Genomic DNA, 57,671 nt, shown 5'->3' with positions numbered 1-57,671 from the left:
CCGCTTCGATTTTAGGCACGGTCGGAATCGGCACAGTCAATGTTGTCATGACATTAGTAGCGATTAAAATCATCGACAAGATTGGAAGAAAGCCGTTACTGCTATTCGGGAATGCGGGCATGGTGATCAGCTTGATCGTTCTCGCTTTAGTAAATCTCTTTTTCGATAACACTCCGGCTGCCTCATGGACGACCGTCATTTGTTTAGGCGTGTTTATCGTTGTCTTTGCGGTCAGCTGGGGACCGGTTGTATGGGTGATGCTTCCTGAATTGTTCCCGCTTCATGTCAGAGGAATCGGGACCGGTGTTTCGACCTTAATGTTGCACGTTGGGACACTGATTGTTTCACTAACCTATCCAATATTAATGGAAGCGATCGGAATCAGTTATTTATTCCTGATTTATGCCGCGATCGGTATCATGGCGTTCTTATTTGTCCGATTTAAAGTGACAGAGACAAAGGGAAAAAGCCTTGAAGAAATTGAGCAGGATTTACGGGACAAAAACGGACAGGGAGGATCGGCCGGAAAACAGCAGACTGTTGGGACATAAAAAAGGGTGCGCGATCATGCGCACCCTTTTGATTGCTTACTTTCCCACCGTGCCAAAGTTAATGATTTTAAAAGAAATATCGTACTTAAAATCAGCCTCAGAAAATATTTCATCCCAATGCCCTTTTACTTTATTCCAGTAGTCAGGGTGTTGAATCCTTATGTGGTCTGATAAAAAGACCGGATCGGTTTTATACTCGTGCTGCAGTTTATCCATCACCTGCTTTACATCTCGTTCAAGCTTTTTTTCAAAAATGTTTTCCAGCCTGTGCAAATAACTTTTGCTGAACGAGTTTTCATTCGGGTTTTGGTCTTCTGTCAGGATGCCCTTCGTTTTAACAGAAATATGAAAGACAGGTTTTCCGTTTTCAATGACCGGCTTAATTTTCGTTTTCGACTTTTTAATTTCAAACGTAATCGGATGTCCTTTATCTGTCGTTGGCATGACACCGCCTTGGATCGTCCCCATGACCCATGTCAGTGTTTGGGTTTCATCAGCTGAAAGAAACCCAACGAGTTTATTGCTGCCTCTTTTGATAACGCCTGAACCGTCATACTTGGCTTTTCCCTTTTGGTTTTTCACGGCTTGAATAAGATAACTGTACCCGTTCTGAGAGTATATAGATGCTCTGCCGATGCGCAGCGGTATCATAATCTTACCGTTATATCCGCTGTGAGTTGTCAAATCAATCAGTTTTTCTGAGGGCATCGGCTGCTGCTGATTGGGGTTTCCTTTTGTGAAAACATCAGCTGCATTCCCTCTGGCTGCCATCAAATAGCTGCTTCGCCGCAGCTCATCATCCCGGATAAAGTGGTTGAAGACTTGGTCTACATTTTGATTCCTCATCAGTTTTTCTCCCAAAAGAATCACTTTTAAATGATCGCTATAAACAGGAGGGTCCTTGATGGATACATCACTGACTGCTTCCAGGATCGTTTTCCCGTAGGACGTCACATTGACAAATTCGGGTTTTCCGGATGCTTGGCTGTCTTCGCTTTGGGGAAGAAGGTTTTGATACGTCAGTTTGTACTGGTGATCATCTGTCTCATCGATCGCCAGCCCTCTGGCGAAGGATAGTTTCTCAATATTTTTGACATCCCAGCACCCGCAGAGAACCTGCAGCATAAGAAACATGACTGCGAGTTTTGTTGCTGTTTTCATTGCAGCTGACCCCTCCCAAGTTTTTTCTGTACCCAGCTTAAAAGCCAGACGAAGAATGGAATTGCAATCACAATTAAGAAAGCATATCCAAGAAGCGTCCCGTAATAAAACACGTCATTCAAGTCCTTGGGATACATCGTTATGAAAAACGTCGCAACCAGCATTGCAGTCAGCAGCCAAGCATTGTTTTTATTTTTTAGATGAAAGATTTCCGTTAACCCGAGATGGGCGCCTTTGAAGGATCCGAGCATACAGGTAAATTGCTGAGCTGTCCAGGTCAGCTGTAAAAACAGATCAAATCGTTCAATAAAAATACCCGGAACCTCTAATGCGTGGATGAGGGAAATAGTCGGCCATGTCACCGTTTTTGCCTCAGCCACAGTCATACAGCCAATCACAATGAACAAAGTAATGCTGTAGAACACTGTAGAAGTCCCGATCCCAAAAGCAACAGCCTTTTTCGCTTGCTTCGGATCTCTCATAAATGGGACGAGATAAAAGATGATTTCAAATCCTGAGAAATATAAAAGTGTTTTTGGGAATAAAGAGAAAAAACTTTGATAGCCTCCTTCAAAAACAGGCCGGATAAAATCGAACTGGAACAAGCGAAAGCTGAACATCAGAAGCATCATAAAAATAATAAGGGTTATAGGAAAAATATAAGCGTATACTTTTGCAATTGAATAAACGCCTCCGCCCACATGATAGATGGCAACTGCAAGAAATATAAACACCACAACTGCCATTGGCGTATTTTTCAACAAAAAGAATCCGACAACCTCTCCCAAAATCCGAGCTTGAAAGCAAACAATCCCAATGAAATATAGACAGATATATAAATTCAATAGAAAGCCGATGAATTTTCCAGCTACAATGCTGTTGAGCTTAAAAAGAGTTTTTTGGCTGTTTTTTTGAAGGAAAGGCAAAAAAAGCAGAACAATGATAATAAAAATAACGCCCTGCAGCAGTATCATAAGCCATCCGCTCGGACTGCCGGTTTCGGCAGCTGAGCGGGGAAGGGTTAGGACCCCGGCACCGATCAGTGTGCTGCTGATCATAATGAGCGTCTGCATAAATGTCAGTTTATGCTCTGATTTCCTCATAGCCATCACCTTTGTCTGATGTTATCTTCAGGATCATTTCGTGTCGGTCTTCTTTTTAAAAACATCGTGGGAATACGGATGACTGTGTCTTTCAAATCCTGTCCAGGCTGCGCCATGATCGGGATAATGTAATCCTGTCCAAAGCTTTTCAGGCGCATGAGATGGCCAATCACAAACAGATAAACCATTATAACGCCATACATGCCAAGCGCTGTTGCACTTATCATAACCCCGATCCGAATGATCCGCAGCGGAAAGTTATAGGCGTATGAAGGAACGGTAAAGGATGCCAGTGCTGTGACAGAAACGACAATGACCATAAGCGCACTGACAATTTGTGCCTGAACAGCTGCCTGTCCGATGACGACCCCGCCGATAAGGCCAATTGTCTGTCCAATCGGCTTAGGCAGCCTTAATCCGGCTTCTCGAATCAATTCGATCGTAAAGATCATGATAAAGGCCTCTATAAAAGGCGGGAACGGTACGTTAAGCCTGCTGCCTGCAATGGAAATGGCCATTCTAGTCGGCAATAGCCCGGTGTGAAAAGAAACGAGAGAAATATACAGACCGGGCAAATAAATGGTGATCAGGATGCTGGAATAACGAAGAAGGCGTACAAGTGACATTGGGATCCAGCGCTGGCTGTAATCATCGGGCGAATGAATAAATTCGTCAACCGTAGCCGGTACAATCAAAGCAAACGGCGTACCATCCACTAATATGGACACTCGTCCTTCTAATAGAGCAGCCTCTACACGATCTGGCCGTTCTGTACTTAAAATCGTGGGGAAAATTGAAAATGGTTCGTCTTCAATCAGCTGTTCAAGCGTCCCCGATTCCGGCAAATTATCTATATTGACTGATTTCAGCCTTTTAAACACTTCTTTGACGACATAATCTGGGGCGATATCCTGAATATAAGCGACAGCAATTTTCTTTTTGGTCCTTTTTCCGAGTGTCATTTCTTTGATGACGAGATTAGGATCACTCGTCCGTTCACGTAAAAGCGCCGTGTTTGTCCGCAGTTTTTCAATAAATCCTATTTTAGGACCGCGCTCCACGACTTCTGAGGAGGGTTCATCAAGACTGCGTGTTGTGACTGACTTTGTGTCGAAAGCTAATCCCCCGCAATAGCCATCAGCGAGCAAAATGGCTTGCCCTGAAAAAACGAGCTGCTCTATTTCTTTCATTGTAGAGACAACGCTGTGGTGAAAACCGAAAAAAAAGGCGGATAAGTCTTCAATCGAGTTTTCCTTATGGGCTAACGCTTCTCTTTGTAAAGGAGAAATGACGTACTGCGCCAGCATTTTATTCTCTGTCAGACCGTCAATATACAGTAAACACGCCTTTTGTCTGCTATCTCCGAAAGCAAATGTATAAAACATCATATCGTCGTTTTGTCCCAATGTGTTTTTCAGTGTGTCTAAATTGTTCTGGAGATCAGAGTCGATTTGCATAGTTTCTCTCCTTTATAAACAGATTGACGGTTTTTATTAATTTGTATCAAAAAAGGAGAATTATTCTTATCGAGGAAAAGGCTGAAACAAAGCTTCTTTTCGACGTGATATAATAGATAGGAAGCGTTTTCTTTGAAGGGGTAATGAAAAGATGATGCTTTGTACATATGTTGTCATCGAAAAAAGACAGCTTATACGGGCGTTTGTAAGAGGGGCGCACCGGGAAAATGATGATCAGTTATTTACAGGGGAGGGGTACGGATCATGACGCAATCACCGATTTTTCTAACGCCTGTGTTTAAAGAAAAAATCTGGGGCGGAACCGCTTTACGAGATAGATTTGGATACAGTATTCCTTCAGAAACAACGGGGGAATGCTGGGCCATTTCCGCTCATCCAAAAGGACCGAGCACTGTTGCAAATGGCCCGTATAAAGGAAAGACATTAATCGAGCTTTGGGAAGAGCACCGTGAAGTATTCGGCGGCGTAGAGGGGGATCGGTTTCCGCTTCTGACAAAGCTGCTGGATGTGAGGGAAGATACGTCAATTAAAGTTCACCCTGATGATTACTATGCCGGAGAAAACGAAGAGGGAGAACTCGGCAAGACGGAATGCTGGTACATTATCGACTGTAAGGAAAACGCAGAAATCATTTACGGGCATACGGCCCGCTCAAAAACCGAACTTGTCACAATGATCAACAGCGGTGACTGGGAGGGCCTGCTGCGAAGAATCAAAATTAAACCGGGTGATTTTTATTATGTGCCGAGCGGAACGCTGCATGCATTGTGCAAGGGGGCCCTTGTTTTAGAGACTCAGCAAAATTCAGATGCCACATACCGGGTGTACGATTATGACCGGGTTGATAGCAACGGAAGTCCGAGAGAGCTTCATTTTGCCAAAGCGGTCAATGCGGCCACCGTTCCCCATGTGGACGGGTATATTGATGAATCGACCGAATCAAGAAAAGGAATAACCATTAAAACATTTGTCCAAGGGGAATATTTTTCGGTGTATAAATGGGACATCAATGGCGAAGCTGAAATGGCTCAGGATGAATCCTTTCTGATTTGCAGCGTGATAGAAGGAAGCGGTTTGCTGATGTATGAGAGCGAAACATGTCCGCTCAAAAAAGGCGATCACTTTATTATGCCGGCTCAAATGCCCGATTTTACGATAAAAGGAACTTGTACCCTTATCGTGTCTCATATTTAAACTTAATCTCACTTCGAGATTAAGTTTTTTTTTATTAGAAAATGGAAGTGATTCACCTATAAATGAAGCATGCGCGTGCCGATAAATAAACTAGTTTTATATACTCATAGAATAAGAAAGAGGAGAAGGAATGAAAAAGAGACTAATCGCACCTATGCTTCTATCCGCCGCGTCCCTTGCCTTTTTTGCCATATCTGGTTCTGCCCATGCAGCCGCGTATACCGACTACTCACTATATAAAGTAGAGCCGTCGAATACGTTCAGTACAGAAAGTCAAGCCTCACAAGCTGTCGCCAAACTGGAAAAAGATACTGGCTGGGATGCATCCTATCAGGCTTCAGGCACAACAACGACCTACCAAATTTCCGCCTCAGGCATTCATAGCGAATCAGAAGCGAAAGCAATACTGAGCGGACTCGCCAAACAGACATCGATTACAGGAACGTCAAGTCCTGTTGGAAGCAAACAGCCATATGTCACCATCTCGTCAGGTGCCATCTCCGGAGAAAAACAGGCCAACACTATCCTAGCAAAGCTGAAACAGGAGACGGGAGTGGCTGGCGCTGTAAAAGCTTACGGAGCAGCTCAGCCCTATATGAACGTCATGACATCAGACATTGCTGATGAGACAAAAGTCAAGGCGCTTATCCAGAGCCTGGCCAAGCAAACGGGGATTAAAAGCTCGTATCAGCCCATCACACACACGGTGTCTGTCACAACCATTCAGTCTGGCACAATCGTGGGAGACAGCAGAGCAGCGCAGATCAAAAACGCCTTCCAAAAGGAATCTGGGCTGCAGGCATCATTAAAGGAAACAGTGAAAGGGCAAGCCTATTATACGTTCACAACTGCTGCTATTTCAGGTGAAGCGAATGCCAAGACTCTATTGCAGCAGCTGAAACAGAGCACTGGCATCACAGGCAGCTACAAGTCCATCAATCAAAAAACAACCGTTGAGTCATACAATGTCCAATCAGCTTATTTCAAAGGACTGAATACAGTAAAGGATGCCATCAGCCAAATCAAGAAAAACACCGGCGTATCCGGCAGTTATCAACAGGTTGGAAAAAGCACATCATATACCGTGAATATGAAGGGTATAACAAAACAGCAGCTCCAAAAAATAGACACTTTCTTTAAAAAGAAAAAATGGCATTACACGTCATCCAGCGTCAAAAAAACGACAACGTCTGCAGCTTATCAAATCACGACGGCAAAGATTTTAGGCGAGCAGCAAGCAAACAAAGCAGCAGCCTTCTTTGCTCAGAAAAAAGTAAAAGCTGCAAAAACAGCAGCTGGATCAACAGCAGAAAATCAATATCAGCTCATCTCAGAAGAAACATCAGATCAAGCAAAGGTCACAAAGGGTTTGAACATATTAAAGAAAAATCAGCTGAGTGCTTCTGCGAAATCCGTCAAAAAACAAATAGCTGACACGTTTAAAATCACAACCGAATCTCTGCTTGATCAAACGAAAGTCAATCAGGCACTCACGTTTTTCAAATCGAATCATATATCAGCAGCAAGCCAGAAAACCGGTCAGACAGCTGCGAGCAGCTACCAAATCACAACTGAAGCTATCATCAGCCAAGAAGAAATTGACCGCGTTTTAACATTTTTCAAACAAAATCATATCGCAGTCACAACATCAAAAACAGGCCAGACTGCATATACACAATACAAAATCGTGACAACACAGCTCAGCAGCAAAACAGCATTGAACAATGGGTTAACCTATCTTAAATCGAAAAGTGTAACCCCCAGCTATACAACGAAAAGCAATACGCTTTATAAAATCAGCGTAAATGAGCAGTTCACAGGCAATGATACAGCTGCTGCGGCATCAACGAAGCTAAAACAATTATACGGATGGACATCATCTATCGTGAAGATCAAAAACGGCCCGCAAATCATGAAAACAAATTACAATCTCTCGCTTCGTGATATGGTCCAAAAACAAATGACAGTAAGTCCGCAAACAGACGGAGCGGCTTACGTATCGCTCACGTACATTAATACAGCAACATCAACCGTTACGGCTGATGTACTAAATATCCGGTCAACGCCGGAAGTCAGCCCGACAAACGTGATCGGCCAATTTAAAAAAGGCGATAAAGTGAAAATCATCGGACAGATAAACGGCTGGGCTAAGATCAATTTGGGCTGGCGAAACGCAAGCAGTGATGAAGTAGTTCAATACGTGGATCCGAATAACTTTTCCAGAGACAGCAAATACTACTTCCAATTTCTCAAGCTGTCACAGACAGCGGGCCTCAGCGTTACTGAGGTCAATCAGAAAGTGCTTGCGGGTAAAGGCATCCTGACAGGGAGAGCAAAGGCATTTATCGATGCCGCCAATCAATATAGCATCAACGAACTGTATTTAATCTCACACGCTCTTCTGGAAACAGGAAACGGGACATCCGCCTTAGCCAATGGATTAACCTATAACGGAAAAACCGTATACAACATGTATGGAATTGGAGCATACGACAGCAATCCGAATTACTACGGAGCCAAATATGCATACGAGCAGGGCTGGTTCACACCAGAAGCGGCCATTATCGGCGGAGCTAAATTCATAGGCTCATCGTATATCCACAACACAGCTTACAATCAGGACACACTGTACAAAATGAGATGGTCAGCTACAGCGACACATCAATACGCAACAGACATCGGCTGGGCGTACAAACAAGTAAACCGCATGTACAGCCTATATTCATTGCTGGACGGCTATACACTTTATTTTGATGTTCCGGAATATCAATAAAAAAACACCTTTTGCGGCTGCAAAAGGTGTTTTTGATTTATCTTTTAAGAACTTTATCCTCTGATGGCTCTTCTTCCTGAGGGAAAACAATTTGATCGACGACTCGCTCACTTGCTTTTCCATCAAGATCATCGAAGAAATAATGAACAAATGAATCAATTTGCTCAAAGTTATACTTCTCTTCTTTAATGATCGAAATCATTTGCTCAGACGTTTTCGCAAGAGGGCCAGGAATAAAGTCAAAGTAATCGTAATAGAAATCACGTTTGCGAATATAATCATCTACATCATAGCTGAAGAAGATCATTGGTTTATTTAATAAAGCATACTCAAAGCAAACAGAAGAGTAATCCGTTATCAGAATATCTGTTACGAGCAATAGCTCGTTAATTTCCCTGAACGAAGAGAAATCATAAAAGAAATCGCTGTACTGATAAGGTATATTGGCATCGTTTCGTACGAATGGATGAATTTTGAATAAGAAGATATATTCATCCTTTAACTCACGATACAGACGGTCAAAATCAAGCACTTCAAAAGGATAATGAGCTGATTGCTGACCGTTTCCGCGGAAGGTTGGAGCAAAAAGAATGACCTTTTTGTCCTTTAGAAACGGATATTCCGTGTAAAGGCGTTCTTTTACAAATGCCTTCTTCGCTTCATCAAAGAAAAAGTCTGTTCGCGGTACGCCCGTAGCAATGACGTTCTCAATGTCTACCCCAAAGCCCTCTGCGTAGTGCTTCCGTATATTTTCAGAGCTGACAATAACCTTCGTGTAGTTTCTATGGTTTTTCGAATGCGGTGACGGTCCTCCCGGCAGACCGATTCGGCTGTAGCCGAATGTCTTAAAGGCGCCGACAGCATGCCACAGCTGGACAAGGTCCGCATTTTTACGGATTTTTAACGGATAAATAATCGGATAAAAATCATCTATAAAAATGATTTTGCTTGTCGCAAAATGATAAGCCATCGACATCAGTTCAGACAGGCTTTTTCTATCTCGAATGCTGCTCTTTAAGAAAAATTTGAAATCAAAATTTTCTTCACGTTTCAGCAGCTCTTCATAAACAAATTCGAAGTTTCCTGTCATATCAAGCCGGCTGTCAGAAGCAAAGACAATCTTATTGGACTTAATCGGCAGCAGACGGAACACATCATATGCAAAATGGAACAAGCTTGTATTCAGCTTGCGCAAAAAGCGGTTTGCCTCTTTTCCAGTATCCAGCTCCAAAAGGCTCGGATCAATTTCCTGCAGTTTGTTGCAAGACAAATTAATCGTCTTTTCGCCCTCATCATAATTAACGATCAAATTGAACTTCATCAGCTTTTTAGCAGAATGAAATTCCATTTTTGTGGCATACACATCATTAGAAAGGAAATTACTTACATTTCCGACTGTATGCACTTCCTGATGTTTTACATTTTGGTCATCTACAGCTTCAATCTCGAGAAACAGCTTATACTCGCCCTGCGGAAGAGGTTTGTCATTCATCAGCTTAGAAAAGTTAATCTGCTGTGAAAATCCTGCCCACTTATAGGCTCCAGGCACATTTGAAGTATCAATTGACAGCTTATCTACCGGAACATCCCGCAGTGAAACAGCTGTAAATAAAACACCGTTGTTCACCAATAATAAACGTTTTCGAACCTGATCCTCTTTTTGAAGCGGCAGGCCCTTGATATACATATAACCCGCAATTTTTAGAATTGACCCATTCCAAGAAAACTCAGAAATCTTTCTGACAGGGACTTGCTGGTTTTCTTCAATTCGCTTCGTTTTATCAAATAGAGAAAAAACCCTGTTATCAGCTGGATGGACAATGACAGCTGCATTTTCTTTTTGCGTTTTCTTTTTTGATCTGAAAAGTCTGTTCTTAATCTTTCTTGCCAGCTTCACTTTGTACCTCACTTTCTCCTAATCGGCACCAGATGTTAAAAATGATGAAATAAAATCGGCTACCCGCTCTGAAGATTTGCCGTCCTGATGGGTGATAAATGCCTGTGAAAAATCTTCAATACGTTTCGTATCAGCCTCGTGATCACTCTCGATATCGTGTACAAGCGATGGAACGTCTTTCGAAATCGGCCCGGGTACAAACGATTCAAACGGGTAGTAGAAATCACGTTCTTCCAAGTAGTCTTCTAAATCCGGGCAGTAAAAATACATCGGACGTTTCAGCAGGCTGTACTCGAAAATAACTGAAGAATAATCGGTTATCAGCCCATCAGAGATTGCCATCAAATCGTACAAAGAGTACGAATCAGTTAAATCCAGCACAAAATCATCCTCTTCCGTGTGCGCATGTTTGCGCATATACGGATGAAGATGGAGGATCACGACATAATCTTTATGGTTTAGCGCCGATTTTAATTGTAGCAGATCAAGCGGTATAGCGTCACCCTCTTGATGATGTCCGCTGCCTCGAAAAGTAGGAGCATACAAAAGCTTTTTTTTATGCTTCAGTTCAGGATAAACCCGATGAAACTCATCCAGTACAGTGCGAATATGTTCCTTATGATAAAAATAATCCGTTCTTGGAATGCCGAGCGGCAAAATCTGCTTTTGCTCCATTTGAAAGGCTTCGGCGAAATGCGGAACGGCAGCGGGTGCACTGACTATGGCATAATCATAGTTTGAATGCACGGGAACAATCTTCAAATAATCAGAAGAAGGGCCGAACGGCTTGTTCACAATGCTGTAGCCAAATTTTTTAAACGCGCCGCAAGCATGCCAAAGCTGGATGGCAACAGTTTCCTTTCGTTTTGGCACAACATACAAAGGAAAATAATAATCATCCAACAAAAGCACGCGGCATGTTGCAAGGTGATATAACGAGCTGAAAAGATGAAGCAAATATGCAGCTCGTCCGATCAGCCCCTTATCCATCTTGCGGAACAGCAGGGTGATGCGAAGAGACGGATCTTGCTTCAGCTTTTCATAGACACCTTTAAAATTATCACTTAAATGATCCTCACGATAGGAAGCTATGACAATTTTGTTGTGCTGTACTGGTAATAAAGCGCTCAATAGTTTATAAGCAGTGCCGAATACTCCTTTTACAATTCGTGTAAGGAATGTTTTCACTGTTTAAATTTCCCATTCAATAACAGTTTTTCCCCAAGATGAAGTCAAATCTGCTTCAAACGCGTTTGTAATTTCCTCAATACTGCGTACCGGGAAGCGTCCGCCAACTAATGTTTCTAAATAATCAACGACTTCAGGGTATTGAGCTAAAAAGTCTACAGTACGGGCAAAATCCTCGCGTCCGCTGCGGCTGCTGCCGATCAGCGTAATCCCTTTTTCAAGCACCATTCTTGTTTCAATTTCAACAGGGTATTCAGACACGCCTAAGAGCGCTACACACGCTTCAGGATGGACATGGGCAATGATTTGCTCAATTGCACTTTCACTGCCGCGTCCGCCCACGCATTCAAAGGCATGATCGATTCTGACATCTTCAGGAATGTCGTTAATTTGATAAGCTGCATCAACAAAAGAAAAATGATCAAGCTTGTAAGGTGTTTTTCCGAAAATAAACACCTTGCTGTCTGGATATTTTTTCTTCAGTAGAAGCGTCATGATAAATCCGAGATTTCCGTCCCCCCAGACACCGAATGTGTCACGCTTCTTATGCGCCATGCGCTCAAAGCGGGAAAGCGCGTGAACTGCAATTGTAATAAGCTCAGTGAAGGCTGCGACATGCGGATTAATGCTGTCTGGAAGCTCAACAAGCCGATCAGGCGCCATGAACATATAATCCTGCATAAATCCATCATAACCGCTTGAACGGAATCTGCTGGACCGCAGGTAATTCTCCGCGATGACTTCATGCTCTTCAACCGGTGTATTTGGCACCATAACCACCCGGGTTCCGACTTTAAATGTGCCTGTCGGATCAAACATGACTTTTCCGATCCCTTCATGGATCAGAGCCATCGGCAGTTTTTTGTCCATCGCTTCTTTGCCGCGTGAGCCAGTATAATAACGCTGGTCTGCAGCACAGATGGATAAATGGGTAGGACGAACGACGACCTTATCTGAATGGACAACTTTATCTTTATATGTCACTTCAAATTGTCGGGCAGAAACTAAACGATATGTTTGATTAATCATTGTGAAATTCGCTCCTGTAAAATGGCATTAGCCACTTTTAAGTCATATGGTGTCGTTACTTTAATGTTAAAGACTTCACCGCGGACCAGCTTCACTTTTTCACCTGCTAACGAGCAGATCTTGCAAGCGTCAGTAAGGACAGCTTTTTGCTCATCGGACAGTTTATTATAAAGCTCGACCAATTTGCTGATCCGGAAGCTTTGCGGTGTTTGCCCCTGATACATGTTATCGCGGACAGGGATATCAGAAATAAATTCCTGGTCTTCTGAAGCAATAATTGTATCAATGGCTGAGATAACAGTATCAACCGCGCCGTATTGAAGAACAGCATCAATGTTTTCATCGATAATGCGATGAGTGAGAAACGGACGCACAGAATCGTGAGTGATGATCACGTCATCATCCTGAATACCGAATTCTTTTTCAATATAGCGGATGCCGCTCATAATAGATTCATTACGGTCGCTGCCGCCTTCAACGACAATCAGGCGATCATCCTGCCCGATAAATTTCTTTAAAATGTCTTTTGTATGGTTAATCCACTCTTTAGGGGAGACGATTAAAATCTTATCGAAACGGTCATTTAATAAAAACTTTTCAACCGTATGAATGATAATTGGGCGTTTATTTAACGGCAAAAACTGTTTTGGCATATTGACGTTCCCCATGCGGGAACCTTTTCCACCGGCTAGAATCTCAGCATAAATCATAAAATGACTCCTTCCTTACTACAACTCATAATGTTTTATAAAAGGTTTTCATATTATTTGCAATACCGATCTCTATTATATATAAAGATCAGTTTGATTTCTCATTTACATAGCTTAAAAGCAGCTTGCTGGCATTCCCTCTCGAGTACAGATTCCATTCACGTGAAAAGCGCTCCACTTCAGTTTGAAGCCTGTTCATATCTTTCAGCTGGTCCAAGAGCATTCCTGAATCACGGCAAGGAACCCCGGGGATTACCTCTGTATAATGGCGGATTAAACCGCGGGTTCTGTTGTAAGCCTCCATATCATACGTATAAAACAAAATGGGTTTGTCCAGCAAAGCAAATTCAAAAGGGACAGAAGAATAATCTGATATTAACAGATCACTCATTTTTAAAAGGTCTGCAAGCGGGAGATCTGATACGTCTTTTATCCACGCACTATCCCCAGGTAATTCAGCAGATTGCTTCATAACAGGATGAAGTTTTACTGCAAGTAAATATTCTCCTTTTAAATCATGCTGCAGCTGTTTTTCTGAAAACGGCAGCGAAAAGCTTTCAAACTGATGATCCCTAAAGGTTGGCGCATACAGGATGATTTTTTTCTCTGCCGGCAGGTGATATTTGCTTTTAAGGTCATTGCTGTTTTCCTTCACCTCATAGTAAGCATCGGTTAAAGGCACGCCAAACCGAAGAAATTTATCACCTTTTATATCGAAGAATTCCTTGAATATGTCAGCCATACGTTCAGAACCGACGACAATCCGGTCAAATGAAGCATACACTTTGCGAAAGCGTCTCACGTCAGCCCGCGAACGATTCTGTGTGTTGATATCCTTTAACCCAAATCGTTTAAACGCTCCATTCGCATGCCAAACTTGGATACACTCGATATCAGGTCTGCAGGTCAAAACGGTTGTCAAAACAAAATAGTTATCAACAATCACAGCTTTACTGCTCAGCATAGAAAAGACCGCTTTATATATATGAAGCGGGTGTTTTTCGTTAATAACTGAAAAAGTAAGCTCAGGAAATTCTGTTTCCAGCGATTTGGCATGCTGGGTCAGAAGTACATGAATGGGAAATGAGTAGTGTCCCATCTGATATTCCTTTAATATTGCCCGGGCATTATCAGGAAAGGAAACAAGAAGGGTCACTTGACTTCCCGGTTTGACCCAAAACAGCAATGCGCCGATGACTTTGATGAACACATAGTAAAAAAACGCAAACCAGGATTTCAATCTGTCATCAGCTCAAAACGGCTGCCACTGATTGTCGGCAGGCACAGTGAAAGATTCATGCATTTCATTACATACCATAGCTCCTTTAAGGCCCATTACAGATGGCGTGATTGATCTTTGACCTGTCCCGTATATTGCGGCTTTGCTGAAGTTCGTTCATGTTTCAGCACGGCTGTAACATACTTAGGAATGCTAAGCATTCTTCTCCAGCGCGCAGGGTTTGTGATCAGCCTGTACATCCATTCAAGGTGAAAACGGATAAAAAATGAGGGCGCTCTTTTGACATTGCCGCTGAACACATCAAAGCTTCCGCCCAGCCCTACAGAAACAGCCTGAGGGAATAGATGTCGGTATTTATGGATAAAGAACTCCTGATTAGGATAACCTAAAGCAACAAATACCATGTCAGGATTTGAGGCTGCGATCTTGTCTGCCACCTCCCGTTGATTTTTCACATAACCGTCAGAATATCCGGCAATTTCAATCCCAGGATAATCACGTTCGACTCGCTCGATTGTCTGAGCAATCACATGCTTAGCTGCACCGTAAAAGAAAACCCGTTTTTTCTTTTGATCAGCCTTCTCAAGCAAAGACGTAAACAAATCATAACCGGCGATTCTGGATTGAAGCGGCTTACCAATTAGCTTGGAAACCAATACAACACCAATGCCATCCGGCAAAATAAAATCAGCAGATGAAAGAACCGCTTCATAACGCGGATTTTGCATCGCTTCAAATCCGATTTCAGGATTCGCTGTTACGATGAACGCACCTTTATTCTGGTCCAAAAATGACGTTTCTAAATGTGATACAAATGAAGTCAGTTCACCGTCTACAAAATCTAATTGATTAATGGGTTTCGTTTGCATCGTATCAACCCTCCTTTTCATCTATATGTCTATAAAAAACACGTGTCATTCGTATAGTTTGATTAAAGACTCTTTGTCTGAAAACATTTTACTCTATCTTACCACAAAAATCTTTAGGAACTTTTAACATTCACATTACAATTCCTTCACGTTTTGACGATGAATTAATATGAGGAGGGCGTACAAAATAAATGACGCAGCAGAAAGAAAATCGTTTCACTTAAAAACGCGACAAAAGATTCGATTTTTTCGAAAAAGAAAACTTGTTATAATGGGTATGGATAAGACATTAGACCTGTAAAAATTATACATCAATACAACGATGATACCAAAAAATGCTGATGATTGACATTTTTAAAGAGCCTTAACTTTTATAGGAACTTATGCTATTATTGTTCAATATTAATGGTACGTAAAAAATGTGTCGAAATTATAAACAATCTGTTAAGGTTTGTGGTTTTTTTCTGGTACTCTCAGTTGAAAACGGTTGGAAGGTGATGTTATCTGATGAAGAAAGTGATAACGTACGGAACATTTGATTTATTTCATTATGGACACATGAAGCTGCTGCAAAGAGCAAAAAATCTGGGCGATTACTTAATCGTAGGATTATCTACAGATGAATTTAATCTTCAAAAACAAAAAAAATCGCATCATTCCTATGAACATCGAAAATTCATTTTAGAAACAATTGATTTTGTGGATGAAGTGATTCCCGAAAAAAACTGGGAACAAAAAATTTCAGATATTCAAAAGTACGATATAGATACATTTGTGATCGGCGATGATTGGAAAGGGAAATTTGACTTCTTAAAGGAATATTGTGAGGTCATTTACCTTCCGAGAACAGAAGGCATTTCAACTACCAAAATCAAAAAAGACATGGCTAGTTTATAGAAGACTAACTTAAAGAGGCTTGAAGTAATTCAGTTGCTTCTTTTTTTCTTGTTTGCTGAGATAAGTATTTAATTGTTCGAACATTTAAGGAGTCTAAGATGAAATCAAAGATTTTAATGAAATATAGAAGTCTATTGGTCAGAGTATACTCAATTGCTTTTAGAATAATTGGGCTTTTGCCCAGGAATGAAAAATTAATCATCTTCGAAAGCTATTCCGGCAAACAATTCAGCTGTAATCCACGAGCAATTTTTGAGTATCTTGAGGAAAATAAAGATAAATATGATTACCGATTAATCTGGAGTATAGATAAAAGAAACAAAGATTTATTTGATAATTTAGATGTGAAATATTTAAAAAGATTCTCTCTCAAATGGCTATGGTATATGGCTACAGCGAAATATTGGATAACAAACAGCCGCTTGCCGTTATGGATCCCAAAACCGAGAAAAACCACATATGTGCAGACTTGGCACGGAACTCCCCTAAAAAAACTTGCAAATGACATGGACGAAGTACATATGCCCGGCACGACGACTGAACAATATAAAAAAAACTTCCTGAAAGAAGCTAGTAAATGGGATTATCTCATTTCCCCTAACGCTTACTCTACGGAGATTTTTAGAAGTGCTTTTCAGTTTAAAAAAGAAATTATTGAATCTGGTTATCCGAGAAACGATTTATTATATGCAGAAAATAGAGACGATATTAGTAAAAGGATTAAAAGAAAACTAAATATTGACGATAATAAAAAAATCATTTTGTATGCACCTACATGGAGAGACAATGAATTTTATGGTGTGGGAAAGTATAAATTTGACTTACAACTTGACTTAGAAGAATTACAAAAAGAATTTGAAGATTCTGCTGTCTTTTTATTAAGGATGCATTATTTAGTGCGAGAAAACTTTAATTTGCAAAAATATCATCATTTCATTAAAGATGTTTCTTTGTATCAGGATATCAGAGATTTGTACTTGATAAGTGACATATTAATTACTGATTATTCATCAGTTTTCTTTGATTTTGGCAATCTAAAAAAACCTATCATTTTTTATACCTATGATTTAGAACTGTATAGAGATAAATTAAGAGGCTTTTATTTCGATTTTGAGCAAAATGCTCCAGGTGAAATTGTAGTAAATAAAAAAGAACTTTATTTGAAATTGAAAAATATTATTCAAATGGGCTCTATACCAAATAAATACAATCAATTTTATAATGAATTTTGCTCTATTGAAGATGGTTTTGCTGCTAAAAGAGTAATTGAAAGGATTTTTTAGAGTCAGGAAGGAGGTTAGTATTATATTCTCATTAATTATTCCAGTTTATAATACGGAAAAGTACTTATTAGAGACGATAAATAGTGTCATTAACCAAACGCTTGATTTTGAAAAATATGTTCAAGTCATTTTAATTGATGATGGTAGCACAGATGATAGTAAAAAAATTTGCGAAGAACTGCAAAAAAAGTACCCAAACAATATAAATTATAAAAGGATAAATAATACTGGGCCATCTGCAGCGAGAAATATGGGACTGAAACTAGTCAATGAAACATCTGAATATATTGGATTTCTTGACTCTGATGACAAAATATCTCTTGAGGCCCTCTATCAAGTAAAATCTTTTTTTGAGGCAATGGGAAGTAAGGTAAACATTGCAGTCTTACCGATACATTATTTTGGTTGTAGAGAAGGCGAACATAAATTGAATTATCGCTTTCTTAAAGGAAATAGGGTAGTTAACATTTTGAATGAATATGACGCTCCTCAATACTTTATAGGGGGAAGTTTTTTTAAAAAATCTCTTCTGCAAAAATATGGTTCAAAATTCAATGAAGATTTGGACTTTTGGGAAGACGCCCTTTTTATGAATAAATTGATATTAAACGAGTCCTGTTACGGGGTTGTAGCAAACGGAAAGTATTTTTACAGAAAAAGGTTCGAAAGCAATTCGTTAGTTGATACTTCTTGGTCATCAAAAAAACGTTATACAGATTTTTTGAAAAATTCTTATTCAGTTTTATTTGAATGGTCTAAAGAAATTTATGGTGAGATACTTCCTTATGTACAATATTTAACTGCTTATCATATTAAACTATATTTATACCCTAAAAATAGAGATCAAGCTACAGATATTTTGAATACTAAGGAATTTAATCAATTTATTCTTGAGTTTAAAAATATTTTAAGTGAAATAGAATCTAAATATATTCTGTGTCAAAACATGAATAGTTACTATAAAGAGCTAATGTTAGAGTTTAAGAATGAAAAATATTTATATGCTCATGGTGTTGAAAAGCTAAAAAAGAAAAATATCACTATAAATGATGTTAAATATAAAGGATACTTTTTAGTTTTAAAAGGCCATTTTATTAATGAACTTTATGAGATGAAAAAAGATGACAGAATTTATCTAAAATATTTTAATAAAAAAATATATGCCAAACAAATACAACTAGATGAAAAAATAATTATATGGGGCCATAAAGTTAGAGATTATAAATATGCAGGTTTTAGTTTAAAACTTCCCATTTGGATTTTAAAATTTTCAATCGGATTAGAGGGAGAAAATTTTTCAGTAGTACTCAATGAAGTTAATTTATTAAAAACTCTTCATAAAAAACTATTATGTATGAATAGTTTAATTGGAAAGGCGAAATGACATGAGTATATTAGATGTAAAATATGATGAGATAAAGGGAAGTTTGAAGATACTTTGCGAATTTAGTAAAGATGAAAATTTCCATGCTTTTTACTTAGAAAAAAAAGTAAATCATCGAGATACAGAGCTTCTTGAAAGAATAAGAATTGAATATGAAGAAATCAATAGTACCTCACTATGGTTAAACGTTGATCTTAACATAATTTTCACTTCCTGTAATATAAGCGAAAGTTTCTGGTCAGTATATATGATGACATCATCGGGGAAGAAATTATTAAAATTTGATCATGGCGAAAAAACTACTTTTCCCTATTTTATACCTCATCAATATTCTATATACAAAGTTAGACCTTATATTGCAAAAGATTGTTCTTTAGCATTCTTTATAAGGCCCATTGATTTTATACCGGTTTTAAATGAATTTAAACAAGACGTAAATAATCAATTTCAATTAAATATTGAATGTGTGGGAGCTGACTACAAAAGCCTTTTGAATAGTCAATTTTCGTTATCTCTTTTAAGACGGGATCAACCTGATTTATATTTTTACTCAGATGAGATAAATATAGCAAAAGATGATAATTCATCGGAAAATTTACATTTCTGTATACCAAAAGATTTATTAATAAATAATGATTTGTACGATGTATTTTTAAAAGCAGAAGTGCCCTTAAATAATGATAATGAATTATTATCCAATCAAAAAGAAGTATATTTAAAAGTTAATATAGAGAAAACTATAATAGGAGTAATCCAAGAAAATAATTATCCTATAAATGAGTTTTACTCTTTAAAGGCAAGTGAAAATGCTTTAAATCAACTTTCTTTTCAAACAGTCAAAAAACTTTCTGCAAATATTAGTAAAGTTGATAACGATGAGGACGAGCAGAAATTTGCATTGGAAATAAAAGGAGTAAATCTGTTTGTAGACACTCATTCCCAGCTGTTTTTTGTGCTGAAGAGAAGAAGAAAACTTGGAAAAGAAGTTGAATATTATGACGAGATTGCACTTCCATTAGAATTTAATGAGAGTCATTTTACAGCAAAAATATTAAAATCAACTACTTTTTCTGAGTCTATTCTTAAAGGAAATGAAGTCTGGGATGCTTTTATTCGCATAAATAAAGAAAATTACTTTATAGAAAGCGAAGTTAGCGTAAATAAAGAAACAACTTATTCATTTAATTACTTTAAAACAAACTCAAAGCATTTAATAAATTCAGATGCTAAATTTTTTGTAAACGGAAAATCTAATCTATCTCTTTTTATTTCAGACCGACAAACAGTAGGAACTAAACCGATCAGAATTGCTGTAATGGGCACTTGCTTCAGTAGAAACCCTTTTAACTCCAGAGATTATTTCAATCCTGGATATAAGAAGATTTATGAGTGTGTTTATACTCAATTCCACTCTTCAATAGTGAGCTTGGTTTCTGAGCCAACCCCTTTTACTCGTGATGATTTTAAAGATATAAAAGAGCAAGATATCAACTTTGTTGAAACAGATTTCAAAAAAGATTTTTTTGAAAAACTTAAAAATTCACAGCCGGATTATCTCATTATTGACCTATACTCGGACGCTGCAAAATCACTTATTCAGTTTAGCGAACAACAATTTGTCAGTGCAAGTTTTATTATAGAACAAAGCCAGTTTTTTAAGAATTTAAGAAATGTAACTATTATTAACCATACTAATAACAAAAAATATTTTGAAATATACAAAAAATCCCTTGATAACTTTATCAACAAATTGACAGAGGTCATACCCGCATCAAAAATCATTTTAAACAAAGGTCGTTTCACGAGTAAATATAAAGATAGTAATGGGGAAATTAAACCTTTTGGAGATCAGGATTTAATTAATAGGAATAATTATTTTTGGGACAAAGTTGATAATTATTTTGAATATAAGCTACCTAGCGTTAAAATTATTGACTTGACAAATACACCATTTATTGGTGATGAGAGATATCCTTTCGGAAAATCATTCTCTCATTACGAATCAGCATATTATAAAAAATTTATGGATCGTTTAAATTCGATAGTACTTGAAGATATACAAACAGAACTAAGGTGATTATAAATCATTATAATAAGGAGAAATTAAGTTGAAACATCCATTAATCAGTGTAGTCTTACCTGTTTATAATGTGGAAGCCTATGTAGAAGAATGTCTTCAATCTATAATTGGCCAAACATTGGGTTTTGAGAAAATTGAAGTTATTTTAGTCAATGATTGTTCAACGGATGGCACAGCGGCTATTCTAGATCGATATGCGGAGCAGTTTACAAACATAAGAGTAATACATTTGGAACAAAACTGCGGAGCACCTGGAAAACCAAGAAATATTGGAATTAATAAAGCTAAAGGTGAATATATTATATTTTTGGATCCTGATGATTACATTCCAAAAGATGCTTATGAAAAATTATATAAGGTCATGGAAAAAAACAAATCAGATTTCGTTATGGGCAAAATGCTAAGCTTTAATGATGAAACTGGAAATACACATGAACATATAACATTTAAAAATTATTTTATGCATAAGCATTATAATAATGTAAATATTGAAACTGTTCCATTTTTCCTTCAAGTAAAAACAGCTGTCTACTTAAAATTAGTAAAAACAAGTTTTTTAAAAAAGCATAATATTTTATTTCCAGAGGGTATGAGAAATGGGGAAGATAAAATTTATGATATGGCTCTCTTCACAAAAGCTGAAAAGTTCAGTTATATACCTGAGTATATTTATTATTATAGGACAAGAAATGATGCAAACAATCTATCGTTGACACAGCAAAATATTAAAAATACCCTAAAAAATGATGTAACTGCTGCATTAAAAATAAAAGAATTTTTAAATGAAGAAGAATACTTTTATTTTCAAATAAATGCTTTTAGGTCTCTATTGTGGAAAATTTGTGATCCTGATTTCAACAACATGTCTGTAACTGAGAGGCTTGAGATATTTGAAATGATTAGACCTGTTGTACAAGGATTTAACCCTGATATTACCGGAAAATATTTTTCTATTGAGAAACCTTTACTTAGTTTGATTGAAAAAAATTTCTTGCTAGAAGCTTTAGAATACAATTCTATGATCGTCTCAAGAAGATGGTGGTACAATACAGGAATAGAATTGCAAAAAATGTTTAAGCGGCAGCAAGCCATCAAAAACTCACTATCTTGGAGAATAACTAAAATCTTCAGAAGCAAAATAAAAGCAACTAAGTTGAAATATAAAATTAAGGAGAAATTGGTTAGTGATTGAAACTACATTATTGATTCCTGTTGGCACCCAAGATAACAACTTAATGCAAACATACATTGATTTTGTTAAAGGTCAAAGTATGAATTGGAATAGCTTGGAGATATTTTTTGTTGTAGACGACAATGATATAGCTGATCAAAATCTAGATGAGAATGTACATTTAATTAGTAGTAAAAATTTTAATATTTCATTGAGTAAAGGAAAGTATGTATTCCTTTCAAATATTGAATATCGCTACGATTCAAATTTATTGAAAAGACTTTCTGAAAAGATGAATATAAATGGGGTATCTGTAATAAAAGCATATAGATTGTTAAATAACAATTTATATGAAAATATAATTGCTTCGAGGATAATGCCAAAACAATATTTGGTTGAGACCGGTTTCTTCTCAGAAAATACTTTTAATCGTGATAATTTAGTTCAATTCTTTTTTGAGCAAGATACAAAGAATATTGAAATGGATTATTTGGGAGAGTGTTTTGTAGATAATGAATTTATAGAATATAGTTATCAATGTCATATCCAATCTTTTAAAAAAATCGTCAGCTTAAATAATGAGCAATTTCTTACGGAATTTGGAGAACTGATATTGGAAACATTAATGTCTTATGTAGATACGAATGTTTTTTTGAATAATTTACTTGATAAAGATCATAGGGATGCGTACGATACAATAAAAAAGATAAGTGAAATTGTTAAGGTAGAGGAGATTTATAACTTTAATGAAGTAGGTTATGGAACCTTTGTTAAATTGATCCAGAAAAATTGTTATTATGAAGCAACAGAGTTTATGAAATTGTTAAAGAGTAAAAGACATTGGTTCAACCAATCAAGAACTTATAAATCTTATTTTGCGAGAGTTCCGTTGTTTGAAAAATCGTTATCTTGGAAATTAACGAAGCCTTTGAGAGACTTAAAGTATCAATTCGGCCATACCAAGCAGATGCTATATAAATATCTTCTTATTTCTTTTACATATATAGTGAAGCTGCTATATAGAAAAGATGTATGGTTAGTCGGAGAGAGATTTGATCAAGCTGAAGACAATGGATACGCCTTCTTTGAGTATTGTAGAACAAATCATCCAGATAAAAAAATCTTTTATATTATTGAAAAAGGTTCCCCGCATGCTGAAAAGGTAAAACGCTTAGGAAATATACTTTATCACTCCAGTTTTAAACATAAATTATATATGTTTTTAGCTAATGCATATATAAGTGCATGGACATTTCAAGAAGGTTTGTATCCATGGCCTTTAAAGGTGTATAACAAGTATTATAAAAAAGTTTTAAGCAACAAATATAATATCTGTCTGCAACATGGTTTAATTATGTATAACATTTCACCTTATTTGCATAAAGAGAAATATAATCAAGATCTCGTTATTAGCAGTTCAGAAAAAGAAAAAGAGATTATACTTAATACCCTAGGTTACAATAGTGATGAAGTTGTCGTAACTGGTCTTTCGAGGTTCGATAGGCTGTCAAAAAATAAATCAAATAAAGACCAGATTTTAGTTATGCCGACCTGGAGAAGAAGTTTAGTTCAAATGAATAAGCATAACTTTTTGAAATCTAAGTACTTCCTCTCTTACCAGAATTTGCTTAAAAATGAGAAGTTCCTTAATATGATAGAGGATAAGGGAATTGAAGTCAAATTTTATATACATTATCAAATGCAGAAGTATATAAAAAATTTCAATGTTGATCATCCACAGATTGAAATTTTAACCAAAAATAATGCAATAGTATCTGATTTGATTAGAGAAAGTTCTTTATTGGTTACAGATTATTCATCTGTTTCTGCTGATTTTTTGTTTATGAATAAACCAGTTGTTTTTTATCAATTTGATCCTTATGATAATCATTCCATCAGAGTAAATGAGATTAAATCTGAAGACATTGGAATAGTTGCATCAGATGAAGAAACTGTTGTAAATAACATAATTGAGATATGTCATAGAAACTTTGAAATAGATAAGCAATTTAAAGAGAATTCTAAGAAGATCTTTAAATTTAAAGATGATAAAAATAATGAACGTATCTATAATACGATCTTAAACACTGTAAAAAGAGCAAATAGATAAGAACATTGTAGAAAAAACCGATGGATTAAATCTGTCGGCTTTTTCTATACATTAAATTTAGACAGCTAAAATGTGAAAAAAAACTTAATATCTGTTACAATATTCACCGGTGCTTTCAAATTTCTTTAACCGAAAGATCCAAAAAATCATTTAAGTCTAAGGAAGATAAACAATGAATGCATTAGTAAGAATCGTAAAAGAGCAAGTGACATCGTTTCCTTTAATTTTGCGCTTAGCTTCGTATGAGACAAAGTCTCAGTATCAGATGAATTATCTTGGCGTATTATGGCAGTTTCTCAATCCTCTCATTCAAATGCTGGCGTATTGGTTTGTATTTGGTATGGGGATTCGTAACAGCAAGCCAGTCATAACAGGTATTGGAGAAGTGCCTTTTATTGTTTGGATGCTGGCTGGTTTGATCCCGTGGTTTTTTATTAGCCCGACGATTCTGGATGGGTCAAACAGTGTATTTAAACGGATCAATATGGTTGCGAAAATGAATTTTCCGATCAGTTCACTGCCTTCTGTCGTGATTGCTTCAAATTTATTTAGTTATTTTGTAATGATGGGTGTTTATGTCATTGTCCTTTTAGCAAGCGGTATTTATCCTAGCTTGCATTGGATACAATATATTTACTATTTAATCTGCATGATTGTGTTTATGTTTTCATTTAGCTTGTTTAACTCTACAATCAGTGTGCTTGTCAGAGATTATCAATTTCTGCTGCAGGCCGTAACCAGATTATTGTTTTTTTTACTTCCGATTTTTTGGAATATCTCAGAGCAGCTCGGGAAAAACCACCCGAACCTTCTGCCTGTGCTTAAGCTGAATCCAATTTATTATTTGATAGATGGATTTAGGAACAGCTTCTTAGACGGAAAATGGTTTTTCCAAGACATGAAGTACACGCTGTATTTCTGGCTGTTCACATTCCTTTTATTGTTAGTGGGTTCTATTCTGCATATGAAATTCAGAGACAAGTTTGTTGACTTTCTTTAATACGTAAGGAGATTGTACGATGAAACTAAAAGTTTCGTTTCGAAATGTTTCAAAGCAATATCATTTGTATAAAAAACAATCGGACAAGATAAAAGGATTGTTTTTTCCGGCTAAGGATAATGGTTTTTTTGCTGTGCGGAATGTCTCCTTTGACGTGTATGAGGGAGAGACAATCGGCTTTGTAGGGATAAATGGATCAGGGAAATCAACCATGTCTAACCTGCTGGCTAAAATTATTCCGCCGACCAGCGGTGAAATTGAAATGAACGGCCAGCCGTCGCTGATTGCGATTGCTGCCGGTTTAAATAACCAATTAACGGGCCGGGACAATGTCCGGCTCAAGTGTTTGATGATGGGGTTAACCAATAAAGAAATTGATGATATGTATGACAGCATCGTTGAATTTGCCGAGATTGGCGATTTTATTAATCAGCCGGTTAAAAACTATTCCAGCGGGATGAAATCGCGTCTCGGTTTTGCGATTTCCGTGCATATTGACCCTGACATTTTAATTATTGACGAAGCGCTTTCTGTGGGGGACCAAACGTTTTATCAGAAGTGTGTAGACAGAATAAATGAGTTTAAAAAGCAAGGAAAAACGATTTTCTTTGTCAGCCACTCAATCGGTCAGATTGAAAAGATGTGTGACCGTGTTGCTTGGATGCACTATGGCGAGCTTCGTATGTTTGATGAAACAAAAACGGTTGTCAAAGAGTATAAAGCGTTTATTGACTGGTTTAATAAGCTGTCGAAAAAAGAAAAAGAGACATATAAAAAAGAGCAAACGGAAGAGCGGAAGAAAGAAGATCCTGAAGCGTTTGCCCGTTTCCGCAAAAAGAAGAAAAAGCCGAAATCACTGGCTAATGCCATTCAAATTGCTATTTTGTCTATCCTGACTGTCTTCATGGCGGGAACGATGTTCTTTAATGCCCCGCTTCGTACAATTGCTTCGTTTGGCGCTATTCCGCAAAATGAAGTGAAGAACCATCATGGCGATGCAAAGGGCAAGTCAGAGGAACGCTTAACCGCAGTTAATAAGCAAGGGTTTATTGCAGCTGAAAAAGCGGCTGCTTATAAGGATCAGGGTTTGAAACAGAAGGCTGACGTTACACTGCCATTCGGTACCGAGGTGACAGTAGCTGCAAAAGGCAAACAAGCAGCGAAAATAAAGTTTAACGGACAGTCTTATTTTGTGAAAAAGAGCGGTGTTGCAACTAATATGAAACCTGCTAAATTGCATGCCGCTGCCTTTACACCTTATGTTTCGCAAAACGCAGCATCTTCCTATGAATACTTTCTGAAATTCCTGGGAGACAACAGAACCAGCATTCAATCGAAATTGAATGGATATACTGAAGGAGATACAGCTGACGGCAGAAAAACGTTAGATTTTGATTATGAAAAAATCAGCTATGTGGTGGAGAATGATAAAGTAACAGAGCTTATTTTTCATAACAGTTCTCCTATCAACCCGGCGTCACTATCCTTAAGTGATAGCGATGTATTGTATGACAGCAGCAAGAAGCGTTTTCTTGTGAATACAGATGATCAGGTTTTTGCAGTTGATAATGAAGAGCATACACTGACTTTGATGTTGAAATAAAAAAAGGCTATTGGATGAATGTCCAATAGCCTTTTTGTTTAGATTTCTTCTTTGTTTAGTAAACCTTCCATAAATGGAACGAGCTGATCGCGAAGCTCTTTATCTTGCATCGCAAATTCTAGAGTTGTTGTGATAAAGCCGAGCTTTTCACCAACATCATAACGCTTGCCTTCAAAGTCGTAAGCAAACACTCTTTGAATTTCATTCAGTTTTTGAATGGCGTCTGTGAGCTGAATTTCTCCGCCGGCGCCAACCTGCTGCTCTTCTAAATACATGAAGATCTCAGGCGTGAATACGTAACGGCCTAAGATGGCAAGATTAGAAGGTGCTGTGCCTTTAGGCGGTTTTTCAACGAAGTTTTTCACCTGATAACGGCGGCCTTCACTTGTCAGCGGGTCAATAATGCCGTAGCGGTGTGTTTCTTCTTCAGGCACCTGCTGAACACCGATAATAGAAGAAAGTGTTTTTTCATATTCATCCATTAATTGGCGCAACCCTGGTGTGTCAGCCTGAACAATATCGTCTCCAAGCAGTACCGCAAACGGCTCATCGCCGATAAAGTTGCGCGCGCACCAGACAGCATGTCCGAGACCTTTAGGTTCTTTTTGGCGGATATAGTGAATGTCAGCCAGGTTAGAAGCCTTTTTCACTTTTTCAAGCAGCTCAGTTTTTCCTTTTTCTTCTAGGTTTCTTTCAAGCTCAGGAGAGTAATCAAAATGATCCTCAATCGCACGCTTGCTTTTTCCTGTTACGATAATAATATCTTCAATACCGGCTTCAACAGCTTCTTCAATTATGTATTGAATGGTAGGTTTATCAACGATAGGAAGCATTTCTTTCGGCATTGCTTTCGTAGCCGGCAAGAATCTCGTTCCGAGACCTGCGGCAGGGATTATGGCTTTACGTACTTTTTTCAATTTCAAAGCACCTTCCTTAAGAACAGATTTAGGGTCACTCTTTTGAATGCTGAGTATTTAAAATGTTTGAGTTTCTTTTCTCATCAATACCCTATTTTCATTCTGTTAAACACATTTAATCATATAAGAAAAACCAATATTAAACAAGAGTCAATTCAGTGACTTTGGGGTCGAGGAAATACAAAAAAATATCATTAATTGATAGATAAAACAGTTTCACCTGATCCGGTATTTCAAGAAACATAACAGCTTCTTCATCTCTAGAGCCTGCTCAGCAAAAGTGATATAATGTAGTTCTGAAAATGTGACTGTACGAATTTATTCGAAAGGTAATAAATAGATGATGACGATTAAGGTTTCTACTCCAAAATTAGCATTTGTTTGTCAAGAGCTGAATGCTGCAAAAAAGTTTAGTATCAATACGATCGATTGGAATTATCCAATGGAAATTGTCACTTTACATCATGAGCCCAATGGGCCTTCTTCTTTTAAAGATACTGCTGTTATTAATATGTACAGCTACTTTAAAGGTTCTGAACCTCAGAAAGATAAAATCAAGCATCCGATTGAACAAGACGGTTTAACATATATTCAAGAACCAAATAAGCCAATTTATCGTTATTACAATAATGGACGTTATATTAAATATCAAAGGTTTACAGCATCAGGAGAACTTGCTGTCATTGATTACTTTAATGAAAGCAGGCAAAGATTTAAAAGGGAAGAATATGATTTGTCTGGATATGTACACAGCTTAATGTACATGGATCTGGACACTAACAAACCGAAGCAGCATCTTTATTTAAGGGCAGATGGCACTTGTTATATGACAAAATGGTATAAGAATGATGGAACAACTGAAAAAATTGTCATTTTTGACGAAAAAGAGAATATAGTCAGTGTATTGTATTCAGAAAATGAACTTGCCCGTTATTTTCTGAGCCGCTTGATAAAGGAAGCGGATTATTTATTTATGACTTCTGAAGTTGAGTTATATACTACATTAAAATCTCTTTCAGTTGAATATTCTTCCATGTATCTAGGTTTTATAGAGACGAATGAGATGTTGGAAAACCCTGAAAAGGAAATAGGCCACCTTAATGCTTTTGTGGTTCCTTCCTTGAAGAGATATCATGACATAATTAAAAATACGGGGCCTCGCACAAATATTTATTACGTTTCTGAAGAGCCGTTTACCCGCAAGCGTTTTGTGGACAAACTAATAGATCAGGTGCCATTTAATAATCAATTGAAGGATATGAATGTTGAGCTGTTAATGGCAGAATGGCAATCAAAATCCGATTTATATTTGTCAGCCAAGATTGAATTTAAAGGCTGCATTCCTCCCCATTCTGTTGGCCGCCATAAAATGTATTGGAAGTTAAAAAATAAAAAGAGCGGCACTGAAAGCACGTTTAACGCAAAAGTAAACAGCGAGGAAGAACTAATATTTACCGTAAGCGGTACACTTCGTGTTCACTCTGTATTAGATCAGTTGTCCACCATTGAATTGTATCTCTGTTCCGAGTGGGATAATAGCTTCTTTGCATCAGGTGTGCGAATAACCGATTCAAAGGAAATTCCATTATCAGAACAAAGTATTTCAGGCTGGCAAGTTACTTTAGAAAAAGAAAATAATTATTTGCGTGTTCAGACTGCCGAGGGATTTCGGAGAAAATTAATGAAACGGCTGTTTGTAAAAAAATAGCAGACAAGGTTTTGCCAGAAGAAGGAGCTTGAAGATGAGAAGGATCTTTTCACTTATATATGAAATAGACATTGAAAAAGGCGGCATTACAAGCTCTATGATGTCAAGATCTTTTACATTTGCGGAGCGCGGCCATAAAATCGATTTGGTTACACTTGATTATAAAGAAAATTATGATCAAATTGAGCAAGTGCTGAAGAGCGCTGGAAGGCTGCATGCTGATGTAAATATCCTCAATATTTATGATGACTATAAAAATCAGCATAAGCATATAAAAATTGGGGAAGTGCAACAAAGTTACTATGATCAAAATCGTAATCGCTTTGAAGAACCATATGCTGCGTATCATAATGAGGAAAAATTAGAAACGGAATACTTCAAGAATGGCTTATATATAAAAAAGAAAAAATGGGATGAGTCGGATAATCTTTTATATGTAGATCATTTCAATGAAAATATGCAAATGACAAAGCGAGAATTCTTTCATGGCGGTTATGTAAATAAAACTGTGATTTTCGATACAAGAAGCGGAAAAATCAATCAAATTCACTACACAGCACCCGACGGTTTTTGTTATTTAACAGAATGGCACCATTTTAAAACAGGAGCCAGTCAAGGAGTTATGCTGTTTGGCCGTGATGAAAAGGAAGCTGTATTTTTCAAAAACAAGCACCAGTTTCATACACATTGGCTTGAAACGTTATGTGAGAAAGAAAAGGACCCTATTATCATCTGTGATGGAGTCGGAAGTGCTTCAAAAGTAAATGAAATGCGTGCAGGATTGGCAAAACGATTTTACTGTGTTCACTCAAATCATTTAGATTATCCTTATACGTTAGGCAGCAAAGTTCGAAACAATCATCAATATGCGATGGAGCATATTAAGGATTATGACGGGCTGATCGTATTAACGAATGAACAAAAAGAAGATATCATGAAGGATTTTGAGTCGAACAATAATATTTTTGTTATTCCTCATGCACCAAGAAGGCTTGAAAAATTACAAACGTATGAAAAAAAGAAAAACGAGTTTGTCATGGTGGCCAGATATCATGAGGAAAAAGGGATCGATAAGGTCATAAAAGCAATGGGAATCGTAAAAAAATCCCGGCCGGATATTGTCCTGAATATATATGGCAGCGGTCCCAGCTATGAGGAATACCAGCAATTGATCGATGATCTTAAGTTAGATAATGTACATTTAAAAGGGTATGTCGCAAATCCCGCTCCATTTTATCAGCAGGCGCTTGCTACATTATTAACATCAAAATTTGAGGGGTTTAGTCTCGCGATTTGTGAATCGTTTTCGTGCGCAACCCCTGTTATCAGTTTTGATGTGAAATACAGCCCGAGGGAGCTCATAAAAGAACACGAAACGGGAATGCTTGTAGAACCTGATAATATTGACATGCTTGCTGAAAGTATCATTTATTTGTACGACAACCCTGAGAGAGCCATTCAATATGGAAAAAACGCAAAGAACTTAATGGATACTGAATATAGTGAAGCCCGATTATTTGAAAGATGGGAAGAAGTATTTGAAATAACGAAATAGTACGTTTTTGCACCATTTTTGTTCATTATATGAGCTTTTGCGAATGAAATAGAAGCGGATAAGGATAGAGGTGTCATGGTGAAAATCACTGCAGCAGTACCCACATACAACTCAGAACATTTTATCTCCCGCTGCCTGGATAGTCTGGTTCAACAAACCATGCCGAATAATGAGTACGAAATTATTTGTGTAGATGATTGTTCACAGGATGGCACGGTTTCAATATTAAAAAAGTACAGTGAACAGTATTCTAATATAACGATTATAGAACGAGAAAAAAATTCGGGAGGGCCGGGGGAGCCGCGAAACCAAGCGATACGTGCTGCGAACGGTGAATACATTTTTTTTATTGATTCCGATGATTATTTAGGAATCGAAGCGTTCGAGAGAATGTATCAATTTGCAAAACAGCATGATTCAGATATTGTGCTTGGGAAAATGGTCGGTGTAAACGGCAGATCGGTCCCGCAAGCTATTTTTAAGGAAACGAAACCTGAGGCGGATCTTGTAAAATCTCCGCTTGTTTACTCAATAGGACCCACAAAACTTTTTAAAGTTTCACTGCTTAGAATGCATGACATATATTTCCCCTCTAATATACAGGCTACAGAGGATCAGGTATTTGTCATGCAGGCTTATTTAGAAGCGGACAAAATTTCTGTCTTGGCCGATTATGATTATTACTATGCTGTACAGCATGACGGCGAGCATATGACGTTTGCATACGTTGCGCCCCAAAGCTACTATGGCGCAATGAAGGTAATCATAGATATGATTCGTAATAGCCGTCTTTCACATAATCGCAAAATGAAGTTTATGGCGAAATTTTTGAATCGTCATTTTGATTTTTCCAGAACAACGGACTTTACCGTAACAATCGAGGACGAACGGGAGCAGCAAACATGGATGACAGAGCTGCATCATTTTGTTGAACAAAATATACCACGGGAAATTGATAAACTTGTTCATTCTCATACGCGGTTAAAATTACACTTTGTACGCCATAATGACCTAAAGGGCTTAAAGCAGTTTGAAGCTGATAAAGAAAATATGGCCCAATATACGTCAGTTAAAAATGGTCATATCATAGCAAACTATCCCAGCCTTATCTCATATCATTTGGCAGAGAATGAACGGATTGTTGATGACAGAAACAAAATCAGTCATTACGTGAGCGAATTTCAAATGAAGGACAACACTTTCACATTAAGAGGGTCGGTTACCCACACGGCTTTACAACCAGAGCATCAAGCTATGCAAACTTTATACGGCATTTGGGTGCACCGTGATAGAAAAACTGAAAAAATCATTTCTCCAGTGTATTCCAAGGACGGAGAATTTGAATTTCTCACGAAGTTTACTGATTTGGCTATTCATGAAGAAGATATTGGTGTGTGGGATTTCTTTATTGAATCGGGGATAGACGGCTATAAAAAACGCGTCCGAATTGGCAGCAGCAGAGAACCGTATCCTTATTCAAAACATGCTAAATATATTGGGAATAACGGGGAATATGCTTTCAGCGCACGGCCGTACTTTACTAAAACCTATGATAATTTGTCGGTGGATATCAGAAAGCAGGAAGTTCTGAAAGTCGAATTCAGAGATAATGATTCGGACCAGCATTTAACGTTCGTATTTCCTGGAAGCCAATTGTTTTTCCCGAAGCAATCTTTATTATTGCTCGAATGCAATAACCAAGAGTTTTTAATACCAATAAAAAATCAAATCAGTTCAGCTGATGGGACAGTGATACAGGTTGATCGGAATCTCGTTCAGCAAAAGTTTGCTCCGGCTTATTTACAAAACACCAATATTGTTTTATCCATTAATTCTTATAAAACCACATTGGTTCCGAAAAAGGATGTCAGTGTGTACTTTTGCAGTAAAAATATTGAAAAAAAGCTATGGTGCTTTAAAATAAAGAAGAAAGTAGATCTATTTATACAATCGGACCAATCGAAATTCTATCTAACAGCCCGTTAAACAAAGAAACCAGGTGACAAATATGAAAAAACTAAAAGTTATGACCGTTTTCGGGACCAGGCCTGAAGCGATCAAGATGGCACCGCTTGTGCTTGAATTGAAAAAATATCCTGAAATAGATTCCTATGTAACGGTAACTGCACAGCACAGACAGATGCTCGATCAGGTGTTAGATGCGTTTCATATCATGCCTGACTTCGATTTGAACATTATGAAGGAGCGGCAGACACTGGCAGAGATTACGTCTAACGCACTTGTAAAATTGGATGAGTTGTTTAAAGATATCAAACCCGATATTGTGCTTGTCCATGGTGATACAACGACGACGTTTGCCGGAAGCCTAGCCGCTTTTTACCATCAAATTGCTGTCGGTCATGTGGAGGCGGGGCTCCGTACAAGGAATAAGTATTCCCCGTTTCCGGAAGAGCTCAATCGACAGATGACAGGGGCGATTGCTGATTTGCATTTTGCTCCGACAGGCCAGGCGAAAGACAATTTATTAAAAGAAAACAAAAAGGCCGACTCTATTTTTGTAACGGGCAATACAGCGATTGACGCACTCAACACAACGGTTAGGGATGGTTACTCACATCCTGTTCTCGAGCAGGTGGGTGAGGATAAAATGATTCTCTTGACGGCTCACCGCCGGGAAAATTTGGGCGAGCCAATGGAAAATATGTTCAAGGCCATCCGCAGAATTGTAGGGGAATTTGAAGATGTACAAGTCGTTTACCCTGTGCACCTGAATCCAGTTGTCCGGGAAGCGGCTCAGAAGCATTTTGGTGATTCTGACAGAGTGCATCTGATTGAACCTTTAGAGGTGATTGATTTCCATAACTTTGCAGCGAAATCGCATTTTATATTGACAGATTCGGGCGGCGTGCAGGAGGAAGCCCCATCTCTCGGGAAACCAGTGCTTGTTCTACGTGATACGACGGAACGGCCTGAAGGAGTGGAAGCGGGAACGCTGAAACTTGCAGGTACGGATGAGGAAAACATTTATCAGTTGGCAAAACAGCTGTTAACTGATCATGATGAGTACAAGAAAATGTCCCAGGCTTCTAATCCGTATGGAGATGGAGAGGCTTCTCGCCGGATTGTGGAAGAATTGCTGTTTCATTACGGGTATCGGAAAGAACAACCGGATTCATTTACAGGCAAATAAAAAAGAAGCTTTGCACATTGTGCGAAGCTTCTTTTTTGTTTTACTTTTCGAGGCTTTCCTTCAGCTCTTTTGTAATATCGGAAAGGGCGCTTTCATCAGCTTGGTAGTAGTAAATTCCATTGATTTTCGTGCCTGTACCTTTTAGTTCGTGCTGTTTAATATGTTTCCGCGCACCTTTGTAATCGGACTGGATATCCCACATGTTATCGAAGGTCAAGTTCGTTTTCACATTATCTTCAACAACTTTAAACATATCTCCGAATTTCGTGATGGAAGAAATATTAGCGCCTTTATTAATAATACCTTGGATGACTTGGCGCTGGCGGTCCTGGCGTCCGAAGTCGCCTCTCGGATCTTCTTTTCTCATCCGGGTATAAGCGAGCGCTTCTTTTCCGTTCAGCGTGATTTCTCCTTTGCCGAACGAATAACCGTCATAACTAAACGCGAATGTGCTGTTAACTGTAATGCCGCCAAGTGTATCAACAACGTCTCTAAAGCTTTCCATGTTCACTTTCACAAAATAATCAACCGGAACATCGAGGAAGTTCTCAACAGTGTCTACCGTCATCTGCGTGCCGCCGAAAGCGTATGAATGGTTGATTTTATCCATTGTGCCTTTTCCGATAATTTTTGTATACGTGTCACGCGGAATGCTGACCATGTCGGTTGTATTCGTTTTTGGGTTAACGGTCATATAAATGAGCGTATCGGCACGGCCCTTATCGCCGTCGCGTTCATCCACACCCATGATTAAGACGGAAAAAGGATCTTTTTTATTGATACTGACCTCTTTATCCCTCTTTTTCGATTTATCAATGCTTTCATGAATACTTGCCACGGTTGATGCTGCTTTATGCCATAAGTAGTATGCATAGCCGCCAGTTCCGAGTACAAATACGGCCACAATGGCTAAAATGACAAGTAATGCCTTTCTTTTTTTCTTTCTTTTTTCAGCTCTCATAATAAAGTCCTCGCTTTTTTGTAATCTAGTACGATTATAAGTTTCTTAATATTTGAAAACAACTAAAATTTGTCTGATTCTTTACAATAGACGGCTCCTTGTAACAAATGTTTCGGTATTTTAAGAAAATCCGCAAAAATTTTTCGTTGTTTTGAAAGAAATCTTAAAATAAGCTTAAAATTGTCGATAAAAAGTGGAGAGGTGATATAGGAATGAAAAAAATTGCTATTTTAATGTTCTCAATGCTGCTTCTTTTGTCTGCGTGCGGCACAGCTCAGAACTCATCAGGAGCAGAAACAAATTCAGACAGCCAGGATGCAACTGCAGAAGAGACAGTAACGAAGGAAGGCACTTTTGCCGGTTTGGCGGACAGCCATACAATTGCAGTCACTATTGATGATAAAGAGACGTCGATTCAGGTTGGTTCAGACCTTCAGGACAAAATGAACAGCATTTCAGAAGGGCAAAAAGTTGTTGTTAAATATACAAAAGATTCAAATGGCGCTTTAATGCTTAAGGATCTTGAGACAAAGTAATAAAAAACTCTTAGGGGGTTCCATGTTTTGAAAAAAATGAAGCTCTTGCTTCTATCGTCAGTCACTGCGGCGGCTGTAGCATGTCCGGCGTTTATGCAGACTGCGAAAGCCGCAGATAAAACCATTTCGGTTAAGCTGAGTAATTATGTAGGCAGCAAATCAAGTTTGGATGTCGATATCACAGGCGGATATGAAATTTCCGGCTCAAGAATTGCGGATACGGAGCGATATGGAGGAGCAACCCGTTTTGATGTTGCCAATAATGTCGCCTCTGCCGGATGGACAAATCCAACGACTGTGGTCATTGTAAATCGGGACGCTTTTGCCGATGCGCTCTCAGCAACCCCGCTTGCCAAAAAGTACGATGCACCGATTTTATTAACAGACGCAGATTCGCTAACACCAAAAACAGAAAGCGAAATTGCAAAATTAAATCCTGACAATATTCTCATCATTGGCGGGACAATCAGTGTTTCTAAAAATGTAGAAAATACATTAAAAAAATATGGTTCTATCGATCGGATTGGCGGAGCAACCCGTTACGAGGTTTCTAAAAACATAGCCGATCGGATGGGGAATTACAGCCAGGCAGTAGTGGCCACAGGCATGGTCTTTACGGATGCCCTGTCAATCGCGCCATATGCTGCAATGAACGGTTATCCGATTTTACTTGCGGGAGACAATAACATCCGCAGTGATTACAAAATTCCAAGCAAGGTTACAATTGTCGGCGGTCCGTTGAGTGTCAGCACTGGTGTGGAAGCTGCATTAAAAAAGAAGGCAACTGTGAAACGGATTGGCGGCGTTTCACGATATGAGGTATCTGCCAATATCGTTAAAGAATTAAATATGAAAGCAACAAAGGTATTTATGTCAAACGGCCAAACATTCGCGGATGCATTAACGGGATCTGTGCTTGCAGCAAAGCAGGGAAGCCCTTTACTGCTGGTTGAATCAGGCAGCCTGCCGTCACCAGTCGCTGATGTAGTAGCGTCAAAAGGAACTCAGTCATTTGCGCTGCTTGGAGGAAGCATTTCCATCAGTGATACGCTAAAGAACAAACTGGCAGATACTTTTGCAGGAACTGGATATACAGTCAAGTTAACCGGCGGAAACCTAGTGCTTTATAAAAACAGTACTGCAATCAAGTCGCTTGGAACGTCTTTTACAGCACAGCCTAAAAAATATGCAACTACAAATTCTATCAGTTTGAACGGAACGCCATATCTCGGAAACATGAAATTTACAATAGAGTCAGGCAAATATGTTCGGCCAATCAATGTGAATATCCCCTTTGAAGATTATTTAAAGGGTGTTGTTCCTCATGAAATGCCGGCCAGCTGGCAGAAAGAAGCGCTTAAAGCCCAAGCTGTCGCAGCGAGAACTTATTCCATCAGTTCGGCCGGAAAAGAAGTACAAGACACCACCGCTTTTCAGGTATATGGCGGATATGACTGGAATTCAAAAACTTCAGAAGTGGTCGAAGCTACAAAAGGAAAAGTTTTGAAATACAATGGGAATTTGATTTCAGCTACGTATTCCTCAAGCAACGGCGGCTACACAGAAGCGAGCGGTGAGGTGTGGAGCAGCCAGCTTCCTTATTTAATCGCCAAAAAAGATACGTACGACCCGCAAATCAGCTGGTCTCTGTCTTTAAATAAAACCCAGCTTGATAAGAGCAGTCTGAATCTGAAAAGCCCGGGTTCATGGTGGAGCTCTAAAAATGAAACAAACTCATCATATTTGAGCGGTTTGAAAAGCTGGTTTATTAAAAATAAATACAGCAATGCCGAGTCTATCAAAATCACGAAAATATCCAGTGTGAAATTCAGCACGGAGAAAACTGCCGGTCAGCGGCCGGAAACAGCAAGCGTCACATTCTCATATTTCGTGAAAGAAAAATCAAATGGCTATATCCTGTCAAATGGAAGCCTCAGTGAAAAAACAGCAACAATTACTGTACCTGCAACAGAGCTGAGAACGATGCTTGGCGCTTCCAATATGAAGAGTACATATGCTTCTGTCTCAAGCAATACAAACGCCTTTCTCATTAGCGGTAAAGGATACGGACACGGCATAGGCATGAGTCAGTACGGAGCCAATGCCAGAGCAGCTGCCGGACAATCTTATACAACAATTTTAAGTTTTTACTATCCGGGAACAACTCTATCAAGCTATTAAAAGATTGTTAGAGTCAAAGGAGGCGAGATGCCTCCTTTGTTCGTTATTTGATTTATGAATCATTATGAATCTTTGGAGGGACTATCTTTGCGGATCTTTCTTAAAAGCATACCTATGCTGATACTAGGAGTCGTGTTATTTGTACCAAATGCGCTTGCGGCAAACTCTGTTACAAGGCTGGATGGAGCAAGCAGATATGAGGTTGCTGTGAATGTTTCAAAACAAGGGTGGAGCAGTGCGAGCACGGTTGTTGTGGCAAACGGAACAGCGTATGCAGATGTATTAACTGCTGCTCCTTTGGCTTATAAATACAATGCCCCGATTTTATTGACGGAATCATCTAAACTGACTGCACCGACTAAAGACAGAATCAGCCAGCTTAAACCGAGCAAGGTCATCGTCATTGGCGGAACGATCAGTGTTTCTAACAACGTTGTAAGCGACATTAAAAAATTGGATATTTCCAATGTGGAACGGATCGGCGGAAGAAGCCGCTATGAAGTTGCTCAAAATATTTCTAAAAAATTGTCTTCAAATTCAAAAGCAGTAATCGCAAATGGAACGGCATATGCTGACAGTCTGGCAATCGGTTCTTATGCTGCCCGTAACGGTATTCCAATTCTTCTGACGACTGCAAGCTCTATTCCCGAACCAACGAAAAATGCGATGAACAGCAAAGGAACAACATCGACTATTGTGGTCGGGGGAGAAATCAGTGTCTCAAAAAGCGTTTTCAGCCAGTTGCCATCACCAACAAGAATCGGCGGGAACAGCCGTTTTGAAGTGGCTGCCAACATAGCGAAAAAGTATTATTCTTCATCAAAAGCTGCATTTGTCAGCAATGGCTATCAATATGCAGATGCTTTAGCGGGTTCTGTGCTGGCGGCGAAGCAAAATCGCCCAATGCTATTTACTGACGCCGGTTCATTGCCGACTGCGACAAGAACAGTCATCGGATCAAATAGCAAGAATACCTTCACAGTTCTTGGGGGAACTATTTCAGTGACAACAAATGTCGTGAACCAGCTTAAAAATGTAATTGTAGGCAAAAAGGTATTTGTGGATGCAGGACACGGTGGTTATGACAGCGGCGCGGTCGGTAATGGTTTAAAAGAGAAAGATGTTAACCTTGCCGTTGCTAAGCTTGTAAACAGCAAACTTTCCAATGGTGGAGCCATTCCGATTATGGCCAGATCTACAGATGTTTTCTTAGAGCTTTCAGAGCGGGTTGCAAAAGCAAAAAGCAATAATGCAAACCTGTTTGTGAGTATTCACGCCAATTCAGCGAGCCCAGCAGCAACCGGTACTGAAACCTACTATTATACAAAATATGAGTCAGAAAACAGCAAACGGCTTGCGACAGAAATACAAAACAGACTCTATAAAGCACTCAATACTCAAAACCGCGGCGTGAAAATCGGGAATTTCCATGTCATCAGAGAATCAACGATGCCGAGCAGTTTAGCGGAGCTGGCGTTCATTTCGAATGCGAACGACGCAAGTAAGTTAAAGAGTGCTTTGTATCAAGAAAAAGCAGCTCAAGCAATATATGAAGGAATCATTGGATATTATTAGGGGATTAAATTAGTAGACATCAACAGCGGCTTGCCGGCAGAACCCATCAGGAATTGCCGGCAAGCTTTTTTATACGATAAAATGAGAAAAATTTTAAACCACATATGCTATGTAAAAGTTTAACAAAATTTAAGGTTAGGCCTATTCTTATTGACAGATGTTTTTGATATAATTATCAGGCAAAAATATAACCGATCCATTAGGGTAGTGAGGTAATCGATGAAAATAAGCATTGTTATCCCTGTATATAATTCAGAAGATCTTATTTCCGAATGTCTTGATAGCTTAGTTAACCAAACGATGCCAAAAGAGGATTATGAGATTATATGTGTCGATGATAAATCTACGGATTCATCTTTAGACATTTTGAATCGATATAAAAAGAAATATGACAATATTGTTGTTGTTGAAAGAACCGTAAATTCAGGCGGTCCAGGTGCGCCGCGGAATGATGCAATAAAAATTGCCAAAGGTGAATACATCCTGTTTGTTGATTCCGATGACTATCTAGGCAATGAAGCATTGTTAAGATGGTACAATTTCTCAAAAGAGAATGATTCAGATATTACTTTAGGTAAGTTAAAAGGGATAAACGGCCGAGGTGTTCCCAAATCAATGTTTAAGGAAACAAACCCAGATGTTGATTTGGTTGATTCCAAAATTGTTTTCACATTGGGACCCCAAAAACTGTTTAAAGCCTCACTTTTAAAAGAAAATCAAATCATCTTCCCTACTCACATAAAAGCAGCGGAAGATCAAGTCTTCACAATGAACGCTTATTTAAAAGCAAAGAAGATTTCTGTTTCAGCTGACTATGATTATTACTATCTGGTCAAAAGAGACGGTGAACATATGAGTGTTGCTTATGTTCCCCCAGAGAACTTTTATGGAGCAATGGAAGATATTATCTCTGCTATCAAGGCTAGTGATCTGGAAGAAGCAAGAAAAACGAAACTGATGGCAGTATTTTTAAACAGGCATTTCGATTTTTCGCGGACAAAAAATGTCACAATAAAAATGAAGACAGATGAAGAAAGAGCTGAATGGTTTAAATATTTGTCCTCATTTATTCATGCAGTACCTGAAGAGGCTGACCAATTTGTGCTTCCGCATATCAAATTGCGGCTGCTGTTTATTCGGAATAATGATTTGCAGGGGTTAACCCAGTATGAGCGTGAAGAACAAGACATTAAAAAGTTCTGTGTTGTAAATAATGGGGATTTAATTGCACGTTATCCGAGCTTAGAACGCTATCCAATTTCTGAAGAGTTATTAAAAGTAAATTATAAAAATAAGCTTGAACATTATCTGCAGAATATTGAATTTAGCGATCACAGCCTCAGCATTCAAGGAACCATTAAACACAAATTGTTGGATGATGAAACGAATCAAAATCAATCTCTGACAGGAATATTTGTTCATCGCGATACAAAGGCGGAAAAATATATCGCGCCGGCTAAGTATGAAAATTCAACATTTACATTTGAGTGCAAGTTTGATGAACTGGCATCTGCAGAAGAAGATTTAGGCGTTTGGGATTTCTTTATTGAATCGTCAATAGATGGTTATAAATTAAGGGCGAGAATCGGAAACAAGCGTGCTGCGTATAAGTATTCAACAAACACGATGTATTTAGGGCATAATGCGTTGTTTGTCTTCAGTGCAAGACCATATTTCACAATGAACTACGATAATCTTTCGATTGATATAAAGAAACATGCCTATACAGAAGCAGAACTTTCATATGAAACTGAATCAAAAGATTTATCATTTATTTTTAAAGATAAGCAAATCTGTTTGCCAAATCATTCAAAAATGATTGTGAATACCGGACAGTCTGAAATCTCATTACCGGTAAAACGTATAGAGTTAGAGCCTAATTGCACAAAATTGACGGTAAACGTGCAGAGTTTGCTTGAACAGCTAGCTCATGTAAAGAAAGAGCGATTAATTGAATTTGCGATAAACACTTCTCAAAATAAAATCAGTGCAAAAGTGGATAACCAAGCAATTGTCTTGGACACAAGGAATGTGGAACGAAAATCCATGTTATTCTTTAGTAAAATGGTTGAGGTTCAATACAAGCTGTTAACCTCTAAATCAAAGTTTTATTTTCAATATTAAATGCTTCACAACGAAAAGAGACAAATCAGTAAAATGATTTGTCTCTTTTTTTAAACAATATGCTTAATTTTTAAAAAAAGTGTCTAAAACAATAAAAAGTTTACGGATAAATGTCAGAAAAAATAACAAATTCACACTTCTTAACATACCATTTACATCCAATTAACATCCGTCTGCTAAACTGACTGGCATAGGTCATCATAACATCCCAAACAAATCGTGAGGTGTGTGTCAGTGAGTGCAGAGAAAAGCATGAATGTGAGTCGTGAATTCTCAGTTCAGCAAATACATTCTTTTACATTATCTGAAAAGACGGCTCGTTATTTGGCAATAAAGCGCGTAATGGATATTTGGTTTGCGCTCATTGGGTTGGCGATTGCGCTGCCAATGATTGCGGTATTTTCAATATTGATTTGTTTGGAGACGCCGGGGCCTGCCATTTATACGCAGGAACGCGTAGGGAAAGGCGGGAAACCATTTAAGCTTTATAAGCTTCGTTCCATGAAAATAGATGCCGAGAAGTCTGGGGCGGTTTGGGCACAGAAGCAAGATCCGCGGGTGACAAGGATCGGAGCTTTTATCAGAAGAACGAGAATTGACGAGCTTCCTCAGCTGTTTAATGTGCTGAAAGGCGATATGAGTATGATTGGCCCTCGTCCGGAACGGCCCGTATTTACGGAAAAATTCCAGAATGAGATTCCAGGCTTTATACAGCGTCTGGCTGTTAAACCGGGATTGAGCGGCTGGGCTCAAGTGAACGGCGGTTACGATATGACGCCGAAGGAAAAGCTGATATTTGATTTATATTACATTCGCAATCTGACTTTCACTTTAGAATTAAAAATTATGTTAAAAACTTGTAAAGTAGTTTGGACGGGTGATGGTGCAAGATAAAACGGAATGCCATTATTCACCATCAATCTGAGCTTAAAAAGAAGTAGGGAATATGATGCCAAGTATTACAAAACAAATCATGAGCGGCGCAAAGTGGACAAGTATTTCAACCATGTGTATTACAATCATACAAATTGTTCAGTTTGCCCTGCTTGGAAATATGATGACCTTAACAGAATTTGGGCTTGTCGGCATGATCACAACGGTTACAGTTTTCACCCAGATTGTGCTCGATATGGGTTTTGGCGCAGCATTAATTCAGAGAGACGACGCGACGGAGCGCCAGCTGTCAACATTGTATTGGCTTAACATTATGACGGGCGTTTTGCTTTTTGTTCTTTTATATGTGAGCAGTCCTGTCATTGCGGGATTTTATCAAAGAGAAGAGCTGGTGTTTCTGGTTCGGATTCTGGCGATTATGTTTTTGATCGCGCCAATTGGACAGCAATATCAGTATATGCTGCAAAAGCAGCTGCAGTTTAATACGTTAAGCAAAATAGAGATTTTTTCAAATGTATTGTCATTCGGATATTTAGCGATAGCGGTTTTTATGATGGATGCGATTTTGGCGTACGTGATTTCTCAAGTCCTGCTGCAGTCCAGTAAAGGGATTTTATATTGGGCTGTATACCGAAAAAAGTGGCATCCTGCTTTTGTTTTTGATTTGAGAGGCATGAAGGATTTCTTTTCTTTTGGAGCCTTTCAGCTTTCATCCCGTCTTGTGAACAGGCTGGGAGCAAATATCGATATGATTTTGATCGGCCGGTTTATTGGTGCTGAAGCATTGGGGATTTATAACCTCGCTTATCAGATTGTCACCATTCCGGTTTTGAAGATCAATCCGATTGTCACACGGGTGGCATTCCCTGTTTTCGCAAAAAACAAATATGAAAACAGCGTGATCAGAGAAGGCTTTCTGAATATGACAAAAATGCTGGCGCTTGTCTCGTTTCCGCTGTTAATCGGGCTCGTGTCTGTGTCAGACGCCTTTATCACAGCGGTTTTCGGAGAAAAGTGGCTTGCTGCTGTTCCGATCCTAAATGTTCTGGCGATTGTCGGAATACTAAGAGTGCTCATGAATCCAAATGGATCTGTGCTGCTGGCTAAAGGAAGAGCTGACTTAGCGTTTTATTGGGATTCCGGCGTGCTGCTGCTGTACGGATTATCACTGTTTGCAGCTGTACAGACGGGAAGCCTGCTGACAGTCGCATGGGTGTATGCCATTATCAGCGTTGTTAATTTCCTGATTGGGCGCTGGCTTTTGGCATATGTCATCAAGCTTAACCTTTCAGCTTATTTCCAGTCGATTATGAAGCCATTTCTGATTACTGCGGCGATGGGCATCATCGCGTTTGGTGTAAGCCTCAGTACCGAACACTTCAGTATGCAGGCAGAAATGCGGTTGGCCATTTCAGTTGCGGCCGGGGCGCTGTGCTATCTCTTTCTTTTGGTAAAAGCGTACCCTCAAACGAAAAGCAAACTACTAAGAAAAGGACGTTTGTCATGAAGATTTTGTGGATCACAAGCGTATATCCGAGCAGTATGAAACCCGGAGAGGGTGTGTTTCATGAGACACAGGTGCAAGAGCTGCAAAAACTCGGGCTTGATATCACTGTGATATGCCCACGGCCTTTTCATTCAGCGCCTGTCCGCATGCTGAAAAAGACATATCGAAAAAAGGATGCCAGACCGGAGTATGAGGTTAGAAAGGGGATACCGGTTTACCGGCCTTTCTATCGGGCAGTTCCCGGCCAGCTGAAGTGGGCGCAGCCTCATCGGAGAATCGCATCAGCCGTTTTAAAAACCATGAAACAGCGCGACCTATATCCGGATCTGATCCATGCTCATTTTGCCATGCCATCGGGCGGGGCTGCGGCAGTCGTGTCAGAGTCAGCGCAAATTCCTTATGTCCTGACCTTGCATGGCAGTGATGTGAATGTCTATCCGCATTATAGCAAAGGAGCGTTTAAAGCCTTCAAGCGTGCCGTAGGTTCTGCGTCAGTTGTTTTAGCAGTCAGCCACAAGCTTCAGGAAGAAGCCAAAAAGCTTTCGGGCTTTGACAGCTCGGTTTTGCCAATCGGCATACAGCTCAGCCGTTTTCAGGAGAATGAGGAGACGAAAGAGGAAATCAGAAAAAGACTCGGACTCCCGCTCGATCAGCGTCTGGCTGTCTATGTCGGCCGGCTGGTCAGAGAGAAAGGCATTTTTGAACTGTCTGAAGCGATCGAATCGCTGCAGGACTCTCCTAAGGCAGTCTTTGTCGGGGATGGTCCCGCAAAATCGACGCTGACGCAGAAGGGGCATATCGTCACAGGCCAAGTGCCGAATCATCAGGTAAGAGACTATTTACTTGCGGCAGATCTATTTGTACTTCCTTCTTACAGTGAGGGGATGCCGACTGTTGTGATTGAGGCGCTGGCGCTAAGGGTTCCTGTTATTTGTACGGATGTTGGCGGAGTGTCGTCTTTATTCGGAAAGCACCAACATCTGCTGATTAAACCGAAATCCGCTCAAGCCTTGGCGGAAGCGATCACTCGGTACGAACATGAGCAAATATGGAAGCCGGAAGTAGCAGATGACTTGTATGAAACCGTGCAGGCTCAATTTGACGCAGGAAAAAACGCCAAGGCCTTGCATCATCAGTATCAGACGGTCACGAAAACGTCCGTTTAATCGTAAGACACTGCGACCATTATAAATAGGAAGATCATTTTACAGGAGAGGGTTGAGCGCTGTGAAAAAAATAGCTGTCATTGGAACAGGTTATGTAGGACTCGTATCAGGCACTTGCTTTGCGGAGATCGGCAATAAAGTTGTTTGCTGTGATATCGATGAATCAAAAATCAGAAGCCTGAAAAATGGGGTAATCCCAATCTATGAACCAGGGCTTGCAGACTTAGTTGAAAAAAATGTGCTGGATCAGCGCCTGACCTTTACGAACGATATCCCGTCTGCCATTCGGGCCTCAGATATTATTTATATTGCAGTCGGAACGCCTATGTCCAAAACAGGTGAAGCTGATTTAACGTACGTCAAAGCGGCGGCGAAAACAATCGGTGAGCATCTTAACGGCTACAAAGTGATCGTAAATAAAAGCACAGTCCCGGTTGGAACAGGGAAACTGGTGCAATCTATCGTTCAAAAAGCCTCAAAGGGGAGATACTCATTTGATGTTGTATCTAACCCTGAATTCCTTCGGGAAGGGTCAGCGATTCATGACACGATGAATATGGAGCGTGCCGTGATTGGTTCAACAAGTCATAAAGCCGCTGCCATCATTGAGGAACTTCATCAGCCATTCCATGCTCCTGTCATTAAAACAAACCTAGAAAGTGCAGAAATGATTAAATACGCCGCGAATGCATTTCTGGCGACAAAGATTTCCTTTATCAACGATATCGCAAACATTTGTGAGCGAGTCGGCGCAGACGTTTCAAAAGTTGCTGATGGTGTTGGTCTTGACAGCCGTATCGGCAGAAAGTTCCTTAAAGCGGGTATTGGATTCGGCGGTTCATGTTTTCCAAAGGATACAACCGCGTTGCTTCAAATCGCAAAATCGGCAGGCTATCCATTCAAGCTCATCGAAGCTGTCATTGAAACGAACGAAAAGCAGCGTGTTCATATTGTAGATAAACTTTTGACTGTTATGGGAAGCGTCAAAGGGAGAACCATTTCAGTCCTGGGATTAGCCTTCAAACCGAATACGAACGATGTGAGATCCGCTCCAGCGCTTGATATTATCCCAATGCTGCAGCAGCTGGGCGCCCATGTAAAAGCATACGATCCGATTGCTATTCCTGAAGCTTCAGCGATCCTTGGCGAACAGGTCGAGTATTACACAGATGTGTATGCTGCGATTGAAGACACTGATGCATGCCTGATTTTAACGGATTGGCCGGAAGTGAAAGAAATGGAGCTTGTAAAAGTGAAAACCCTCTTAAAACAGCCAGTCATCATCGACGGCAGAAATTTATTTTCACTTGAAGAGATGCAGGCAGCCGGATACATTTATCACTCTATCGGCCGTCCCGTTGTTCGGGGAACGGAACCTTCTGACAAGTATTTTCCGGGCTTGCCGCTTGAAGAATTGGCTAAAGACTTGGGAAGCGTCAATTTATAAAAAGAAAAAGTGTTACTTGGTTGAAGCTGCCGGCTGCTAGGCTCGGCCGCCGGCTCCTGAAACATCAGGAAAGGGGTTAAACATGTGAGTATCAAACGATCAGCGGTCCATACGCTAGCGTTACTGGCCGCTGCTATATTTGGAGTCGTCCTATTGCTGGGAGCCATCCATAAAGATATAGGTTTCATGCAGATGGCTGCTGTGCTTGCGGTGTTGGCAATTGGCCTGTTTTTACTGACGCTTGCAACCGCATTTACAACAAAAGAACGGCTCTTTATGGCTGTAATCTATATTTTGATCGCCTGCACTTTTTTAAATAATGCATTTTTCGCTATTCATCTTGGATTTTTCAGTTTGTTCCTTTACCGGCTTCTGCTCATCGCAGCGGGTTGCCTTCATATTTTCGGCATGGTTCGGAATCGAACCCATATTGAGAGATGGCATGGGCTGCAAGTAAAAGGGATTTTACTCTTTTTCGCCTTTTGGTTTATATATGGCCTTGTTTCTCTGCTGTGGGCCAAGTCGGTAACAGTTGGCCTCAAGTATTTAGCCTTATTGGCAATGGGAATTTTCTTCATTTATCTTATTGTCATGTACGTGCAAAAAATGGAGCGGCTGATGATTGTTTATGCCATTTGGCTGGTGATGACGGTATTTCTGATGATCATTGGCTTTTACAATCATATCACCCACCATCATCTTGCGAGTTCCACATTGTACAGCGGACCGGAGTATAAGCAGCATTATCCGACATCGGTCTTTTTTAATCAAAATGACTTTGCGACCTTTTTATCCATCAGCTTCTTTTTTTACATCACGATGATGAAAAACATTAAGAATGGATACATCAAGGCAATTGGCCTTGTGCTCTCGCTCTGTGCGTTGTATTTAATTTTTGCCACTGGTTCAAGAGCCAGCCTTCTGGGTATTTTTGCAGGTATTGCTGTCTACATCTTCATTGTATTGCCGCCTGTTTTAAAGAAAATGGCTATATGGCTGTCGGCGGCGGGAATTGCTCTTTTCGCAGTTCTTTTCGCCAGCAAAATCTATTCAAAGTTTTGGGAGCTGTTTCTGGCCCCGCAGACGCTACATTCATTTCATGACAGGCTTCCATCAAATGTGGCTCGGGCAAATCTGCTGAAAAACGCTTGGCATTTTTTCCTTGATTCATACGGATTCGGAGTCGGAGCAGGAAATGTATCCTATTATCTTGAGCATTATGCTGTATATGATACTGACAATGTGGCAGAGGTGCATAACTGGCTTGTTGAAATTCTTGCTAATTTTGGCTTGTTCATCATGCTGGGATATCTGTCCGTTTATGCCTACCTCATATGGGTGCTTTACAAGTTTTATGAAAGAAAATTAGAAAATCAGTCAAAACTGATCACAGAAGGACTTATTACCGCTATGGTCAGTTTCCTGGTATCAAGTATCAGCCCAAGCTCTGTTTCAAATTTATTTTTCCATTGGGTGTTTATGGCGCTCGTCATCGCCGCCGTGAATGTGTTAAGGCGATCCAGACAAATGCCTGAGCCGATGTACAGATAAACAGACTACAAAAAGCAGGGAGACTTATATGAACGATATATTGATAAGAATAGCCCGTCGCATAAAAAAAAATATCATTTGGATCATAGCGGTGCCAATTATATTAGGTGCGGCGGGGTATATCCTGCCGTCACAGATCGCTGATCAAAAGAGCTATACAGCAGAAGATACTTTGGTTGTGGGGAGCTATGATCATCCGGTTTATAACAGCACAGAAGAGATTCCGCTTCTGCTTAAGAGCGACTCTTTTTTGAAGGAGGCGCTTCCTGATGAAAAGGATGAAGATGTAGCAGAGATCAAAGAGCAGCTTACCATCAAAACGGAATCCAAATCGTTACTGACTTTAAGCTATAGCGACGAGGATAAAGATAGAACGGAATCTGTCTTAAACGCCATATCCTCCACCTTCCTCAAAAATGATCAAAAGCTGTATGCAGAAAGAGAAGCCGTCATCCGCAGCAGCATAGACGCGCTTGAAGGCGAGTCGGTGAGCGAGGATTCCAAAGTGGATAAAGAGAGATTTTTATATGAGCTCAAAAACACACAGCTTAACCTGAAAGCGGCAAGTGTTACTGATTCCGAAACCGTAAGTGAGACAGCAGGCGGCGGAATGTCTCCGAAAAAGAAAGCAGTTCTCGGCGTTATGATTGGCCTTACGATTGCCTTTATGTTCGTTGTCATTCCTGAATTTTTCAGAGAATCCTTTTAAAATCATACGATGGAGATGTGATCATGACCAATTGGAAACCTCTCGTATCTGTCATTACACCTTCCTATAATGCGCGTGACTATATTGAAGACACGGTTCATTCGGTATTAGATCAGAGCCATCCTCATTGGGAAATGATTATCGTGGATGATTGCTCAACGGATGGGACCCGCGACATTTTACAGCAGTATGAAAAAATAGACGAAAGAATTCATGTGGTGTATCTGGAAGAGAACTCCGGAGCTGCGGTTGCTCGCAACAAAGCGTTGGAACGCGCTCAAGGGCGCTACGTAGCATTTTTGGACAGTGATGACAAATGGAAAAAAGACAAACTGGAAAAGCAGCTTGAGTTTATGATGGAGCGCTCCTGTGCGTTTTCTTTCACGGGCTACAGCTTAATGGCGCAGGACGGGACCCCGCTCGATAAATTTATTCATGCGCCGGAAAGCCTGACGTACGATGACGCCCTGAAAAATACAATTATCGGCTGCTTGACGGTGATGATTGACAGGGAGCAAACGGGACAGATCCAAATGCCGAATATCAGAACGAGACAGGACTTAGCCACATGGCTGTCTCTTTTAAAAAAAGGATTTACTGCCTATGGAATGAATGAATGCCTGGCTGAATATCGGCTTGTCAATAACTCAATTTCCAGCAACAAATGGAAGGCTGCGAAAAAAACGTGGTTTGTCTACAGGGAGATCGAACGGCTTCATTTTATGAAAGCAACATGGTGTTTTGTTCAATATGCAAAAAACGCGGTGAAAAAAAGATTATAGCCGCAAACAGAGAGAAAAGGTGATGAAGGTGGAAACAAAAGAAGCAATCATTCATGTCATCGTTGCCACTGCTGAATGGGGAAAAGACCAATTGAGATACAGAAGGCACCGGCTGGCAGAATTTTTAGCTGCTCAGGAGGAAACGAAGGAAGTTATTTGGGTATGTCCGGCTCCGCGTGCCCAAGGGAAAGAGTTTCAGGAAGTCCATTCTGGCATCAGGCAATTCGCTGTCAAAGACCTGCTGCAGAAAAAAATGTTTCGTTTCGGACGATATACAGATGTCTTTTACAGACATAAGCTCTCCCCATTACTCGATGAGCTTACACCTGCTTCTGCAAACGGTGAACGCTGCTGTTTATGGTACACGTTTCCTGGATTCCCGCTGCTGTCTTCGCTGTATCCTTGGGATCAGGTCATTTATGACTGCAGTGACTTATGGGCGGCGCCGATCAGCGGCCGATCAAATCTGCTGTCTGAATTCCGGCGAAAAGTCATTAAATCGGCAGAGCTGAGAATTATACAACGAGCAGATTCAATAACCTGTTCATCAGATTATCTTCACAAGGAAGTAGACAAAAAACTGACTGCAGGACGAGAAAAGGTTCATACTGTGGAAAACGGTGTGGAGTATGAGCTGTTTTCTGCAAACAAACAAGCTCCCGATCGCAGTATACTGCAGGGGAGAGAAGGAACAGTGTTAGGTTTTATCGGCGGAATTAAACCGAAGCTCGATTTTAAAATGATTGAAGAAGCCGCCCTGCAAAAGCCTGATTGGACATTTTTATGGGTTGGCCCGGATGCCACCAATGGTGACGTTTCGTTTCAAGAGCTGCTGAGGCTTCCAAATGTCATATGGACCGGCCCGGCAGATCCGAAAGAAGTTCCGCATTTTATGGAGCTTATCGACATTGGCATCATGCCTTATAAAAAATCATCGTATAATCAAGCTGTGTTTCCGCTGAAACTATTTGAATTTTTAGCGGCAGGAAAACCTGTCGTCGGCTCTAATCTCCCGTCAACCTCAAAAATGCAAAAGCCGTATGTATACGAATATGTAGAAGGTGATCATCCAATTGATTTTATAGCAGCTTGTGAAAAAGTTCTCGAACAAAACGGAGACGAAACCTATAAAGAAATGCGCCGAAACATCGCTCGCACACAAGATTGGAATTGCTTATTTAGACAAATTATGAAATATACAGGGATTCAAAAACATGCGTAGTCCTATAAATTGGGATGCGCGTTTTTTGATTATACGTGTTTCTTTTTGATGAAGCTTGTTATAATAACTAAGGAGAAGGTATAATGGAAGGAACGGTTCTCTATATAAATAAAGACTTCATTTAATTCCAAAGGAGACTTCTTTATGCTTGACGAACGCATGATCCGCATTGTTGTTGCGTTTATTGTCTCGCTGCTGACAGTTTTAATCATGACCCCAATCGTAAAAAGGATTGCGATTAAAATAGGTGCAGTTGACCAGCCCAGCAATCGAAAAGTACATGACAAAATCATGCCCCGCATGGGCGGGCTGGCCATATTTATCGGGGTGGTTGCAGGCGTGCTTGCATCCGGTATTTACACAGAAACAAGGATGACGGCAATTACAGTCGGAGCATTCATCATTATTGTGTTAGGTATTCTTGACGATAAATATCAATTAAGTGCAAAAGTTAAGTTTTTGATTCAATTAGGTGTAGCCATTATGATTGTAAGCACTGGCTTAAAAATGGACTTTTTCTCAGTACCTTTTTTAACAGAACGATTTGAGTTAGGATGGATGGCTTATCCGCTGACGGTATTATGGATTGTCGGCATCACGAACGCAATTAACCTGATTGATGGATTGGATGGCCTTGCTGCCGGTCTTTCTGTTATCGGCCTGTCAACGATCGCTGTCATGGCGCTATCCGGCGGAAAAGTGCTCATTCTGTCACTCTCATTAGTCGTTATTGCCAGCACGCTGGGGTTTTTGTTTTACAACTTCCACCCGGCAAAAATCTTTATGGGAGATACGGGATCACTTTTTTTAGGGTATAGTATTTCGATTCTTTCATTATTAGGCCTGTATAAAAGTGTCACATTGTTCAGTATCGTTATCCCGATTATTATATTAGGCGTACCGATTTTTGATACAACTTTTGCTATCATCAGGAGAATATTAAACAAACAGCCGATTTCAGCGCCTGATAAGTCGCATATTCACCATAGACTGATGGCCTTTGGCCTTTCACATCGGATGTCGGTCTTAGTTATTTATTTAATTGGATTTATTTTCAGTATCAGTGCGATTGTACTTAAAAGTGCCACAATTTGGCTTTCTTTGTTTATTATCTTCATTTTAATTATTTTTATGCAAATCATAGCAGAAGTGACAGGACTAGTGAATGAAAAATTTAAGCCGTTTACAAAGTTTTATAAACGGCTGGTGAAAAGGAATTAAAAACTCCGGCTTATGTGCCGGAGTTTTTTTCTGCGCAAAAATGCCCGATCCTCTAAAAGGACCGGGCATTTTTTAATAGGATGAATCAGTTGTTGAATTCGTTGTACTGTTGTTTGAGTTTGTGCTGCTGTCATTCGAATAGTTGTTTCCGCTCGTCGTCCCGTCAGTTGTTGTGCCAGTGCTGCCAGAACTGCTTGAGCTGTCAGTCCCGTCTTCGGTACCGGAAGTGCCAGTGCTTGTATCAGGAGTATAATCTAAATGCTCTTGAAGCGTTTTTCTGACTTTCTCGAGATTTGTAGCATCAGGTTCAAAGTAATATGTGTTGTTAGGCCCTAAATACAAATCAGAACCTGTAATGCTCAATGTGTCGATTTTTTTGCTGGTAAAGCCGCTGTAAATCTGCTGAAGCGCTAAACCTTCAGTAATGCGAATATTGGTTTCAACGTTTTCGCTGGCTTTTTCTGCGATTTTATCAATTTTAGCAATGTTGCTTGCACTTGACATTCGGTCAATCAGCGCGTTTAAGATTTGTTTTTGTCTGTCATTACGGCCAAAGTCTCCGCGTTTATCCTGTTTTCTCATCCGGGCATATGCTAAGGCTTCTTCGCCGTTCAAATGCATCTCGCCTTTTTTGAAGTAAATCCGTTTGCTTTCGTCTACATCACTTTTTTCATCGAAATCGAAAGGCACGTCTACATCAATACCGCCGACTTCATTAATCACATCTTTAAATCCGTCAAAATCAACTGTGACATATTTATCAATCGGGATTTGCAAGAAGTTTTCAACAGTTTCAACTGTCTCATCTTTACCGCCTTTGCTGTAAGCGGCATTGATCTTCGTCTTGCTTCCCGTTGTGTCACCAGCTAATTGCACACGTGTGTCACGCGGAATGCTCAGCATTTTCATGGTTTTATTTTTGGGATCCAGGGTAACAACAATAAGAGAGTCTGATCTCCCTTTTTGTCCTTTAGTCGCGTAATCCTCTATTCCCATAAATAAAATAGAAAACGGTTTTTTCTTCATGTCTACAACTTCGTTGCGAAGATTTGATTTATTCCCGCGGGATAGGGCATCGTACGATTCATCCGCAGCGTTTATGGTTTTATAAAGTTTATATCCGCCAAGCCCCACAACTACTAATAATGCGAGGACGAACAATAACATTATTCTTTTTATAATTTTCCTGCGTTTGCTCTTTTTCTTTTTTCGCACACGCACTCTAACGCGTTCAGCCATTATTCAGTCTCCTTTATGTGATTGACGGCTTTTTCAAGATACGTCAACTCTCCCTCTTTAATATCACTCTTTCCATTTGTCAGTTCTGTCATCCATTCAGAAAAAGCGTTTGTTTCTTTTTCTTCGACGTATGTTTCGAATTCAACATTTTCTGAATAATGGATTTCCTTTAACAGAAATTGTGACTCCCTTAATTCATTTTCAATCTTGCCAAGCCATGTGTAATCTGCAGAAGTATGCATGATTCGCATAAGCTTCCGTTCTACAACACCTATATGATTTAATCCTTCAGACACTGATTTCCCATAAGCGCGAATTAGTCCGCCAGCCCCAAGCTTAATGCCTCCGAAGTAGCGTGTAACGACGGCGCAAGTATCCTTCAGTCTGCGTTTTTTTAAAACCTCGAGCATCGGCACTCCCGCTGTACCGCTTGGTTCTCCGTCATCATTGGCTTTTTGGATATGATCATTCTCGCCAATAACATAAGCCGAGCAATTATGAGTCGCATTCCAGTGCTGTTTCTTTATTTTCTGTATAAATTCCTGTGCCTCTTGTTCGGTAGAAACACGGCTTAAATGACAGATAAAACGCGATTTTTCTATAACAATCTCGTGTTCTCCTGCTTCTTTCACAGTAAAATAGCTGTGCAGCATGCTAGCTGACCCTCCTGCTAAGCATAAAAGACTGCCTATACAAATTCGTACAGTCTTTAGAATTTTTGTGCGTATTTTGGTATCATAAAGAGTAGATAGTATATAAAAATGTTTTTTTCTAGAATATACGCATTCTTTCATTATAATTCGACATAATTTGCAGATCAATTACATTTATAATAAAAATATATGACAACGCCGTGACGGAGGGAAATTATGAATAAAACAAAGATGGATTCCAAAGTGCTGGATTCTATTTTGATGAAGATGCTGAAAACCGTTGACGGGAGCAAGGACGAAGTTTTTCAAATCGGGGAGCAGTCACGCCAGCAGTATGAACAGCTGGTCGAAGAACTGAAACAAATTAAACAGCAGGTGTATGAAGTGATCGAGCTTGGCGATAAACTTGAAGTGCAAACCCGCCATGCGAGAAACCGTTTATCCGAGGTCAGCCGTAATTTTCATAGATTCAGTGAAGAGGAAATCCGCAATGCTTATGAAAAAGCCCATAAGCTGCAGGTAGAATTGACGATGATCCAGCAGCGTGAGAAGCAATTGCGCGAACGGCGGGACGATTTGGAGCGCAGATTGCTAGGGCTTCAGGAAATCATTGAGCGGTCAGAATCATTAGTAAGCCAAATTACAGTTGTGCTCAACTACTTGAATCAGGATTTGCGCGAAGTTGGACTGCTTCTTGCCGATGCTCAGGCAAAACAGGATTTCGGATTAAGAATTATTGAGGCGCAGGAAGAAGAGCGAAAAAGAGTCTCAAGAGAAATCCATGACGGACCCGCTCAAATGCTGGCGAATGTTATGATGAGATCGGAATTAATCGAGCGGATTTTCCGTGACCGGGGCGCAGAGGACGGGTTCCAAGAAATTAAAAATCTACGCCAAAATGTTCGGAATGCCCTTTACGAAGTGAGAAGGATTATATATGATTTAAGACCGATGGCCCTTGATGACCTAGGCCTGATTCCAACTTTAAGAAAATATCTATATACAACCGAGGAATATAACGGGAAGGTCAAAATACATTTTCAGTGCATTGGAGAAACAGAGGATCAGAGGCTAGCGCCTCAGTTTGAGGTTGCGCTCTTCAGGCTCGCACAGGAAGCTGTGTCTAATGCGCTAAAGCATTCTGAATCTGAAGAAATTACAGTCAAAGTTGAGATCACAAAGGATTTTGTGATTTTAATGATAAAAGATAACGGTAAAGGGTTCGACCTGAAGGAAGCGAAAGAGAAGAAAAACAAATCATTCGGCTTGCTGGGCATGAAAGAAAGAGTAGATTTATTGGAAGGAACAATGACAATAGATTCGAAAATAGGTCTTGGGACATTTATTATGATTAAGGTTCCGTTATCTCTTTGACTATGATTTGTAAAATAGAGCCAAAAGGCATATTGACCGAATGCTAGAGTATATAGAACAATAATACAAGGAGGCGTGGCTTGTGACTAAAGTAAACATTGTTATTATCGACGACCATCAGTTATTTCGTGAAGGTGTTAAACGGATATTGGATTTTGAACCTACCTTTGAAGTGGTAGCCGAAGGTGATGACGGAGACGAAGCGGCTCGTATTGTTGAGCACTATCATCCTGATGTTGTGATCATGGATATCAATATGCCAAACGTAAATGGTGTGGAAGCTACAAAACAGCTTGTAGAGCTGTATCCTGAATCTAAAGTAATTATTCTATCAATTCACGATGACGAAAATTATGTAACACATGCCCTGAAAACAGGTGCAAGAGGTTATCTGCTGAAAGAGATGGATGCTGATACATTAATTGAAGCGGTTAAAGTAGTGGCTGAGGGCGGATCTTACCTTCATCCGAAGGTTACTCACAACCTCGTTAACGAATTCCGCCGCCTTGCAACAAGCGGAGTTTCTGCACACCCTCAACATGAGGTTTACCCTGAAATCCGCAGACCATTACATATTTTAACTAGGCGGGAATGTGAAGTGCTGCAGATGCTTGCAGACGGAAAAAGCAACCGCGGTATTGGTGAATCATTGTTTATCAGTGAGAAAACCGTTAAAAACCATGTCAGCAATATTTTACAAAAAATGAATGTAAACGACCGGACGCAAGCCGTTGTGGTCGCCATTAAAAATGGCTGGGTAGAAATGAGATAGTATAATAGGAGACTTGCCTTTTTCTAGGCAGGTCTTTTTTTAGGCTGCCGTTTCCCTTACAATAGAGTTATAAAGCAATAAGGCAGGTATCGAAGCTATGAATATTGCAGTTGTAACAGACAGCACGGCATATATTCCGAAAGAAATGCGTGAACAACATCAGATACATATGATCCCTCTCCAGGTTGTTTTTGGGGAGGAGACTTACCGTGAAGAAATTGAGTTGGACTGGAAAAGCTTTTACGAAGAAGTGAAAAAACATAATGAGCTCCCGACGACTTCTCAGCCGCCAATCGGCGAGCTGGTTGCGTTGTATGAAGAGCTTGGCAAGTCTTATGATGCGGTTATCAGTATCCATCTTTCCAGCGGGATCAGCGGAACATTCAGCAGTGCAGCAGCGGCTGATTCGATGGTCGACAATATTGATGTGTATCCATTTGACTCAGAGATCAGCTGCTTGGCTCAAGGCTTTTATGCCCTTAAAGCTGCTGAATTAATCAAAAACGGAGCATCCTCGCCGGAAGATATTATAAAAGAACTGGAAGAAATGAAAAAAACAGTTCGAGCTTATTTTATGGTAGATGACTTAGCTCATCTTCAGCGCGGCGGGCGATTAAGCAGCGCCCAAGCCTTCATTGGTAGTCTTCTAAAGGTAAAGCCTATCCTTCATTTTGACAATAAGGTAATTGTGCCTTTTGAGAAGATTCGCACACGTAAAAAAGCAATTTCGCGAATTTATGAGCTTTTAGACGAAGATGCGAGTAAAGGGGTGCCTATGCGAGCTGCTGTTATCCACGCTAATCGAGAGGAAGAATCAACGAAAATCATTGAAGAGCTTTCTGCAAAATATCCTCATGTTGAATTTTATAACAGCTATTTTGGCGCGGTAATCGGCACTCATTTGGGTGAAGGTGCCTTAGGAATTTGCTGGTGTTTTAAATAATGTAAAATCTCCGTTTTTAGAGCGGAGATTTTTTTATATTCTTATTTTAATAGTTGGACAGAAAATATTCATTCAGGCATACTGTCTCGAAAGGAGGCGGTGCTATGTGAAGGTGCCAACTGAAAAGAACATTTCCTTTTCTAGAGAATTGCAGCAGACGCTTCGAAGCCGTCATTTGCTCAGGACTGAGCTCTCATTTTCCGATGAGATGATTGAATGGCATATCAAGAATGGATATATCACTGCTGAAAATTCTATATCCATAAATAAACGGGGATATAGATGTAATAGGTGCGGCCAAACTGATCAGCGGTATTTTTCTTTTTATCACTCATCTGGTAAGAATAAGCTGTATTGCCGTTCCTGTGTCATGATGGGCAGAGTGAGTGAGGAGGTTCCTTTATATTCATGGAAAGAGGAAAATGAATCAAACTGGAAGTCTATTAAGCTGACATGGGATGGCAAGCTTTCAAGCGGACAACAAAAAGCCGCCAATGTTTTAATTGAAGCAATATCAAAAAAAGAAGAGCTCCTCATCTGGGCGGTTTGCGGCGCTGGCAAAACAGAAATGCTGTTTCCTGGTATAGAATCAGCGTTAAATCAAGGACTGCGTGTATGTATTGCAACACCTCGCACCGATGTTGTATTAGAGCTTGCTCCAAGGCTCAAGGCTGCCTTTCAGGGTGCTGACATTTCAGCGCTTTACGGAGGAAGCGATGACAAAGGGCGGCTATCTCCGCTTATGATTTCCACTACGCATCA

45 protein-coding genes (2 of these 45 cut by a window edge) are annotated in these 57,671 nt (G+C 39.6%); 32 read left to right on the top strand and 13 right to left on the bottom strand.

Annotated features, from left to right (window positions below; translation table 11 throughout):
- Positions 1–551: the end of a sugar porter family MFS transporter gene (locus ACZ07B_RS14860; protein ID WP_100505902.1), read on the top strand. The gene continues 823 nt to the left of window position 1, outside the view; only the last 551 of its 1,374 coding nucleotides appear in the window; its start codon lies off the left edge, out of view; it ends in the stop codon at positions 549–551.
- 36 nt (positions 552–587) lie between these two features.
- Here the strand turns inward: ACZ07B_RS14860 and gerBC are convergent, their stop codons facing one another.
- Genes gerBC through gerBA form a run of 3 tightly spaced genes read right to left on the bottom strand, consistent with a single transcriptional unit; the run spans position 588 to position 4,272 of the window.
- On the bottom strand, positions 588–1,712 hold the full coding sequence (gene gerBC, locus ACZ07B_RS14855; protein WP_024571919.1) for a spore germination protein GerBC: 1,125 nt from the start codon (positions 1,710–1,712) through the stop codon (positions 588–590).
- Positions 1,709–2,815 (bottom strand): spore germination protein GerBB, encoded by a 1,107-nt coding sequence (gene gerBB / locus ACZ07B_RS14850; protein WP_464877367.1) that lies wholly within the window; start codon positions 2,813–2,815, stop codon positions 1,709–1,711. The genes gerBC and gerBB overlap by 4 nt, the downstream gene beginning before the upstream one ends.
- 5 nt (positions 2,816–2,820) lie before the next feature.
- Positions 2,821–4,272 carry a spore germination protein GerBA gene (gene gerBA / locus ACZ07B_RS14845; RefSeq protein ID WP_464877366.1) on the bottom strand — a complete coding sequence of 484 codons (1,452 nt, stop codon included), beginning with the start codon at positions 4,270–4,272 and terminating at the stop codon, positions 2,821–2,823.
- Positions 4,273–4,536: 264 nt separating this feature from the next.
- On the opposite strand from gerBA, the gene manA reads away from it, so the two are divergent.
- Together manA and lytD are read left to right on the top strand one after the other, a co-directional pair.
- A complete protein-coding gene (gene manA / locus ACZ07B_RS14840; protein WP_341284212.1) occupies positions 4,537–5,487 on the top strand; it encodes a mannose-6-phosphate isomerase, class I in 951 nt (316 codons plus the stop codon).
- Positions 5,488–5,617: 130 nt separating this feature from the next.
- Positions 5,618–8,260, top strand: coding sequence for a beta-N-acetylglucosaminidase LytD (lytD, locus tag ACZ07B_RS14835; protein ID WP_464877365.1), 2,643 nt, complete (start codon positions 5,618–5,620; stop codon positions 8,258–8,260).
- A gap of 37 nt (positions 8,261–8,297) precedes the next feature.
- On the opposite strand, the gene ACZ07B_RS14830 is transcribed toward lytD, so the two are convergent.
- The 6 genes from ACZ07B_RS14830 to ACZ07B_RS14805 all read right to left on the bottom strand — a co-directional run bounded on the left by ACZ07B_RS14830 (position 8,298) and on the right by ACZ07B_RS14805 (position 15,193).
- Positions 8,298–10,157 (bottom strand): CDP-glycerol glycerophosphotransferase family protein, encoded by a 1,860-nt coding sequence (locus tag ACZ07B_RS14830; RefSeq protein ID WP_015384814.1) that lies wholly within the window; start codon positions 10,155–10,157, stop codon positions 8,298–8,300.
- 18 nt (positions 10,158–10,175) lie between these two features.
- Positions 10,176–11,345, bottom strand: a complete 1,170-nt coding sequence (locus tag ACZ07B_RS14825; RefSeq protein WP_024571914.1) for a CDP-glycerol glycerophosphotransferase family protein — start codon at positions 11,343–11,345, stop codon at positions 10,176–10,178.
- 3 nt (positions 11,346–11,348) lie between these two features.
- Entirely contained in the window at positions 11,349–12,374 is a 1,026-nt protein-coding gene (locus ACZ07B_RS14820; protein WP_003235523.1) for a ribitol-5-phosphate dehydrogenase, read from the bottom strand.
- Positions 12,371–13,084 carry an IspD/TarI family cytidylyltransferase gene (locus ACZ07B_RS14815; protein ID WP_003235520.1) on the bottom strand — a complete coding sequence of 238 codons (714 nt, stop codon included), beginning with the start codon at positions 13,082–13,084 and terminating at the stop codon, positions 12,371–12,373. Before ACZ07B_RS14815 ends, ACZ07B_RS14820 begins: the two co-directional genes overlap by 4 nt.
- An 88-nt stretch (positions 13,085–13,172) precedes the next feature.
- The gene (locus tag ACZ07B_RS14810; RefSeq protein WP_464877364.1) at positions 13,173–14,324 is read right to left on the bottom strand and encodes a CDP-glycerol glycerophosphotransferase family protein; all 1,152 of its coding nucleotides are present in this window, start codon (positions 14,322–14,324) and stop codon (positions 13,173–13,175) included.
- A 95-nt stretch (positions 14,325–14,419) separates the two neighbouring features.
- The gene (locus tag ACZ07B_RS14805) at positions 14,420–15,193 is read right to left on the bottom strand and encodes a WecB/TagA/CpsF family glycosyltransferase (RefSeq protein ID WP_015251089.1); all 774 of its coding nucleotides are present in this window, start codon (positions 15,191–15,193) and stop codon (positions 14,420–14,422) included.
- A 507-nt stretch (positions 15,194–15,700) separates the two neighbouring features.
- On the opposite strand from ACZ07B_RS14805, the gene tagD reads away from it, so the two are divergent.
- The 8 genes from tagD (at position 15,701) to tagH (ending at position 26,721) form a co-directional block, all read left to right on the top strand.
- The gene (gene tagD / locus ACZ07B_RS14800) at positions 15,701–16,090 is read left to right on the top strand and encodes a glycerol-3-phosphate cytidylyltransferase (RefSeq protein WP_024571912.1); all 390 of its coding nucleotides are present in this window, start codon (positions 15,701–15,703) and stop codon (positions 16,088–16,090) included.
- Positions 16,091–16,188: 98 nt separating this feature from the next.
- Positions 16,189–17,373, top strand: a complete 1,185-nt coding sequence (locus ACZ07B_RS14795) for a CDP-glycerol glycerophosphotransferase family protein (protein ID WP_029318767.1) — start codon at positions 16,189–16,191, stop codon at positions 17,371–17,373.
- Positions 17,357–18,757 carry a glycosyltransferase family 2 protein gene (locus tag ACZ07B_RS14790; protein WP_464877363.1) on the top strand — a complete coding sequence of 467 codons (1,401 nt, stop codon included), beginning with the start codon at positions 17,357–17,359 and terminating at the stop codon, positions 18,755–18,757. The genes ACZ07B_RS14795 and ACZ07B_RS14790 overlap by 17 nt, the downstream gene beginning before the upstream one ends.
- A 1-nt stretch (position 18,758) precedes the next feature.
- On the top strand, positions 18,759–20,834 hold the full coding sequence (locus ACZ07B_RS14785) for a DUF6270 domain-containing protein (protein ID WP_464877362.1): 2,076 nt from the start codon (positions 18,759–18,761) through the stop codon (positions 20,832–20,834).
- 31 nt (positions 20,835–20,865) lie between these two features.
- On the top strand, positions 20,866–22,029 hold the full coding sequence (locus tag ACZ07B_RS14780; protein ID WP_015483777.1) for a glycosyltransferase family 2 protein: 1,164 nt from the start codon (positions 20,866–20,868) through the stop codon (positions 22,027–22,029).
- The gene (locus ACZ07B_RS14775; RefSeq protein WP_464877361.1) at positions 22,022–24,118 is read left to right on the top strand and encodes a CDP-glycerol glycerophosphotransferase family protein; all 2,097 of its coding nucleotides are present in this window, start codon (positions 22,022–22,024) and stop codon (positions 24,116–24,118) included. The genes ACZ07B_RS14780 and ACZ07B_RS14775 overlap by 8 nt, the downstream gene beginning before the upstream one ends.
- Positions 24,119–24,290: 172 nt before the next feature.
- Positions 24,291–25,118 (top strand): teichoic acids export ABC transporter permease subunit TagG, encoded by an 828-nt coding sequence (tagG, locus tag ACZ07B_RS14770; RefSeq protein WP_029318771.1) that lies wholly within the window; start codon positions 24,291–24,293, stop codon positions 25,116–25,118.
- A 19-nt stretch (positions 25,119–25,137) separates the two neighbouring features.
- Entirely contained in the window at positions 25,138–26,721 is a 1,584-nt protein-coding gene (gene tagH, locus ACZ07B_RS14765; protein ID WP_464877360.1) for a teichoic acids export ABC transporter ATP-binding subunit TagH, read from the top strand.
- Between the two features lie 38 nt (positions 26,722–26,759).
- On the opposite strand, the gene galU is transcribed toward tagH, so the two are convergent.
- Complete coding sequence (galU, locus tag ACZ07B_RS14760; protein WP_017695322.1) at positions 26,760–27,638, bottom strand: UTP--glucose-1-phosphate uridylyltransferase GalU; 879 nt, start codon at positions 27,636–27,638, stop codon at positions 26,760–26,762.
- A 340-nt stretch (positions 27,639–27,978) separates the two neighbouring features.
- Between galU and ACZ07B_RS14755 the strand changes: the two genes are divergently transcribed.
- The 4 genes from ACZ07B_RS14755 to wecB all read left to right on the top strand — a co-directional run bounded on the left by ACZ07B_RS14755 (position 27,979) and on the right by wecB (position 34,052).
- Positions 27,979–29,346, top strand: coding sequence for a hypothetical protein (locus ACZ07B_RS14755; RefSeq protein ID WP_464877359.1), 1,368 nt, complete (start codon positions 27,979–27,981; stop codon positions 29,344–29,346).
- Positions 29,347–29,380: 34 nt separating this feature from the next.
- Complete coding sequence (locus ACZ07B_RS14750; RefSeq protein ID WP_464877358.1) at positions 29,381–30,901, top strand: glycosyltransferase; 1,521 nt, start codon at positions 29,381–29,383, stop codon at positions 30,899–30,901.
- 75 nt (positions 30,902–30,976) lie between these two features.
- On the top strand, positions 30,977–32,887 hold the full coding sequence (locus tag ACZ07B_RS14745; protein WP_024571906.1) for a glycosyltransferase: 1,911 nt from the start codon (positions 30,977–30,979) through the stop codon (positions 32,885–32,887).
- A gap of 22 nt (positions 32,888–32,909) precedes the next feature.
- Positions 32,910–34,052, top strand: coding sequence for a non-hydrolyzing UDP-N-acetylglucosamine 2-epimerase (gene wecB, locus ACZ07B_RS14740; RefSeq protein ID WP_464877357.1), 1,143 nt, complete (start codon positions 32,910–32,912; stop codon positions 34,050–34,052).
- A gap of 40 nt (positions 34,053–34,092) precedes the next feature.
- On the opposite strand, the gene tagU is transcribed toward wecB, so the two are convergent.
- Positions 34,093–35,013 carry a polyisoprenyl-teichoic acid--peptidoglycan teichoic acid transferase TagU gene (gene tagU / locus ACZ07B_RS14735; RefSeq protein ID WP_015251104.1) on the bottom strand — a complete coding sequence of 307 codons (921 nt, stop codon included), beginning with the start codon at positions 35,011–35,013 and terminating at the stop codon, positions 34,093–34,095.
- Positions 35,014–35,225: 212 nt separating this feature from the next.
- Between tagU and ACZ07B_RS14730 the strand changes: the two genes are divergently transcribed.
- From ACZ07B_RS14730 to ACZ07B_RS14670, 13 genes are all read left to right on the top strand, one after another.
- Positions 35,226–35,549 carry a hypothetical protein gene (locus tag ACZ07B_RS14730; protein ID WP_015251105.1) on the top strand — a complete coding sequence of 108 codons (324 nt, stop codon included), beginning with the start codon at positions 35,226–35,228 and terminating at the stop codon, positions 35,547–35,549.
- A 27-nt stretch (positions 35,550–35,576) separates the two neighbouring features.
- Positions 35,577–37,730 carry a SpoIID/LytB domain-containing protein gene (locus ACZ07B_RS14725; protein ID WP_029946111.1) on the top strand — a complete coding sequence of 718 codons (2,154 nt, stop codon included), beginning with the start codon at positions 35,577–35,579 and terminating at the stop codon, positions 37,728–37,730.
- An 87-nt stretch (positions 37,731–37,817) separates the two neighbouring features.
- Positions 37,818–39,305 carry a cell wall-binding repeat-containing protein gene (locus ACZ07B_RS14720; RefSeq protein WP_464877356.1) on the top strand — a complete coding sequence of 496 codons (1,488 nt, stop codon included), beginning with the start codon at positions 37,818–37,820 and terminating at the stop codon, positions 39,303–39,305.
- A 219-nt stretch (positions 39,306–39,524) separates the two neighbouring features.
- On the top strand, positions 39,525–41,429 hold the full coding sequence (gene tarQ, locus ACZ07B_RS14715) for a (poly)ribitol-phosphate teichoic acid beta-D-glucosyltransferase TarQ (RefSeq protein ID WP_077671012.1): 1,905 nt from the start codon (positions 39,525–39,527) through the stop codon (positions 41,427–41,429).
- A 234-nt stretch (positions 41,430–41,663) separates the two neighbouring features.
- Entirely contained in the window at positions 41,664–42,323 is a 660-nt protein-coding gene (locus tag ACZ07B_RS14710; RefSeq protein WP_464877355.1) for a sugar transferase, read from the top strand.
- Positions 42,324–42,378: 55 nt separating this feature from the next.
- Positions 42,379–43,830, top strand: a complete 1,452-nt coding sequence (tuaB, locus tag ACZ07B_RS14705; protein WP_216995701.1) for a teichuronic acid biosynthesis protein TuaB — start codon at positions 42,379–42,381, stop codon at positions 43,828–43,830.
- Entirely contained in the window at positions 43,827–44,996 is a 1,170-nt protein-coding gene (tuaC, locus tag ACZ07B_RS14700) for a teichuronic acid biosynthesis protein TuaC (RefSeq protein ID WP_024573115.1), read from the top strand. The genes tuaB and tuaC overlap by 4 nt, the downstream gene beginning before the upstream one ends.
- 61 nt (positions 44,997–45,057) lie before the next feature.
- Positions 45,058–46,443 carry a UDP-glucose 6-dehydrogenase TuaD gene (gene tuaD, locus ACZ07B_RS14695; protein ID WP_032727104.1) on the top strand — a complete coding sequence of 462 codons (1,386 nt, stop codon included), beginning with the start codon at positions 45,058–45,060 and terminating at the stop codon, positions 46,441–46,443.
- A gap of 84 nt (positions 46,444–46,527) precedes the next feature.
- On the top strand, positions 46,528–47,994 hold the full coding sequence (tuaE, locus tag ACZ07B_RS14690; RefSeq protein ID WP_032726971.1) for a teichuronic acid biosynthesis protein TuaE: 1,467 nt from the start codon (positions 46,528–46,530) through the stop codon (positions 47,992–47,994).
- Positions 47,995–48,022: 28 nt separating this feature from the next.
- Positions 48,023–48,703, top strand: a complete 681-nt coding sequence (gene tuaF / locus ACZ07B_RS14685) for a teichuronic acid biosynthesis protein TuaF (RefSeq protein ID WP_464877354.1) — start codon at positions 48,023–48,025, stop codon at positions 48,701–48,703.
- Positions 48,704–48,726: 23 nt separating this feature from the next.
- Positions 48,727–49,485 (top strand): teichuronic acid biosynthesis protein TuaG, encoded by a 759-nt coding sequence (gene tuaG, locus ACZ07B_RS14680; RefSeq protein WP_003242619.1) that lies wholly within the window; start codon positions 48,727–48,729, stop codon positions 49,483–49,485.
- Between the two features lie 28 nt (positions 49,486–49,513).
- Positions 49,514–50,707, top strand: coding sequence for a teichuronic acid biosynthesis protein TuaH (tuaH, locus tag ACZ07B_RS14675; RefSeq protein WP_187954183.1), 1,194 nt, complete (start codon positions 49,514–49,516; stop codon positions 50,705–50,707).
- A 144-nt stretch (positions 50,708–50,851) separates the two neighbouring features.
- Positions 50,852–51,928, top strand: a complete 1,077-nt coding sequence (locus ACZ07B_RS14670) for an MraY family glycosyltransferase (protein ID WP_032726968.1) — start codon at positions 50,852–50,854, stop codon at positions 51,926–51,928.
- 72 nt (positions 51,929–52,000) lie between these two features.
- Here ACZ07B_RS14670 and tagV read toward each other — a convergent pair whose 3' ends face one another.
- Complete coding sequence (gene tagV, locus ACZ07B_RS14665) at positions 52,001–53,167, bottom strand: polyisoprenyl-teichoic acid--peptidoglycan teichoic acid transferase TagV (RefSeq protein ID WP_464877353.1); 1,167 nt, start codon at positions 53,165–53,167, stop codon at positions 52,001–52,003.
- Positions 53,167–53,820, bottom strand: a complete 654-nt coding sequence (locus tag ACZ07B_RS14660) for a YigZ family protein (RefSeq protein ID WP_003227979.1) — start codon at positions 53,818–53,820, stop codon at positions 53,167–53,169. Before ACZ07B_RS14660 ends, tagV begins: the two co-directional genes overlap by 1 nt.
- Positions 53,821–54,036: 216 nt before the next feature.
- Here ACZ07B_RS14660 and degS point away from each other — a divergent pair, with 216 nt between their 5' ends.
- The 4 genes from degS to comFA all read left to right on the top strand — a co-directional run.
- On the top strand, positions 54,037–55,194 hold the full coding sequence (degS, locus tag ACZ07B_RS14655; RefSeq protein WP_003227983.1) for a two-component sensor histidine kinase DegS: 1,158 nt from the start codon (positions 54,037–54,039) through the stop codon (positions 55,192–55,194).
- A gap of 82 nt (positions 55,195–55,276) precedes the next feature.
- Complete coding sequence (gene degU / locus ACZ07B_RS14650) at positions 55,277–55,966, top strand: two-component system response regulator DegU (protein WP_003219701.1); 690 nt, start codon at positions 55,277–55,279, stop codon at positions 55,964–55,966.
- A 97-nt stretch (positions 55,967–56,063) separates the two neighbouring features.
- Positions 56,064–56,909: a DegV family protein gene (locus tag ACZ07B_RS14645; RefSeq protein WP_464877352.1), complete on the top strand. Its 846-nt coding sequence runs from the start codon at positions 56,064–56,066 to the stop codon at positions 56,907–56,909.
- A 106-nt stretch (positions 56,910–57,015) separates the two neighbouring features.
- Positions 57,016–57,671: the 5' end (the start) of an ATP-dependent helicase ComFA gene (gene comFA, locus ACZ07B_RS14640; RefSeq protein WP_464877351.1), read on the top strand. 736 nt of this gene lie beyond the right edge of the window; the window shows 656 of its 1,392 coding nt (coding positions 1–656); it begins with the start codon at positions 57,016–57,018; the stop codon falls past the right edge of the window.

The sequence above is a fragment of the Bacillus sp. 9.4 genome, assembly GCF_055486415.1.
This window is presented reverse-complemented; position numbering and strand designations above follow the sequence as displayed.

Coding starts and splice junctions, on each gene's coding strand:
- tagD (WP_024571912.1), top strand. CDS start 15,701: ATGAAGAAAGTGATAACGTACGGAACATTTGATTTATTTCATTATGGA.
- gerBB (WP_464877367.1), bottom strand. CDS start 2,815: ATGAGGAAATCAGAGCATAAACTGACATTTATGCAGACGCTCATTATG.
- tarQ (WP_077671012.1), top strand. CDS start 39,525: ATGAAAATAAGCATTGTTATCCCTGTATATAATTCAGAAGATCTTATT.
- degS (WP_003227983.1), top strand. CDS start 54,037: ATGAATAAAACAAAGATGGATTCCAAAGTGCTGGATTCTATTTTGATG.
- tuaG (WP_003242619.1), top strand. CDS start 48,727: ATGACCAATTGGAAACCTCTCGTATCTGTCATTACACCTTCCTATAAT.
- ACZ07B_RS14815 (WP_003235520.1), bottom strand. CDS start 13,084: ATGATTTATGCTGAGATTCTAGCCGGTGGAAAAGGTTCCCGCATGGGG.
- ACZ07B_RS14730 (WP_015251105.1), top strand. CDS start 35,226: ATGAAAAAAATTGCTATTTTAATGTTCTCAATGCTGCTTCTTTTGTCT.
- ACZ07B_RS14805 (WP_015251089.1), bottom strand. CDS start 15,193: ATGCAAACGAAACCCATTAATCAATTAGATTTTGTAGACGGTGAACTG.
- manA (WP_341284212.1), top strand. CDS start 4,537: ATGACGCAATCACCGATTTTTCTAACGCCTGTGTTTAAAGAAAAAATC.
- ACZ07B_RS14645 (WP_464877352.1), top strand. CDS start 56,064: ATGAATATTGCAGTTGTAACAGACAGCACGGCATATATTCCGAAAGAA.
- ACZ07B_RS14785 (WP_464877362.1), top strand. CDS start 18,759: ATGAGTATATTAGATGTAAAATATGATGAGATAAAGGGAAGTTTGAAG.
- lytD (WP_464877365.1), top strand. CDS start 5,618: ATGAAAAAGAGACTAATCGCACCTATGCTTCTATCCGCCGCGTCCCTT.
- ACZ07B_RS14745 (WP_024571906.1), top strand. CDS start 30,977: ATGGTGAAAATCACTGCAGCAGTACCCACATACAACTCAGAACATTTT.
- tuaC (WP_024573115.1), top strand. CDS start 43,827: ATGAAGATTTTGTGGATCACAAGCGTATATCCGAGCAGTATGAAACCC.
- gerBC (WP_024571919.1), bottom strand. CDS start 1,712: ATGAAAACAGCAACAAAACTCGCAGTCATGTTTCTTATGCTGCAGGTT.
- tuaF (WP_464877354.1), top strand. CDS start 48,023: ATGAACGATATATTGATAAGAATAGCCCGTCGCATAAAAAAAAATATC.
- tagV (WP_464877353.1), bottom strand. CDS start 53,167: ATGGCTGAACGCGTTAGAGTGCGTGTGCGAAAAAAGAAAAAGAGCAAA.
- tagU (WP_015251104.1), bottom strand. CDS start 35,013: ATGAGAGCTGAAAAAAGAAAGAAAAAAAGAAAGGCATTACTTGTCATT.
- ACZ07B_RS14820 (WP_003235523.1), bottom strand. CDS start 12,374: ATGATTAATCAAACATATCGTTTAGTTTCTGCCCGACAATTTGAAGTG.
- ACZ07B_RS14755 (WP_464877359.1), top strand. CDS start 27,979: ATGATGACGATTAAGGTTTCTACTCCAAAATTAGCATTTGTTTGTCAA.
- wecB (WP_464877357.1), top strand. CDS start 32,910: ATGAAAAAACTAAAAGTTATGACCGTTTTCGGGACCAGGCCTGAAGCG.
- tagG (WP_029318771.1), top strand. CDS start 24,291: ATGAATGCATTAGTAAGAATCGTAAAAGAGCAAGTGACATCGTTTCCT.
- tagH (WP_464877360.1), top strand. CDS start 25,138: ATGAAACTAAAAGTTTCGTTTCGAAATGTTTCAAAGCAATATCATTTG.
- ACZ07B_RS14670 (WP_032726968.1), top strand. CDS start 50,852: ATGCTTGACGAACGCATGATCCGCATTGTTGTTGCGTTTATTGTCTCG.
- ACZ07B_RS14795 (WP_029318767.1), top strand. CDS start 16,189: ATGAAATCAAAGATTTTAATGAAATATAGAAGTCTATTGGTCAGAGTA.
- tuaB (WP_216995701.1), top strand. CDS start 42,379: ATGCCAAGTATTACAAAACAAATCATGAGCGGCGCAAAGTGGACAAGT.
- ACZ07B_RS14750 (WP_464877358.1), top strand. CDS start 29,381: ATGAGAAGGATCTTTTCACTTATATATGAAATAGACATTGAAAAAGGC.
- gerBA (WP_464877366.1), bottom strand. CDS start 4,272: ATGCAAATCGACTCTGATCTCCAGAACAATTTAGACACACTGAAAAAC.
- ACZ07B_RS14660 (WP_003227979.1), bottom strand. CDS start 53,820: ATGCTGCACAGCTATTTTACTGTGAAAGAAGCAGGAGAACACGAGATT.